44 protein-coding genes, 2 pseudogenes and 2 riboswitches (2 of these 48 only partly in view) are annotated in these 57,671 nt (G+C 61.4%); of the genes and pseudogenes, 17 read left to right on the forward strand and 29 right to left on the reverse strand.

Annotation, left to right across the window (positions count from 1 at the left end):
- The 14 genes from lpxB to rpsB all read right to left on the reverse strand — a co-directional run.
- Positions 1-229 carry the beginning of a lipid-A-disaccharide synthase gene (lpxB, locus tag CD932_RS19145; protein WP_254926671.1) on the reverse strand. 932 nt of this gene lie to the left of the window's left edge, so 229 of the gene's 1,161 nt are visible here — the first part of the coding sequence; it begins with the start codon at positions 227-229; its stop codon lies off the left edge, out of view.
- Complete coding sequence (lpxA, locus tag CD932_RS19150) at positions 213-1,004, reverse strand: acyl-ACP--UDP-N-acetylglucosamine O-acyltransferase (RefSeq protein WP_094444340.1); 792 nt, start codon at positions 1,002-1,004, stop codon at positions 213-215. Before lpxA ends, lpxB begins: the two co-directional genes overlap by 17 nt.
- Position 1,005: 1 nt before the next feature.
- On the reverse strand, positions 1,006-1,491 hold the full coding sequence (fabZ, locus tag CD932_RS19155) for a 3-hydroxyacyl-ACP dehydratase FabZ (protein ID WP_094444341.1): 486 nt from the start codon (positions 1,489-1,491) through the stop codon (positions 1,006-1,008).
- The gene (gene lpxD / locus CD932_RS19160) at positions 1,488-2,543 is read right to left on the reverse strand and encodes a UDP-3-O-(3-hydroxymyristoyl)glucosamine N-acyltransferase (RefSeq protein WP_094444342.1); all 1,056 of its coding nucleotides are present in this window, start codon (positions 2,541-2,543) and stop codon (positions 1,488-1,490) included. The genes fabZ and lpxD overlap by 4 nt, the downstream gene beginning before the upstream one ends.
- A 23-nt stretch (positions 2,544-2,566) precedes the next feature.
- Complete coding sequence (locus tag CD932_RS19165) at positions 2,567-3,085, reverse strand: OmpH family outer membrane protein (protein ID WP_094444343.1); 519 nt, start codon at positions 3,083-3,085, stop codon at positions 2,567-2,569.
- A 49-nt stretch (positions 3,086-3,134) separates the two neighbouring features.
- Positions 3,135-5,471 carry an outer membrane protein assembly factor BamA gene (gene bamA / locus CD932_RS19170; RefSeq protein WP_094444344.1) on the reverse strand — a complete coding sequence of 779 codons (2,337 nt, stop codon included), beginning with the start codon at positions 5,469-5,471 and terminating at the stop codon, positions 3,135-3,137.
- Between the two features lie 81 nt (positions 5,472-5,552).
- A complete protein-coding gene (gene rseP, locus CD932_RS19175; protein WP_094444345.1) occupies positions 5,553-6,914 on the reverse strand; it encodes an RIP metalloprotease RseP in 1,362 nt (453 codons plus the stop codon).
- Positions 6,911-8,095, reverse strand: a complete 1,185-nt coding sequence (ispC, locus tag CD932_RS19180; protein ID WP_094444346.1) for a 1-deoxy-D-xylulose-5-phosphate reductoisomerase — start codon at positions 8,093-8,095, stop codon at positions 6,911-6,913. Before ispC ends, rseP begins: the two co-directional genes overlap by 4 nt.
- Positions 8,096-8,108: 13 nt before the next feature.
- Positions 8,109-8,942, reverse strand: a complete 834-nt coding sequence (locus CD932_RS19185; RefSeq protein WP_094444347.1) for a phosphatidate cytidylyltransferase — start codon at positions 8,940-8,942, stop codon at positions 8,109-8,111.
- The gene (uppS, locus tag CD932_RS19190; protein WP_094444348.1) at positions 8,942-9,706 is read right to left on the reverse strand and encodes a polyprenyl diphosphate synthase; all 765 of its coding nucleotides are present in this window, start codon (positions 9,704-9,706) and stop codon (positions 8,942-8,944) included. Before uppS ends, CD932_RS19185 begins: the two co-directional genes overlap by 1 nt.
- 99 nt (positions 9,707-9,805) lie before the next feature.
- Positions 9,806-10,366, reverse strand: coding sequence for a ribosome recycling factor (gene frr / locus CD932_RS19195; RefSeq protein ID WP_094444349.1), 561 nt, complete (start codon positions 10,364-10,366; stop codon positions 9,806-9,808).
- 170 nt (positions 10,367-10,536) lie between these two features.
- Positions 10,537-11,253, reverse strand: coding sequence for a UMP kinase (gene pyrH / locus CD932_RS19200; protein ID WP_094444497.1), 717 nt, complete (start codon positions 11,251-11,253; stop codon positions 10,537-10,539).
- 151 nt (positions 11,254-11,404) lie between these two features.
- A complete protein-coding gene (tsf, locus tag CD932_RS19205; RefSeq protein ID WP_094444350.1) occupies positions 11,405-12,316 on the reverse strand; it encodes a translation elongation factor Ts in 912 nt (303 codons plus the stop codon).
- Positions 12,317-12,472: 156 nt separating this feature from the next.
- Complete coding sequence (rpsB, locus tag CD932_RS19210) at positions 12,473-13,225, reverse strand: 30S ribosomal protein S2 (RefSeq protein ID WP_065305960.1); 753 nt, start codon at positions 13,223-13,225, stop codon at positions 12,473-12,475.
- A gap of 373 nt (positions 13,226-13,598) precedes the next feature.
- On the opposite strand from rpsB, the gene map reads away from it, so the two are divergent.
- From map to CD932_RS19230, 4 genes are all read left to right on the forward strand, one after another.
- Positions 13,599-14,411: a type I methionyl aminopeptidase gene (gene map, locus CD932_RS19215; RefSeq protein ID WP_094444351.1), complete on the forward strand. Its 813-nt coding sequence runs from the start codon at positions 13,599-13,601 to the stop codon at positions 14,409-14,411.
- Between the two features lie 33 nt (positions 14,412-14,444).
- Complete coding sequence (locus CD932_RS19220; RefSeq protein WP_094444352.1) at positions 14,445-17,012, forward strand: [protein-PII] uridylyltransferase; 2,568 nt, start codon at positions 14,445-14,447, stop codon at positions 17,010-17,012.
- A gap of 44 nt (positions 17,013-17,056) precedes the next feature.
- Entirely contained in the window at positions 17,057-17,806 is a 750-nt protein-coding gene (locus CD932_RS19225) for a pseudouridine synthase (RefSeq protein WP_094444353.1), read from the forward strand.
- A 106-nt stretch (positions 17,807-17,912) separates the two neighbouring features.
- A complete protein-coding gene (locus CD932_RS19230) occupies positions 17,913-18,677 on the forward strand; it encodes a flagellar brake protein (protein ID WP_094444354.1) in 765 nt (254 codons plus the stop codon).
- Positions 18,678-19,040: 363 nt separating this feature from the next.
- Here the strand turns inward: CD932_RS19230 and CD932_RS19235 are convergent.
- A pseudogene (locus tag CD932_RS19235) lies at positions 19,041-19,788 on the reverse strand (ISNCY family transposase); the annotation flags it as partial.
- A 426-nt stretch (positions 19,789-20,214) separates the two neighbouring features.
- Between CD932_RS19235 and CD932_RS19245 the strand changes: the two are divergent.
- A complete protein-coding gene (locus CD932_RS19245) occupies positions 20,215-22,740 on the forward strand; it encodes a TonB-dependent receptor (RefSeq protein ID WP_094444357.1) in 2,526 nt (841 codons plus the stop codon).
- A 102-nt stretch (positions 22,741-22,842) separates the two neighbouring features.
- Here the strand turns inward: CD932_RS19245 and CD932_RS19250 are convergent.
- The 7 genes and pseudogenes from CD932_RS19250 to CD932_RS19280 all read right to left on the reverse strand — a co-directional run bounded on the left by CD932_RS19250 (position 22,843) and on the right by CD932_RS19280 (position 33,782).
- Positions 22,843-24,270: pseudogene (locus CD932_RS19250) on the reverse strand (ISNCY family transposase).
- Between the two features lie 264 nt (positions 24,271-24,534).
- The gene (gene def / locus CD932_RS19255; protein WP_094444358.1) at positions 24,535-25,071 is read right to left on the reverse strand and encodes a peptide deformylase; all 537 of its coding nucleotides are present in this window, start codon (positions 25,069-25,071) and stop codon (positions 24,535-24,537) included.
- A complete protein-coding gene (gene galU, locus CD932_RS19260) occupies positions 25,068-25,961 on the reverse strand; it encodes a UTP--glucose-1-phosphate uridylyltransferase GalU (protein WP_094444359.1) in 894 nt (297 codons plus the stop codon). The genes def and galU overlap by 4 nt, the downstream gene beginning before the upstream one ends.
- A 45-nt stretch (positions 25,962-26,006) precedes the next feature.
- Positions 26,007-28,349 carry an NAD-dependent DNA ligase LigA gene (gene ligA / locus CD932_RS19265; RefSeq protein WP_094444498.1) on the reverse strand — a complete coding sequence of 781 codons (2,343 nt, stop codon included), beginning with the start codon at positions 28,347-28,349 and terminating at the stop codon, positions 26,007-26,009.
- A gap of 14 nt (positions 28,350-28,363) precedes the next feature.
- Positions 28,364-29,515 carry a cell division protein ZipA C-terminal FtsZ-binding domain-containing protein gene (locus CD932_RS19270; protein WP_094444360.1) on the reverse strand — a complete coding sequence of 384 codons (1,152 nt, stop codon included), beginning with the start codon at positions 29,513-29,515 and terminating at the stop codon, positions 28,364-28,366.
- Positions 29,512-33,045, reverse strand: a complete 3,534-nt coding sequence (gene smc / locus CD932_RS19275; RefSeq protein ID WP_094444361.1) for a chromosome segregation protein SMC — start codon at positions 33,043-33,045, stop codon at positions 29,512-29,514. The genes CD932_RS19270 and smc overlap by 4 nt, the downstream gene beginning before the upstream one ends.
- 110 nt (positions 33,046-33,155) lie before the next feature.
- Entirely contained in the window at positions 33,156-33,782 is a 627-nt protein-coding gene (locus CD932_RS19280) for a phosphatase PAP2 family protein (RefSeq protein ID WP_254926672.1), read from the reverse strand.
- Between CD932_RS19280 and CD932_RS29460 the strand changes: the two genes are divergently transcribed.
- Complete coding sequence (locus tag CD932_RS29460; protein ID WP_254926673.1) at positions 33,742-34,311, forward strand: hypothetical protein; 570 nt, start codon at positions 33,742-33,744, stop codon at positions 34,309-34,311. The two genes, CD932_RS19280 and CD932_RS29460, sit on opposite strands and share 41 nt — an antisense overlap.
- 87 nt (positions 34,312-34,398) lie before the next feature.
- Here CD932_RS29460 and CD932_RS19290 read toward each other — a convergent pair whose 3' ends face one another.
- Entirely contained in the window at positions 34,399-34,959 is a 561-nt protein-coding gene (locus CD932_RS19290) for an ATP-dependent Clp protease proteolytic subunit (RefSeq protein WP_094444363.1), read from the reverse strand.
- Between the two features lie 202 nt (positions 34,960-35,161).
- A riboswitch (glycine riboswitch) is annotated at positions 35,162-35,248 on the forward strand.
- Positions 35,249-35,274: 26 nt separating this feature from the next.
- Positions 35,275-35,380, forward strand: a riboswitch (glycine riboswitch).
- A gap of 79 nt (positions 35,381-35,459) precedes the next feature.
- Here CD932_RS19290 and gcvT point away from each other — a divergent pair.
- The 6 genes from gcvT (at position 35,460) to CD932_RS19320 (ending at position 44,281) form a co-directional block, all read left to right on the forward strand.
- Complete coding sequence (gene gcvT / locus CD932_RS19295; RefSeq protein WP_094444364.1) at positions 35,460-36,581, forward strand: glycine cleavage system aminomethyltransferase GcvT; 1,122 nt, start codon at positions 35,460-35,462, stop codon at positions 36,579-36,581.
- 69 nt (positions 36,582-36,650) lie between these two features.
- Positions 36,651-37,031, forward strand: coding sequence for a glycine cleavage system protein GcvH (gene gcvH / locus CD932_RS19300; RefSeq protein ID WP_094444365.1), 381 nt, complete (start codon positions 36,651-36,653; stop codon positions 37,029-37,031).
- 100 nt (positions 37,032-37,131) lie between these two features.
- Complete coding sequence (gcvP, locus tag CD932_RS19305; protein ID WP_094444366.1) at positions 37,132-40,038, forward strand: aminomethyl-transferring glycine dehydrogenase; 2,907 nt, start codon at positions 37,132-37,134, stop codon at positions 40,036-40,038.
- A gap of 692 nt (positions 40,039-40,730) precedes the next feature.
- Positions 40,731-43,430: a magnesium-translocating P-type ATPase gene (gene mgtA / locus CD932_RS19310; RefSeq protein WP_094444367.1), complete on the forward strand. Its 2,700-nt coding sequence runs from the start codon at positions 40,731-40,733 to the stop codon at positions 43,428-43,430.
- A gap of 36 nt (positions 43,431-43,466) precedes the next feature.
- The gene (locus tag CD932_RS19315; protein ID WP_094444500.1) at positions 43,467-43,805 is read left to right on the forward strand and encodes a hypothetical protein; all 339 of its coding nucleotides are present in this window, start codon (positions 43,467-43,469) and stop codon (positions 43,803-43,805) included.
- On the forward strand, positions 43,805-44,281 hold the full coding sequence (locus CD932_RS19320; protein WP_094444368.1) for a ribonuclease HI family protein: 477 nt from the start codon (positions 43,805-43,807) through the stop codon (positions 44,279-44,281). Before CD932_RS19315 ends, CD932_RS19320 begins: the two co-directional genes overlap by 1 nt.
- Here CD932_RS19320 and CD932_RS19325 read toward each other — a convergent pair.
- Positions 44,273-45,844: a methyl-accepting chemotaxis protein gene (locus CD932_RS19325; RefSeq protein ID WP_094444369.1), complete on the reverse strand. Its 1,572-nt coding sequence runs from the start codon at positions 45,842-45,844 to the stop codon at positions 44,273-44,275. The genes CD932_RS19320 and CD932_RS19325 overlap by 9 nt on opposite strands.
- Positions 45,845-46,022: 178 nt before the next feature.
- Entirely contained in the window at positions 46,023-46,508 is a 486-nt protein-coding gene (locus CD932_RS19330; protein ID WP_094444370.1) for a chemotaxis protein CheW, read from the reverse strand.
- Positions 46,509-46,782: 274 nt separating this feature from the next.
- On the opposite strand from CD932_RS19330, the gene CD932_RS19335 reads away from it, so the two are divergent.
- The 3 genes from CD932_RS19335 to CD932_RS19345 all read left to right on the forward strand — a co-directional run bounded on the left by CD932_RS19335 (position 46,783) and on the right by CD932_RS19345 (position 49,806).
- Positions 46,783-47,442 (forward strand): HD domain-containing protein, encoded by a 660-nt coding sequence (locus CD932_RS19335; protein WP_094444501.1) that lies wholly within the window; start codon positions 46,783-46,785, stop codon positions 47,440-47,442.
- A 116-nt stretch (positions 47,443-47,558) separates the two neighbouring features.
- On the forward strand, positions 47,559-48,839 hold the full coding sequence (locus CD932_RS19340) for an MFS transporter (protein WP_094444371.1): 1,281 nt from the start codon (positions 47,559-47,561) through the stop codon (positions 48,837-48,839).
- 130 nt (positions 48,840-48,969) lie between these two features.
- Complete coding sequence (locus CD932_RS19345) at positions 48,970-49,806, forward strand: ABC transporter substrate-binding protein (RefSeq protein ID WP_094444372.1); 837 nt, start codon at positions 48,970-48,972, stop codon at positions 49,804-49,806.
- 3 nt (positions 49,807-49,809) lie between these two features.
- On the opposite strand, the gene CD932_RS19350 is transcribed toward CD932_RS19345, so the two are convergent.
- Positions 49,810-51,747 carry a CocE/NonD family hydrolase gene (locus CD932_RS19350; protein ID WP_094444373.1) on the reverse strand — a complete coding sequence of 646 codons (1,938 nt, stop codon included), beginning with the start codon at positions 51,745-51,747 and terminating at the stop codon, positions 49,810-49,812.
- 288 nt (positions 51,748-52,035) lie between these two features.
- On the opposite strand from CD932_RS19350, the gene trpS reads away from it, so the two are divergent.
- Positions 52,036-53,109: a tryptophan--tRNA ligase gene (gene trpS / locus CD932_RS19355; protein ID WP_254926674.1), complete on the forward strand. Its 1,074-nt coding sequence runs from the start codon at positions 52,036-52,038 to the stop codon at positions 53,107-53,109.
- A gap of 4 nt (positions 53,110-53,113) precedes the next feature.
- On the forward strand, positions 53,114-54,700 hold the full coding sequence (locus CD932_RS19360) for a pyridoxal-dependent decarboxylase (protein WP_094444374.1): 1,587 nt from the start codon (positions 53,114-53,116) through the stop codon (positions 54,698-54,700).
- A gap of 199 nt (positions 54,701-54,899) precedes the next feature.
- Here CD932_RS19360 and CD932_RS19365 read toward each other — a convergent pair whose 3' ends face one another.
- The 3 genes in view from CD932_RS19365 to proX are tightly spaced (at most 57 nt apart) and all read right to left on the reverse strand, a layout consistent with a single transcriptional unit that may run on beyond the window.
- Positions 54,900-56,123, reverse strand: a complete 1,224-nt coding sequence (locus CD932_RS19365) for a hypothetical protein (RefSeq protein ID WP_254926675.1) — start codon at positions 56,121-56,123, stop codon at positions 54,900-54,902.
- A 57-nt stretch (positions 56,124-56,180) separates the two neighbouring features.
- On the reverse strand, positions 56,181-56,933 hold the full coding sequence (locus CD932_RS19370; RefSeq protein ID WP_176461054.1) for an ABC transporter substrate-binding protein: 753 nt from the start codon (positions 56,931-56,933) through the stop codon (positions 56,181-56,183).
- A 55-nt stretch (positions 56,934-56,988) separates the two neighbouring features.
- Positions 56,989-57,671, reverse strand: partial view of a glycine betaine/L-proline ABC transporter substrate-binding protein ProX gene (proX, locus tag CD932_RS19375; RefSeq protein ID WP_254926686.1) — the 3' portion only. Its footprint extends 340 nt past the window's final position; 683 of the gene's 1,023 nt are visible here — the last part of the coding sequence; its start codon lies off the right edge, out of view; it ends in the stop codon at positions 56,989-56,991.

The raw sequence follows: 57,671 nt of genomic DNA on the forward strand, positions 1-57,671 counted from the left end.
CCTTGATTTCACGATAGCGGGGAATGATCTCGAACAGCCCGCGCACCGTCAGTTTTTCCAGCGGCCAGTCGGACACAAAACCGTGTTCGGCCATATGCGCGCCGCCAATGCCGTGAAAGCGCGCACCGGGCAGTTGCGGCGCCAGGCCGGACAGCAGCCGGCTGGCCAGCAGGTCGCCCGATACCTCGCCGGCGACCATGGCGACGGAGAGCTTATCGAACGATGCCACGCGAGGCCACGCCCAAAAATTCGCGCATGGCGCCGATATGTTCAGCCACCTCAGGCGTGGAACCTTGCTCTTCCTCGAACAGCGCCGCCTTGGCGTCTTCCAGCGTCAGGCCTGAACGGTAGATCAGCTTGTAGGCGGTGCGGATGCCGTTGATCTGCTCGCGCGTAAAACCGCGTCGTTTCAAGCCTTCGATATTGACGCCGTGGGCGGCCGCCGGATTACCATTGAGCAGTACGAACGGCGGCACGTCCTGGGTCAGGCTGGTGCTCATGCCGACAAAGGCGTGCGCGCCGATCTTGCAGAACTGGTGCACGTTGGCAAAACCGCTCATGATGACCCAGTCGCCGATTTCCACATGGCCCGCCAGCTGCGCGTTGTTCGAGAAAATCGTGTGGCTGCCCACCTGGCAGTCGTGCGCCAGGTGCACATAGGCCGAGATCCAGTTGTCATTGCCCAGGCGCGTCACGCCGCCGCCCTGCACCGTGCCGGTATTGAAGGTGCAAAACTCGCGAATGGTATTGCCGTCGCCAATTTCCAGGCGGGTCGCTTCGCCCCCCCATTTTTTATCCTGCGGCTGCGCGCCGATCGAGGAAAACTGGAACAGGTGGTTATCCTTGCCGATGCTGGTGTGACCGTCAATCACCACATGCGGGCCGACCCTGGTGCCGGAGCCTATGCGCACGTGCGGCCCGATGATGGCGTACGGGCCCACCTCGACCGAGCTGTCGAGTTCGGCCTTCGGATCGATCACGGCCGTGGAATGGATGGCCGCCATTTTACTGCCCAGCTGGCTGGCTCGCGTCAAGCGAGCTGCGGATGGTGCACATCAGTTCCGCTTCCAGCGCGACCTTGCCGTCAACGCTGCCGACCGCCTTGTATTTCCAGATGCCGCGCGACACGCGCAGGATTTCCACGTCCATTTTGAGCTGGTCGCCCGGCTCGACCGGCCGCTTGAAGCGCGCGTTGTCGATGCCGACGAAATACACCACCGAATTTTCATCGGGTTTCACGCCCATCGTCAGGAACGACAGCAAGGCGGCCGTTTGCGCCAGCGCTTCGATCATCAACACGCCCGGCATCACCGGCTTGTGCGGGAAGTGGCCCTGGAAGAACTCTTCATTGACCGTCACGTTCTTGATGGCGGTGATGGTTTTGTTCGCCTCCCAGTGCAGCACGCGATCCACCAGCAGCAGCGGATAGCGGTGCGGCAGCAGCGATTTGATGGCCAGGATATCGAGGGTCTTGTTTTCAGTAGTCGTCATTTTTCGTCTTGCTTGGTCAGTGTTTTAATGGTTTTTTCCAGTGCGCGGATCTTCTCGCGCATACTGGTCAGATTGCGGACGATGGCGGCGCTTTTTTCCCAGTCGGCGTTTTTCGCCAGCGGGTAAAAGCCCGTGTATTGGCCAGGCTCCAGGATCGAGCGCGACACCATGCTGCCCGAGCCCACGTGGACCCGGTCGACGATGGTCAAGTGACCCAGTACCATGGCGGCGCCGCCAAAAGTGCAGTATTTGCCGATCACGGCGCTGCCGGCCACGCCAACGCAGCCGGCCATGGCCGTGTGCGCGCCGATATGGCAGTTGTGGCCGATCTGGATCTGGTTGTCGAGCTTGACGCCGTCTTCGATGATGGTGTCGGCCAGCGCGCCGCGGTCGATGGTGGTGTTGGCGCCGATATCGACATCATCGCCGATCACCACCCTGCCCGTTTGCGGGATCTTGATGTAGACGCCGCCCTCGTTGGCAAAGCCGAAACCGTCGGTGCCGATCACGGCGCCCGAATGGATGATGCCGCGCGCACCGATCACGCAGCGCGCATGGAACGTCACGTTGGCGAACAACCGGGTGCCCGCGCCGATGACGGCATCGCGGCCGATCACGCAGCCGGCGCCGATCACGCAGCCAGCCTTGAGCAGTGCACCGGCTTCGATCACGGCGCGCGGACCGACCGAGGCGGTGGCATCGACCTGCGCGGACGCGTCGACGATGGCGCTGGAGTGGATGCCCAGCGGCGCCCGGATCTCGGTCAGATCGGCGAAAAACTGCGCCGCGCGCGCGAAATACACGTAAGGGTTGGGCGTGACGATGCGCGCGCCGGCGTATTCGCCTTTGATCAGCGCGTCGTCCGCCGGCGTGAGTATCAATGCTGCAGCGCCGCTGCTGGCGGCCTGCGCGCGAAATTTGCTATTGCTCAGAAAGCTGATGTGCGAAGCGCCGGCGTCAGCCAGCGGCGCGATCCCTGTCACTTCCAGGTTGGCGTCGCCCGCCAGTTGTCCGCCGAAGCGTTCGACCAATTCTCCCAGTCGAGTGCCCATCTGAGTACCTTTAATCTGTAACGTTACTTGTCCAGCGCCTTCAATACCTTGTCGGTAATATCGATGCGCGGGCTGGCCCACAGGGCTTCCTGCAGCACGATGTCATAGCCTTCGACATGCGCCAGCTGCTGGATGATGGTGTTGGCTTTTTCGGCGATGGCGCTGCGTTCCTCGTTGGAACGCTGGTTCAGGTCTTCACGAAATTCGCGCTGGCGGCGCTGCAGCTCCTTGTCCAGCTCGAAAAACTCGCGCTGGCGCTTGGCGCGATCGGCCTCGTTCAGGGTCGGCATGTCACGCTCGAGCGCTTCATTGGCCACCTTGAAACGGGCGGCCAGTTCCTGCACCGCCTTTTCGCGCGAGCGGAACTCTTCGGCCAGCTTGGCGCTCGCCAGTTTCGCCAGTTTCGACTCGTTATAAATACGTTCGCTGCTGATCCAGGCAATCTTCGATTCCTGGGCCTGTGCGTGCACCGGCAACAGCGAACTCCAGCACAATGCGATTGCAGCAAGAGACTTGGGCAGGATGGCGGATGCGGTATTCATGATACTCCATGGTCAAAATAGGTAAGCTGTCGCCCCATCTGGATGCCGGTCAGAAACCGGTACCCATCTGGAACTGGAAACGCTCCAGGCGGTCGGTCGGCTTGGCGTTCAGCGGCTTCGCGTAGCTCAGCTTGAGCGGGCCCACCGGTGAAATCCAGCTGATCCCCAGACCGGCAGAATAGCGCAATTGCGAGATGCGCATCTTTTCGCCTTCCTGGTAGACCTGGCCGCCATCGACGAAACCGAACCAGCGCAAGCTGCGGTCATTGCCCGAACCGGGGAATGGCATCTGCAATTCGGCGTTGGCGATCAGGCGCGAGGCGCCGCCCAAGGCATCGTTGGTGGTCGGTTCGACCGCGCCCAGCGAGGAACTCAGGTAGCCGCGCACCGAACCGATACCGCCGCCGTAAAAGTTCTTGAAGACCGGGTACACGTGATTGCCGATGCCGTGGCCATAATCGAGCTCGCCCTTCAGCGCCAGGGTGACCTTGCTGAACAGCGGACGGAAATACTGGTGCTCATAAATGGCGCGGAAGTATTTCTGGTCGCCGATCAGATCAGCCTCCAGGTTGACGCGCTGGTAGCGGCCAATCGACGGCGTCAGGGCGCTGTCGCGGCTGTCGCGCTGCCAGGCCGCCGTCAGCGGAATCGCATTGGTGGTGGCCGAACCGATGCCGTCCGACGGTCCGCCGTTGTCGCTTACGTACTGGCGGAAACGCAGCGGGCTGGTCTGGTCGGTCTGGATCTGCGAGCGCTCGGCGCCGATGCCGAAGAAGATGGTGTCGACTTCCGAAAACGGCACGCCGTAGCTGACGCGGCCACCGGTCTGCTTGATCTTGTAGCTGCCGATGTTCAGCGCCGGCGGTTCCGTCGTGCGCAGGTAGATTTCAAAGCTGCGCGAAATGCCGTCATCCGTGTAATACGGATTGGTCTGCGAAAACGCGATAGTGCGGCTGTAATGGCTGGTATTGAGTTCGATGCCGACGGTGTTGCCGCTACCGGCAAAATTGGCTTGCGAAATCGACGCCGACAAGGTGAATTTTTCCGATTGCGAGAAGGCGCCGCCGATCAGGAAGTTACCGGTCGGTTTTTCCACCACCGTCACGTTGACGTCGACCTGGTCGCTGGTGCCCTGCGCTTCCGGCGTATCGATGGTTACGTCCTTGAAGTAGCCGAGGCGGTCGACACGGTCGCGCGACAGCTTGATCTTGTTGCTGTCGTACCATGAGGATTCGAACTGACGGAATTCACGGCGGATCACTTCGTCGCGCGTGGTGGTATTGCCGGCGATATTCATGTGGCGCACATACACGCGCTTGCCCGGATCGATCATGAAGGTAAAACCCACTTCATGCTTTTCGCGGTTGATTTCCGGGTTGGCGTTGACGTTGGCAAAGGCGTAGCCGAAGGTCGCCAGGCGGTCCTGGATGCGCTTGTTGGTGGCCGTCAGGCGCGCGCCCGAATAGATCTCGCCTTCGCGCATCAGGTTCAGGGCCTTGATTTCTTCTTCGCGGCCGAACATCTCGCCCTCGAACTTGGTGCCGGCGATCTTGTACTTTTCGCCTTCGGAGATATTGATCGTCAGGTAGATATCTTTTTTATCGGGCGTGATCGACACTTGCGTCGACTCGACCTGCATCTCGATATAGCCGCGGTCCAGGTAGTAGGACTTGAGCGACTCGATGTCGCCGGTCAGCTTGGTCTTCGAATACTGATCGGCCTTGGTATACCAGCTGAACCAGCCGCCCGTGTTCAGGGCCAGCTGTTCGCGCAGTTCCTTGTCGGTGAAGGCCTTGTTGCCGACGATATTGATCTGCTTGATGCGCGCCACATCGCCCTCGTCGACGGCAAACACCACGTTGACGCGGTTGCGCTCGATCGGCGTGACGGTGGTGGTGATCTTCACGCCATACAGGCCGTGCGACAGGTACTGGCGCTTGAGTTCCTGCTCGGCGCGGTCAACCGAAGCCTTGTCGAAAATCTTCGCCTCGCCGACGCCAATTTCCTTCAACGCCTTGACCAGCACGTCTTTTTCAAATTCCTTGGTGCCTGTGAAGGCCACGCTCGCGATCGCCGGACGTTCCTCGACCAGCACCACCAGCACGTCGCCATCGGCTTCCAGGCGCACATCCTTGAACATGCCCGTCGCATACAGCGCCTTGATGGCGGCGACGCTCTTCTCGTCGGAGAACGTCTCGCCGACTTTCACCGGCAGATAGGCAAAGACGGTGCCCGCTTCGGTGCGCTGTATCCCTTCGACCCGGATGTCCTTGACAGTGAACGGAGCGACAGCGAGGGCTTGGCCGGAACAGAATGCAAGGACGGCGGCGCCGATCAGGCTGCGGCGAAAGGAAGGCAAGGCAAAACGAGCAGAATGTAATTTCATTGGCTAATCAATGGATAAATCAGTGGACAACATACACAAAAGATTGCTTGTGCGACTCACGCAATGGCAGGAACAATGGCATTAGTTGAGCAGCCGCAGCACGTCATTAAAGACGGCAAGCACCATCAAGGTCAGCAACAGACCGAGCCCCAGGCGCTGGGCAATCTCCCCTACGCGTTCAGGCAAGGGGCGCCCGGTCAAAACTTCCAGCGAATAATACAGCAAATGCCCGCCATCCAGAACAGGAATGGGTAGCAAATTCATCACGCCCAGACTGATACTGATGAAGGCGATGAAGCTCAGGTAACTCACCAGGCCGATGCGCGCCGTCTGGCCCGCATAGTCGGCGATGGTGATCGGCCCCGTCACGTTCTTCAGCGAGACCTCGCCGGTCAACATCTTGCCGAGCATTTTCAGGCTCATGATGCTGGTATCCCAGACCTTGACAAAACCCTTGCCGACCGCCTGCAACGGTGCGGAGGCGACGACGATCATATCCGGCGTCAACGCGATCTCGGCCTTGATCTTACCAACTGTTACAGCTGCCTGGGCGCCCTTGCCGGCCTCGCCGTCCGGCGTCACCGGCACCGTGAGATCCTGGCCATGGCGGCGCAGCCGCACCTGCAAGGTCTTGCCGGGCGAGCGCATCAAGGTTTCGATGACGGCGATACCGTCCGTCATCGGCTCGCCATCGACGGCGAGTATCAAATCGCCCGGCTGCAGACCGGCCTTTTCGGCGGCACCGCCCGGCATGATACGTCCCAGCACCGGCGCCGGCCGGGCCAGCACCAGACCAAGTTTGCCCAGCACATCGCCTTCCAGATCCAGCCCGGCCAGCGTGTCGGCGGCGATGGTGGCCTGCTGCACGCCACGGTCCGGGCGACGCACTTCGATGCGCGCAGCCTCCTTGTCGAGCGCGGCCTGCATCAGCTCCCAGCGCAACTCGCTCCAGCTGGCCACGTCATTGCCGTTGACGGAGTGTACCGTATCGCCGGTGCGCAGGCCCGCGAGATAGGCAGTGCTCTGCGCTGCGACGACACCGATCTTGCTCGACGGCTCTTCAATGCCGTGCATGAACAGGCCAGCATACAGCACGATGGCGACCAGGAAATTGGCCAAGGGACCGGCGGCGATGATGGCCATGCGGCGCCAGACGCTCTGGCGCGTGAATTCGCGCGCCTGGTCGGCGCTGGAGAGCACGCCCGTGTCAGGGTCGCGGCTATCGAGCATTTTCACGTAGCCACCCAGCGGCAGCGCAGAAATCGCCCATTCGGTCTGGTCCTTGCCGAACTTGCGCGCATACACGACTTTGCCCATGCCGACCGAAAAACGCAGCACTTTCACGCCGCACAAACGCGCCACCAGGTAATGGCCCAGCTCATGCAAGATCACCAGCGAGCCGAGTGCGACGATAAACGCCAGCAAGGTGCTGATCAAGGTCATGCCGCCAGCCTGCCTGCGATATACGCCTGCGCACTGGCGCGCGCCAGGCGATCCTGTTCCAGCACCGTTTCGATGCTGGAAGCGGCGCCATGCGGCACGCTGTCGATCACGTGGGCGACCACCTTGTCGATCTGGCGAAAACCGATGCGCAAATCAAGAAAAGCCTGTACCGCCACTTCATTGGCGGCGTTGAGCAGGGCCGGCGCCGTGCCGCCCGCGCGCAGCGCGTCATACGCCAGTTGCAGGCAAGGAAAGCGCAACATGTCGGCCCGTTCGAACTGCAGGGTGGCCACCTGCGCCAGGTCCAGCTGGGCCACGCCCGAGGCGATGCGCTCGGGCCAGGCCAGCGCGTTGGCGATCGGCGTGCGCATGTCCGGGTTACCCAACTGGGCCAGCACCGAGCCGTCGACATACGAGACCATCGAATGAATCACGCTTTGCGGGTGGATCAGCACTTCGATCTGGTCGGCCGGGGCACCGAACAGCCAGTGCGCCTCGATCACTTCCAGGCCCTTGTTCATCATCGTGGCCGAATCGACCGAAATCTTGCGCCCCATCACCCACTTCGGATGCGCGCAGGCCTGGTCCGGCGTCACGCTATCGAGCGAGGCGACGTCGCGCGTCAGAAACGGGCCGCCCGAGGCGGTCAGCACGATCCTGGCCACGCCGGCCGCTTGCGGCACGCGGCCGTAGTTGTGCGGCAGGCACTGGAAGATGGCGTTGTGCTCGCTGTCGATCGGCAGCAGCACGGCGCCGTTTTCCTGCACCGCGTCCATGAACAGCTGGCCCGACATCACCAGCGCTTCCTTGTTTGCCAGCAACACCTTCTTGCCGGCGCGCGCCGCCGCCAAGGTCGGCGCCAGGCCGGCCGCACCGACGATGGCGGCCATCACGCCGGTCACCTGCGGCGCGCTGGCGATCTCGCACAAGGCGTCGACGCCATGGTCCACTTCGGTGGCCACGCCCATGCCACTTAACAGCCGGCGCAGTTCCAGCGCCGCTTCAGGCGTGCCGACGACGGCGCGCTGCGGACGGTACCGCAGGCATTGCGCGGCCAGTTCGGCCACTTTGCCGTGCGCGGACAGTGCGTAGACGCTGTATTGTTCCGGATGACGCGCGAGCACGTCCAGCGTCGACACGCCGATCGAACCGGTCGCGCCAAGGATGGTGATGTATTGCATTGAAAAGAGTTCCTTATAGCCAGCCGCTGACCAGGGCGGCAAATGGCAAGACGGGGATCAGCGCATCGATACGATCGAGCACGCCGCCATGGCCGGGCAGCAGCTTGCTGCTGTCCTTGATGCCGGCACGGCGCTTGAGCTGGGATTCGAACAGGTCGCCGATGATGCTTGCCGCCACCAGCACCAGCAGCACCAGCAAGGCTATCGGCCAGCCGCGGCGCAGTTGCAGCTGCACCGCAAAGGTATCTTGCAGCCAGGGCACGGAAGGCGCGGCAAAGATGGTGATGGCGGCGATCACCAGCACGGCGATGCCGCCGCCGATCGCGCCTTCCCAGGATTTGCCGGGCGAAATGCTGGGCGCCAGCTTGCGCTTGCCGAACGCCTTGCCGGAAAAGTAAGCGCCGATATCGGCAACCCACACCAGCGCCATCACCGACAGCAGGAACAAAGGGCTATGCATGAACAGCGCCACGATGGCGACGAAGCAGCCGACGATGGTCACCGCATACACCAGGCTGAGCAAGGTATTGCCCAGGCCTTCGGGCGGCGGCAGGCCGGTCGCCAGCGAAGGCGTAAAACGGATCAGCCAGATGGCCACGCACAGCGCGTACCAGAAATTGAGCTGGGCCATGCCATTGCTGAAGAAGAAGGTATAGGCAAAGGCGGCGGTCCAGACGGCGGCAATCAAGAGCGCCTGGCGGCTTTTGAAAATGCGGAAGCTTTCCCACACGGCCGCGCCGAAGAACGCCGTGGCGATCACGGCGAAGGCGGGAAAATAATTCAGATACAGAACCGGCAGCAAGACCGCCAACAAGACCAGGGCGGTGATTATCCGTGTTTTCAGCATCAGTTTGTCTTTTCGGTTAGTTGCGCGCTGGTCCGGCCAAAGCGCCGTTCGCGCTGCTGGTAAGACGCGATGGCCGCGTCGAGGCTGTCGACATTGAAGTCGGGCCAGAAAGTTTCGGTAAAAAACAACTCCGTGTAAGCCAGTTGCCACAGCAAAAAATTGGAAATGCGCTGCTCGCCGCCGGTACGGATGAACAGGTCGGGCTCGGGCGCATAGGCCATCGCCAGGTGAGGCGCCAGTTGCTCTTCGGTGTAAACCTGTTCCTGCGGCAGGCCATTGGCGGCTTGCGCCGTCATCTTGTTGACGGCCTGCATGATATCCCAGCGGCCGCCATAGTTGGCGCAGATCGTCACGGTCAGGCGCGTGTTGCCGGCGGTCTTGCGCTCGGCGTTCACCACCAGTTCCTGCAACTGCGTGTTGAAGCGCGACATGTCACCCACCACCTTCAGGCGAATATCGTTGGCGTGCATGCGCACCACTTCGCGCTCGAGCATGGTGACGAACAGGCGCATCAGCATCGACACTTCTTCTTCGGGGCGGCGCCAGTTCTCCGAACTGAAGGCAAACAGGGTCAGGTATTCGACGCCACGGTCGAGACAGGCTTCGACGATATTGCGCACGGCATCGGCGCCCTTGACATGGCCGGCCACGCGGGGCAGGAAGCGTTTGGTGGCCCAACGACCATTGCCATCCATAATGATTGCAATATGGCGCGGCACGCAGCCCACGTCAGGTACCGCCGTAGTCGAACTCGAATAGATCATGAAAACAATAATACCAAATGAAAGATCGCTATTATGCGCCAAATGATACTGCCCGGGATAGCCAAAGCCGTCCCGGGCAGCGTAGGTCCATGCGAAAAACTAGACGGTCAGCACTTCTTTTTCTTTGTCGACCACCATCTTGTCGATGTCGGCGATAAATTTGTCCGTCAGTTTCTGCACTTCTTCCGACGAGCGGCGCTCGTCGTCTTCCGAGCAAGCCTTGTCCTTGACCAATTTTTTCAGCGACTCATTGGCGTCACGACGGATATTACGCACGGCAATCTTCGCGTCTTCCGCTTCGCTCTTGACCAGCTTGACCATTTCCTTGCGGCGCTCTTCGGTCAGCGGCGGCGTCGGTACGCGGATCATGTCGCCCTGCGCCGAAGGATTCAGACCCAGGTCGGCGTCACGGATGGCTTTTTCGATGGTATTGGCCATCTTCTTTTCATACGGCTGCACGCCGATGGTGCGCGCATCGACCAGGGTCACGTTGGCCACCTGGGTCAGCGCCGTCGGCGAACCGTAGTAGTCGACCATCACATGGTCCAGTATCCCCGTATGGGCGCGGCCGGTACGCACCTTGGCCAGGTCGGCCTTCAGTGTTTCCAGCGACTTCGCCATGCGTTCCTGGGTGTTCTTTTTAACGTCAACTAAGGACATGAGCCCTCCTGTGGTAGTCGCCTGTCAAAACCTGCTGCGCGTCGGTATAGGTAGCCTGCGATGCTCACCGTACTCCAGTACGGTTGCGCTTCTCGGCCACCTCTCCCTTCCGCTCGCGACGGTTTTGTCAGGCGTTGTTAATAATAATGAAATTTAAAATTACAGATAACTTATACGTGAACCAGAGTGCCTTCGTCCTCGCCCATGATGACGCGCATCAGCGCGCCCGGCTTGGTAATGGAGAACACTTTGATTGGCAGTTTCTGGTCGCGGCACAGGGCAAAGGCGGTGGCGTCCATCACTTGCAGGTGCTTGGAGATGGCGTCGTCAAAGCTGATCGTGTGGAACAGCGTGGCGTTCGGATCTTTCTGCGGATCGGCCGTGTAGACGCCGTCGACCTTGGTCGCCTTCAGCACGATCTCGGCGCTCATTTCCGCACCGCGCAGGGCCGCAGCCGTGTCGGTGGTAAAGAACGGGTTGCCGGTACCGGCGGCAAAAACGACGACCTTGCCTTCTTCCAGGTATTGCAGCGCTTTCGGGCGCACATACGGCTCGACGACCTGCTCGATGCCGATGGCCGACATGACGCGCGCGGTGATGCCGACATGGCGCATGGCGTCGGCCAGCGCAAGTGCGTTCATCACGGTGGCGAGCATGCCCATATAGTCGGCGGTGGCGCGGTCCATGCCTTGCGCACCGGGCGCGACGCCGCGGAAGATATTGCCGCCGCCAATCACGATTGCCAGTTCCACGCCCAACTTTGCCACCTCGGCCACATCGGCGACCATGCGCTCGATCGTGGCGCGATTGATGCCGTAGGGATCATCACCCATCAGGGCTTCACCGGACAACTTGAGGAGGACACGTTTGTAGGCTGGTTTTGACATGAGCTGGGGCTCCATAAATGAGGTTATTCGAGTATGACATGGCGCAGTGCCTTGCAGCGCCGGATAGACGCGCGCAGAAGCTGCCCATGCCGCCACCCGGCATGCGGGCATGCGGGCGGGCCAAAAAAACGGGCCTCTCGGCCCGCTTGACTTACGCTCCCTGGGAGGCAGCCATCTGTGCTGCGACTTCTGCTGCGAAGTCGTCTTGTTTCTTCTCGATGCCCTCACCCACCACGTACATGGCGAATGCCTTGACGCTGGTGTCAGCGGCTTTGAGCATTTGCTCAACCGACAGCTTGTCGTTTTTCACAAAAGCCTGGTTCAGCAGCGACACTTCTTTCAGGAACTTCTGTACCGAGCCTTCCAGGCGCTTGGCCAGGATTTCCGGCGATTGCGCTGGCTTGCCTTCGGCGACCGCTTTGGCTGCATCTTCGTCGGCTTTCAGTTTTGCAACCGAACGCTCTTTTTCGATCAGTTCGGCAGGCACTTGTTCCGACGACAGCGAAACCGGTTTCATTGCAGCGATGTGCATTGCCACGTCCTTGCCCACTTGCTCATCGGCGCCGTCGAATTCGACGATCACGCCGATGCGCGAGCCGTGCAGGTAGGAAGCGAGCTTGGCGCTGGTTTCGAAACGCTGGAAGCGGCGGATGGTCATGTTTTCGCCGATTTTGCCGATCAGGGCTGCGCGCACTTCGTCCAGGGTCTTGCCATCGAGTGGCAGGGCCAGCAGAGCGGCGACGTCAGCCGGGTTGTGGTCGGCGACCAGGCGGGCGGCATTGTTTGCCAGCGCCAGGAAGTCGTCGTTTTTCGCCACGAAGTCGGTTTCCGAGTTCACTTCGACCAGGGCACCCACGCCGTTGGCGATGTAGGTTGCCACCACGCCTTCAGCGGTAATGCGCGCCGATGCTTTCGATGCCTTGCCGCCCAGTTTGACGCGCAGGATCTCTTCCGCACGCGCCATGTCGCCTTCGGCTTCGGTCAGTGCTTTTTTGCATTCCATCATTGGTGCGTCGGTCTTGCCGCGCAATTCGCCTACCATCGCTGCTGTAATCGCTGCCATGTGTTTCTCCTGATTCGGTGAGTCGATGGCCGCGGCCCAGGTGTTGCCTCGCCAGCTGTCGCCATCGGTTTTTGTTAAAAAAAAGGGGGAGCTGCTGCCACCCCTTTTCCATTACTGCTGAACTTTACAAACCGCTGCCCCGGGGCAGCGTGGCGATCAAGCCTGTTCGTTGACTTCGACGAATTCGTCGCCAGCAGCGGCTTTGACCATTTCAACGACTTCGTTACCGGCAGCGGCACGGCCTTCGATGATTGCATCAGCAACACCGCGAGCGTACAACATGATGGCTTTCGAGGAGTCATCGTTACCTGGGATAACGAAATTCACGCCTTCTGGCGAGTGGTTGGTATCGACCACGCCGATGACTGGAATGCCCAGTTTTGCCGCTTCGGTGATGGCGCCTTTATGGTAGCCAACGTCAACGACGAAGATTGCGTCAGGAACGCCGCCCATGTCCTTGATGCCGCCGATCGATTTTTGCAGCTTGATCATTTCGCGCGAGAACATCAGCGCTTCTTTTTTCGACAGCTTTTCGATCGAACCGTCTTCGATCATCGCTTCCATGTCCTTCAGGCGCTTGATCGAGGTCTTGATCGTCTTGAAGTTGGTCAGCATGCCGCCCAACCAGCGTTGATCAACGAAAGGCACGCCAGCGCGTTGTGCTTCAGCAGCGATGATTTCGCGAGCTTGACGCTTGGTGCCGACCATCAGGATGGTGCCACGGTTTGCAGCCAGTTGACGCACGTGCTTCATGGCGTCCTGGTACATCGCCATGGTTTTTTCCAGGTTGATGATGTGGATCTTGTTGCGATGGCCGAAGATGAACGGTGCCATTTTTGGATTCCAAAAACGGGTTTGGTGACCAAAGTGGACACCGGCTTCCAGCATTTCGCGCATTGTTACGGACATTATTAACTCCAGGGTTGGGTCTGGAATCCGATCAGTCACCATACAGGCACCCTTGTCGACCGGATTCGCTTGTTTATCTAAATTGAAGTCAGCCCAGCTACAGGCCGCTTGAGACATTGCTCAAAAGGGAATTCAAGCAACCCGGGATTGTACACCGGAATGTGGCGCGCATCAAGTCCCAACTGTCCGGCGGCTGGGGCACTGCCATGTTGCCGTCGGGCCGCAATCGGGCGAAAGGACCTCGTCTCGTTTATAATTTCAACATAATTGCAGCCGCAATTGTCCTTGAGGCACCGAAACATTTTCTCCTCTTGCGGCAAACCTGCCGCGCTGCGCTCCTCACAGAACATTTTACAGATTGCGAATCGCCCTCATGTCCACCATCCGTATCAATTCCGCAGCCGACATCGAAGGCATGCGCGTCGCCGGCAAGCTGGGCGCCGAAGTGCTCGACTACATCACGCCATTCGTGAAAGTCGGCGTCACCACGGGCGAGCTGGACCGCCTGTGCCATGAATACATGGTCAACGTACAAGGCACCGTGCCTGCCCCGCTCAACTACTGCCCACCAGGCTACACGCCCTATCCGAAGGCCATTTGCACCTCCGTCAACGACGTGATCTGCCACGGCATTCCCGGCGACAAAGTATTGAAAAGCGGCGACTCGGTCAACCTCGACATCACGGTCATCAAGGACGGCTACCATGGCGACAACAGCCGCATGTTCCTGGTCGGCACGCCCACCATCCTGGCCAAGCGCCTGGCCGAAATCACCTATGAATGCATGTGGCTGGGCATAGCCCAGATCAAGCCGGGCGCGCACCTGGGCGATATCGGCCATGCGATCCAGCAGCACGCCGAAAAGGCCGGCTACAGCGTGGTGCGCGAATTTTGCGGCCACGGTATCGGCACGGTGTTCCATGAAGAGCCGCAGGTCTTGCATTACGGCAAGCCCGGCACCCTCGAGCGCCTGGAAGCGGGCATGATTTTCACGGTCGAACCGATGATCAATGCGGGCCGGCGCGAAATCCGCGAAATGAACGACGGCTGGACCATCAAGACCCGTGATCGCAGCCTGTCGGCGCAATGGGAACACACGGTGCTGGTGACGGAAACCGGCTATGAGGTGCTGACCGTATCGCCGCAGATGCCGCCACCGCCGGCCTTCATCCTGAACCAGGCCTGACTTCCCCCTCCCCGCAGCCAACCCAGGGCACCGATGAAAAAGCATGTACGCGAAGAGCTCAAGCAGCAACTGAAAGCCGACCGCCAGGTCGTCATCGCCGCCTTCCAGGCCGACGGCAAGCCGGAAAAGCTGCTGCGCAACCTGCGCCAGAGCGTCGACGGCGTGCTGGCGCGCGCCTGGGAGGAAGCGGCGCTGCCATCGGGCACGGCGCTGGTCGGGGTGGGCGGCTATGGCCGCGGCGAACTGTTTCCGTATTCCGATGTCGACTTGCTGATCCTGCTGGAACATGCGCCCGATGTGCCGACCACGGAAAAGCTCGAAGAGCTGGTACAACTGCTATGGGACCTGGGACTGGAAATCGGCCACAGCATCCGGACCATTGATGAATGCCTGAGCGAATCGAAAGCCGACATCACGGTGCAGACCAGCTTGCTCGAAGCACGCCTGGTATGTGGCAACGAGGCGCTGTTTACGCAGTTGCAGGAACGCTATGCGGCGGCGATGGACCCGCAGGCATTCTTCCAGGCCAAGACGGCGGAAATGCGCCAGCGCCACGCCAAGTACGAGGACACGGCCTTCAGCCTGGAACCGAATTGCAAGGAAAGCCCGGGCGGCCTGCGCGACCTGCAGGTGATTCTGTGGGTGGCCAAGGCGGCCGGCCTGGCCAGTTCCTGGCGCACCCTGGCCACCGGCGGCCTGATCACGCTGACCGAGGCACGCCAGTTGATGGAAAAGGAGCGCGCCTTCAAGGATATCCGCGTACGCCTGCACCTGCATGCGGGGCGGCGCGAAGACCGGCTGGTGTTCGACGTGCAGACGGCGATCGCCGAATCGCTGGGGCTGCACGCGACCGGCAGCGGCGCCCACATGCGCCGCGCCAGCGAATTTTTGATGCAGCGCTATTACTGGGCGGCCAAGACGGTCACGCAACTGAACACCATTTTGCTGCAGAACATCGAGGCACGGCTGTTCCCGCAGGACGACGTGGCCGTCGTCATCAATCCGCGCTTCAATGAAGTCAACAGCCTGATCGACATCAGCGCCGACGATACGTTCGAGCAATACCCATCGGCGATGCTGGAAATTTTCGTGCTGATGACCGAGCGGCCCGCACTGAAGGGCATGACCTCGCGCGCCACCCGCGCGCTGTGGCATGCGCGCTTCAAGATCGATGCGGCGTTCCGCCAGGACCCGCTCAACCGCGCACTGTTCCTGCGCATCATGAAAGCTCCCGTGGGCATTATCCACGCGTTGCGGCGCATGAATGAAATGAGCATCCTCGGGCGCTACCTGCCCAACTTTCGCCGCATCGTCGGGCAGATGCAGCACGACCTGTTCCATGTCTACACGGTGGACCAGCATATTCTGATGGTGGTGCGTAACATGCGCCGCTTCACGATGAGCGAACATGCGCACGAATACCCGTATTGCAGCCAGCTGATGGCCGATTTTTCGCAGCCCTGGCTGCTGTACGTGGCGGCCCTGTTCCACGATATTGCCAAGGGCCGCGGCGGCGACCACTCCAAGCTCGGCGTGGCCGACGCCAACCAGTTCTGCCACGAGCATGGCCTGTCGGACGAAGACACGGAACTGGTAGCCTTTCTCGTGGAAAATCATCTGTGCATGTCGCAAGTGGCGCAAAAACAGGATATGTCCGACCCCGACGTGATCGCAGCGTTCGCCAGGGTCGTGGGCGACGAGCGCCACCTGACGGCGCTGTATCTGCTGACGGTGGCCGATATCCGCGGCACCAGTCCGAAGGTATGGAATGCCTGGAAGGGCAAGCTGCTCGAAGACCTGTACAAGGTCACCTTGCGCGTGCTGGGCGGCGAGCCGCATTCGGCCGACCGCGAACTGAAGAACCGCCAGCAGGAAGCGCTGGCCACCCTGCGCCTGTATGGCCTGCCGCCGGACGCGCACCAGAAACTGTGGCAGCAGCTCGACGTGGCGTATTTCCTGCGCCATGACGCGTCCGACATCGCCTGGCAGACGCGCTCGCTGTATGACAAGCTCGACAGCAAACCACCGGTGGTAAAATGCCGCCTTGCGCCGATCGGCGAAGGCTTGCAGGTGGCCGTGTATGTACCCGACCAGCCCGACCTGTTCGCGCGCATCTGCGGCTATTTCGACCGCAAGAATTTCAGCATTCTCGACGCCAAGATCCACACCACGAAGAACGGCTACGCGCTCGACACCTTCCTCGTGACGGAGCAGAGCTTTGCCAAGAGCTACCGCGACATCATCAGCCTGATCGAGCATGAACTGGGCCAATTGCTGCTGTCGCAGGCGCCGCTGCCGCCGCCTGGCAAGGGTCGGCTGTCGCGCCTGTCGCGCACCTTTCCGTTCCAGCCGACGGTCGACCTGCGGCCCGACGAACGGGGCCAGTACTACCTGCTGTCGGTGGCCGCCAACGACCGCACCGGCTTGCTGTATTCGATCGCCAACGTGCTGACCAAGTACCGCATCAACCTGCATACGGCCAAGATCATGACTCTGGGCGAGCGGGTCGAGGACGTGTTCCTGGTCGATGGCCCGGCGCTGAACAATGCCCGCAATCAGATCTTGCTGGAAACCGATTTACTCGATGCGCTGAAAGTATAAGCATCATCTTCAGCGCCGCGCTTCACTTTACCGAAACAAAGACCATGACCGAAGAATTATTACGCCTGTCCAAACGCATGTCAGAACTGGGCTTGTCCTCGCGCCGCGAAGCCGATGAATGGATCGCTCGCGGCTGGGTGCGCGTGGATGGCAAGGTGGTGTCCGAGCTGGGCAGCAAGGTATATCCGAGCCAGCACATCACCGTCGAACGCCAGGCTGCCGCCGAGCAGTCCAAGCGCGTTACCGTGCTGATCAACAAACCCGTCGGCTATGTCAGCGGCCAGGCCGAAGACGGGTACACGCCGGCGGTGGCGCTGATCAAGGCCGAAAACCGCTGGCTTGAAGACCGCAGCCCGGAACAGTTCCATCCTACCCAGCTGCGCAGCCTGGTGGCGGCCGGCCGTCTCGACATCGACTCGGTGGGTTTGCTGGTGCTGACCCAGGACGGCCGCGTGGCCAAGCAGTTGATCGGCCACGATACCGACGTCGACAAGGAATACCTGGTGCGCGTGCAATACACCAAGGGCGACAAGCTGCCGGACAGCGAATTGAAACGACTGAACCATGGCTTGTGGCTGGACGGCAAGCCTTTGCTGCCGGCCAAGGTGCGCTGGCAAAATGACGACCAGCTGAGCTTTACGCTGCGCGAAGGCAAGAAACGCCAGATACGCCGCATGTGCGAACTGGTCGGGCTGAAAGTGCTGGGCTTGAAGCGCGTGCGCATCGGCAAGGTCAAGCTGGGCGACTTGCCGACGGGTCAATGGCGCTATCTGAGCGCGGACGAACAGTTTTAACCAGCATTCAGGACCAATGGTGTGATCGACAAGCGCAATATTTATTTAGTAAATATTGCCGTAAGCCTATACACTATTGCCCAATAGAACTCAAGAGACAGACGTTGTGAACGATCCCATCCCCAATCCCCTGCGCAAAGGTGCGCCCAGCCTGGCCGATGTTGCCGAACCGATGGCGCCGGGCACCAAGCCGCACCACATGAGCGACCCGTGGGATATCGGTGAAACCCTGTGCAGCCTGGCCGACAATGGCGATGCCCTTTCCGTGTACGCCAATGGCAGCGAGAACGCCATCATGGCGCGCGTGCTGTCGGTCGACGACGAGCTGCCGCAATTTGTGCTGGAACTCAATGAAGGAGAGATGCTGCCCGATGGCAGCGCCACCTTCGTGTCCTGGGTGCAAAGCGCCAAGCTGCAATTTACCATCAATGGCGAGTGGCAAGCCTATCCCGAGCGGCCCAACGTTTACCTGACCAATTTCCCCAGCCACTGCCTGGTGCTCGAGCGGCGCGAATCGACGCGCCTGGAAACACCGCTGGGCGTGTACTACCTGGCCGCCTTCGTGCTCGAAGGCCGGCCGTATGAACTGCAACTGTATGATTTCTCGGCCGGCGGCATCGGCATGCGTGCCCATCCGCGCGATACGGTCGGCCTGTACGTGGGCCGCAAGCTGTCGCGCGTGCGCCTGGAACTGGGGCCGAACAAGGTCATGATCGCCGACCTGGAAATCCGCCTGTCGCGCACCTTCCGCTCCTTTTTGCTGGGCGAGCAGATACAGATCGGCTGCCGCTTCCTGAACCTGTCGGACGCCATGCACGACGAGCTGGTGGCCTTGCTCGACAATATGGGCAGCGGGCGCAAGGTGCGCTGAAAAACTAGGTCAGCACATTTAACGGTGTTGAATTAATCGCCGCGCCCGTCAACCGTCACGGGCCGGTAAACGTTGTTGCATCAGCCCCACTTCCCCAAAGCAATCATACGCAAGACCGACGTCACCCAGCACTCTCTGTACAGCTACCGCTCGTTGGAGGAACGCATCCCGGATGCGCATCCATTGCGCAAATTGCGGGTGCTGGTCGACGCCATCCTGGTCAACATGAATGATGACTTCCAGGCGCTGTATTCGCGTCGCGGCCGCCCGTCGATGGCCCCGGAGCGCCTGCTGCGCGCCAGCCTGATACGCGATCCAGTCCTGGTAGCGCGCCATGAGCGCGTCCGCCGGCAGCGCCTCGTCATTGCTCAGGATCGCACTCGCGCCGTGCAGCCAAGACGCGCCTTGCGCCACCTGCGGCCACAAGCCTGCAGTGCGATCCAGGGCGCGCCCGAGCATGTCGGACAGGCGTTTTACTTCCGTGCCCCCCTTTTTTTGCGCGGCTCGCCGCGCGCTGGCATGGATGCTGGAGAGCTGTTCGTGCAAGCGCAGGCCGTCAAAGACGAGCGGTACGCGCGCGTCATCGGTCAGCGCGCTGCGCATCGCCGCGCAGTATCCCAAGGCGACTTCGCCGGTCGGCCCGGGCCGCTGTTCTGCGGCGCGTTCCAGCGGGCACACACCGCGCACCAGTTTCTTGAGTTCTTTCTTGGCATGCCGGTCCGCCTCCCACAAGGGATGCGCCGCTTCTTTCAGGTAGTGGAAGTGGCACAGCTGATGCGGCACCCCGGGCAGGGCGGTGGCAACCGCCTGACGGATACTGTGCTGGCCTTCGGACACCACCGCCACTACCGGCACCGGCAGAGCGGCCGCCACATCGGCCAGCAGGCACTGCAGCGCGGCACGCGCCGATGACAGCAGGCTGCGCGCACAGCACTTGCCCGGACAGCGTGTCGCGCACCACCCACAAGACCTCATGGCCGACATCGGGCTGCAAGCCGTCAATGGCGAGGATCACGCGTCCTTGGGTAGCCGGTTGCGCGGTGCGTTGGGGCAAGGTATCAAGCGCCAGGCTGAGCAGGATATCGTACTGCATCAGCAGGTTCGACACGCTTAGTGCCCATGGGAGAGGTAAGCAGAAAGTGCCGCCCTAGTTTTTTTCCAGCAGCGCTGGCAAGCCACCAGAAGCAGGCATCGCTGCCACACAACCATGCTACAAAAAAACAACAGATGTCTAGACCATCGTCGCAAAAAGACAAAATTATCAACGTTTTTTTTACCCACAGGAAAATTTAATTTATTTAACAATTGATATTATGTAGTTTACTGCCGCACATACACAGAATCCATCGAGCTTCACTCTGTGAGCGAAGAATCCATGAATAAAAATGAAGCCTTCTTGACAGTCCGACGATAAAAATGGTCTGATGAATTGCCAGTTTGAACTGCTAAGTTTATAATAATGGTAACTTTGAAAGTAATTTCAAATAACTAAATAAAACCCCAAGGAAACTAAAATTTCCTAGCTGGAGGATGGACAATGATTGAAAAGAAATTAAGCAAATCCTTGCGCATGATGTTTGCCGGCACTTTGGTCATGAGCGCAGGCTTCATGCACCAGGCCGCACAGGCGCAGGAAGCCAAGGCTGACGAGAAATTGCAACGCGTGGTTGTCACCGGTTCCGCCATCAAGCGCGTGGATGCGGAAACTGCGGCCCCCGTTGAAATTTACACGAAGAAAGACATCGAGCGCACGGGAGCCACCAGCGTTGCCGAATTAATCAAGAACCTCGCCTCTATCGACATCAATGACCAGGGTGAACTGAGCGGCAACTCCCCTTCCGGTTCCGGCACCACCAACATCAAGATGCGCGGCTTGAGCGAACGCAACGTGCTGATCCTCCTGAACGGCCGCCGCCTGCCGACCAATGCGCTGGCTGATGGTTCCGGCGCCGGTGCCGCTGTCGACGTCAACGTCATTCCTCTGGGCGCGCTGGAGCGCATTGAAATCCTGAAAGATGGCGGCTCGGCCATCTATGGTGCGGATGCGGTTGCTGGCGTAATGAACTTCATCACCAAGAAAAATTACCAGGGTCTGGAGGCGAAAGCCAGCTACGGCCAAAGCTCGCGTTCGGATGCCAAGGAAAAAACGGCCAGCCTGGTCTACGGCTTCGGCGACTACGACGAGCAAGGCTTCAACGTGTTGGCCACGGTTGACGTACTCAAGCGCGATCCGATCTATCGCAAGGACCGCGACCTGACCAGCTCGGCTGACTTCCGGCGCTTCCCTGGCGGTATCGATGGCCGCAGCGGCTACTCGCCGAACGGCAACATCTCTGGCGGTGGCCAACTGGTGCCGTGCGCTCCTGCCGATTTGCAGAACGGCAGCTGCCGTTTCGACTTCAACAAGACCATTCTGACGTCCATCAATGGCGCCGATCGCGTCAGCGGCATGTTGATCGGCAGCTTCAAGGTCAACAATGATATTCGCGCTTTTGCCGAATTGACCTATTCGGAAAACAAGGACAACTTTGAAGCACAGCCTGCTCCTGGCCCCTTCGTCGCTGGCGGCAAAAACGTGTTGGGGCGCTTCATGCAGATGGGTCCGCGCATCACGAAACGCAAAGGCACGTTGACCCAGTTCTCGACTGGCCTTGAAGGTACTACCCGCGGTATCGATTGGGATGTGGCCATCGGCAAGGGCATAAGCGAAGCCAGCAATCACGACTCGAACTATGCACAAAGCGTGATGTTCAACAAGGCAATTGCAGACGGCTTGATCAACCCGGCCAGCAACACCAATCCACAATCGGAAGTGGACAAAATCCGCATCTCGCCAAAGCGCGAAGGCAAATCGGAAATGACCTTCTTCAACGCCAAGGCATCGGCCCCCATCATGGACCTGGTGGGCGGCACGATGGCCTACGCGGTTGGCGTTTCCTACAACAAGGAATCGCTGAGCGATCAACCCGACCAGAACCAGATCGATGGTCTGGTGTTCGGCAGCATCCAGCAAGCGACTGTCAAGGCGGATCGCAACACGAAGAGCGTCTTTGGCGAACTGTCGATTCCGTTCATTAAAAATGTTGAAGCCCAGCTCGCGCTGCGTTACGACGATATCTCCAAGGTCGGCAGCAAGACCAGCCCGAAAGTGGCCTTGCGCTACCAGCCGCTCGATACGCTGATGTTCCGTGCATCGTATGCAGGCAGTTTCCTCGCGCCTTCGCTGAAGCAGATGTTCGGCGGTATAGATGCCGGAGCCAATTCAACGGAAGATCCAGAAATTTGCGCGGCATTCCCGTCGCTGGCAGGTGCTTGCAGCAACTTCCCTTACTACCAAGTCACCGGTTCCAATCCGAACCTGAAGCCTGAGACGGGCAAGACCTACAATCTGGGCATGGTCTTCTCGCCAGTCAATGCGCTCACCGTGAGCGTGGATTACTTCCGTATCGACAAGAAAAATGAAATCAGCACCTTGTCGGAACTGAAGGCGATCAAACTGGGCAACTATGAGATCAAGGATGGCGAAGCGCGCATCTTGCTGAACAACCAGAATCTGGCGTCCACCAAGATTCAGGGTGTCGATACGGATATCCGCTACACCTCGCCGCAAACCATGTTCGGTAAATTCACGCTGCGCAATGCCGCAACCGTGTACACCAAACAGGAAACGCAAGATACGACCGCCGATAAGCTGCAAAGCACCCTCAAGACCTACATGAATCCGAAGTACCGCAACACCTTCACGGCCAGCCTGGAAAAGGACAATGTATCGGGTTCCGTAATCGTGCGCACCACGGGCGACATGATCGACTCGGACCTGCGCCGCGATGAAATCAAACCAGGTACGCGTACGATTCCTTCGCACACCGAAGTGGACTTGACGGGTCAATACGTGATGATGAAAAACCTGACCTTGTCGGCCGGCGTGAAAAACCTGTTCGACCGCATGCCGCCCTATAGCGTCATGGGTTCGAGCAATCAGTACGGCACCTTGGGCTTTGCCCAGTTGTACAATGCCCGTGGCCGCTATTTCTACATCGGTGCTGGCTACAAGTTCCTTTGATGATGTCTTGAGTTGACAGCCTGAAACAGGCTGCCTCTGCCTTTCCCCAAGCCGCATGAAGCAATTCATGCGGCTTTTTTACGCCTTGCAGACGAAAAAAAACTAGGTCAGCACATTTAGCTCATCGCACAGTTTCTCCAGCCCAGCCAGATAGTGGTCGGGATTTTGGCGGAAGCGATGGCGCTGGCAGCGCGCTTGGCGGCGTCGTTCCAAGTCGGCGCGTGTCGCGCGCCATCGGTCTTGCGGTACGGCGGCAAGCATGTCGAGCGTCACCTTGCCGGTCCGCGTAAACAGCGCCACAGGCATGCGCACACTGCCACTGAGCACCAGCGAAGGCGAAGCGACCGTGCGACCGCTAGCGCGCCGCTCGTGGTAGCGCAGGCTGCCGAAGGCCTGTTTCAGCGCATTGTTCGTGCGTGGTAGTCCGGCAATGCGGTAACAATGGAACAAATCACTGCCGTAACTGGCGCTCACATTGACGAAGTGCGACAGGGCCTCGCGCAAGGTATCGGGCAGGTCGGGGCGCTGGGCGGCGCGGTCCATTTGCGCGATCCAGTCCTGGTAGCGCGCCATGAGCGCGTCCGCCGTCAGCGCCTCGTCATTGTTCAGGATCGCACTCGCGCCGTGCAGCCAGGACGCGCCTTGCGCCACCTGCGGCCACAAGCCTGCAGTGCGATCCAGGGCGCGCCCGAGCATGTCGGACAGGCGTTTTACTTCCGTGCCCCCCCTTTTTTTGCGCGGCTCGCCGCGCGCTGGCATGGATGCTGGAGAGCTGTTCGTGCAAGCGCAGGCCGTCAAAGACGAGCGGTACGCGCGCGTCATCGGTCAGCGCGCTGCGCATCGCCGCGCAGTATCCCAAGGCGACTTCGCCGGTCGGCCCGGGCCGCTGTTTTGCGGCGCGTTCCAGCGGGCACACACCGCGCACCAGTTTCTTGAGTTCTTTCTTGGCATGCCGGTCCGCCTCCCACAAGGGATGCGCCGCTTCTTTCAGGTAGTGGAAGTGGCACAGCTGATGCGGCACCCCGGGCAGGGCGGTGGCAACCGCCTGACGGATACTGTGCTGGCCGTCGGACACCACCGCCACTACCGGCACCGGCAGAGCGGCCGCCACATCGGCCAGCAGGCACTGCAGCGCGGCACGCGCCGATGACAGCAGGCTGCGCGCACAGCACTTGCCCGGACAGCGTGTCGCGCACCACCCACAAGACCTCATGGCCGACATCGGGCTGCAAGCCGTCAATGGCGAGGATCACGCGTCCTTGGGTAGCCAGTTGCGCGGTGCGTTGGGGCAAGGTATCAAGCGCCAGGCTGAGCAGGATATCGTACTGCATCAGCAGGTTCGACACGTGTCAGGAGCGGTGTTCGCGATAGCACAACTGCCCCACACGCAGCACCACGTCAAAGCTGAATTCCTGCATGGGCAATGCCCAGCTTACCTTCTTCCTCGGGATGGCAGATTTGATGGAAGCGCGGACATTGGGGGTTCTCGCAGCGGCGGATTTGCAGGCGCAGCTGAATCAGCCCACGCATCGTCACCAGCTTGCGCGTCTTGGTTTACGCCACCGGCATGCGCTGGGCGCATACCGGGCAGTCGGGTAATTGAAGTGCCAGCGTGTACTGACACACGGCTTCGCCACAGGTAGGACGTCCTGACATGATCGCTCTCCTTGATGAAGATTCCTATGCGACCTTGGACAGCAACGCGCTGGAATAGTGCCCATGGGAGAGGTAAGTAGAATGTGCCGCCCTAGAAAAAAAATGGCCGCTGATCGCGGCCATTTTTCATGCTGACGATCAATCGTCGTCGTTCGGATCGAGTTCCGGAAACATCACTTCGGTAAATCCGAACTGCGTGAAGTCGACGATGCGCATTGGATACAGGATACCATGCAGATGATCGACCTCATGCTGCACCACGCGCGCATGAAAACCATCGCAGTCGCGGCTGATGGCCTTGCCGAACTGGTCCACACCTTCATAGTGCAGCTCGCTCCAGCGCGGCACGCTGCCACGCAGGCCAGGCACCGACAGACAGCCTTCGAAGCCCTCTTCCTTGCGCTCGGACAAGGGCGCGAGGACCGGGTTGATCAGCACCGTTTCCGGCACCTGGGGCGCATCGGGATAGCGTAGATTCTGCTTGAAGCCGTAGATCACCACTTGCAGGTTGACGCCGATCTGCGGCGCCGCCAGGCCCGCGCCATTGGCGGCATGCATGGTGTCGAACATGTCGGCGATCAGGGCGTGCAGCTCGGGCGTATCAAAGTCGCGCACAGGCTCGGCCATCCGCAGCAAGCGCGGATCGCCCATCTTCAGAATTGCGCGCACTGTCATGCCGGTTCCACAGGCGCATGCAGCCCGTCGAGATAGGCGCGGAAGGCAGCACCGGTTTCAGGATGCTTGAGACCCATCGCCATGGTGGCCTTCAGGTAGCCCAGTTTGGAGCCGCAATCATAGCGCTGGCCTTGATAGCGGTAAGCGAGCACACGCTCCTCGCGCATCAGGGCGGCAATGCCGTCGGTCAGCTGGATTTCCCCACCTGCGCCAGCACCGATCTTTTCAAGATGGTCAAAAATACGGCTGCTCAGCACGTAACGGCCAACCACCGCCAAGGTCGATGGGGCCTCTTCCGGCGACGGCTTCTCAACGATGGCAGAGACCAGTTCCAGGTCGGGCTGATAATTTTTCGCGCTGACGATACCATACTGCCTGGTTTCCGCGCGCGGCACATCCTGCACTGCCAGCAAAGAGCAGTTTTCGTATTGATACACCTCGGCCATCTGCGCCAGCACCGGGTGCACACCTTCGTCCACATCCATGAAGTCATCGGCCAGCAAGACGGCAAATGGCTCGTCACCGACCACCGGGCGCGCGCACAGCACGGCGTGGCCCAGGCCCAGCGGCGCCGACTGGCGGATATAGATGCAATTGATATGCTTGGGGATGACGTTTTGCACCATTTCAAGCAACTGGCGCTTGCCGGCCGCTTCCAGTTCCGTTTCCAGCTCATAGGCAGTGTCGAAATGATCCTCGATCGCGCGCTTGTTACGGCCGGTAATGAAGATCATTTCCGTAATGCCTGCCGCCACCGCCTCTTCGACGGCATACTGGATCAGCGGCTTGTCAACGATGGGCAACATCTCCTTCGGTTGCGCCTTGGTGGCAGGCAAAAAGCGGCTGCCGAGGCCCGCGACGGGAAAAACTGCTTTTCTGATTTTTTTCATGGGTCTTCTGCAATGAGTAAAGTGTCTTGAGGCTGGGGCTGGCGATTACTGCGCGAGCAAGTCCAGCAAGCCCGCTTCATCCAGCAATGCCACTCCCAGTTCCTGTGCCTTGGCCAGCTTGCCGCCGGCATCGCTGCCAGCGACCACGTAATTGGTTTTCTTCGATACCGAGCCGCTGACCTTGCCGCCGGCCGCTTCGATCAGCGCCGCAGCCGCATCGCGGCTCATGGTGGGCAAGGTGCCGGTGAGCACGAAGGTCTGGCCATCGAACTTGCCGCCGGCCGCTGGCAGTTGTGGCAATTCTGCCAGCAATTGCTCGCGCATGCCGTTCAATTGACGCAGCAATTCCACGTTCGCCTCGACCTGCAGCCAAGCCGCCAGCGCCTCGGCCACGCCGGCCGGCAAACCGGCCTGGAAACCGCCGCCCTGCTGTGCCAGAGCGGCCAGGGTGGCGCCGCGCTCGACCAATTGCCGGCTGCGCGGCTCGGTCAGCCTGGGAATGCCGATGGCGGCCAGCAGCTTGACCTGGTCGAGCTGATCGCGCAGCCTGGCGCTGGGTGCATGTTCGCCCTGCGGCGTGACACCGGCGTCCAGCAAGGCTTGCAAGGCCTGCTGGTTTTTCTCTTCTGCAAAAAAATCGGCGATCGACTCGGCCACCGTGCCGCCGATATCGGGCAGCACGCGCAGCAGGGCGGCCGGCGCATGGCGCACGCGCTCCAGGCTGCCCAGCCACTCGGCCAGGGTCTTGGCCGTCGATTCGCCCACATGGCGGATGCCGAGCGCAAACAAGAAACGCTCGAGCGGCGGGCGCTTGCTCGCTTCGATACCGGCCAGCAGGTTTTCCGCCCACTTGGTCGGCACTTTTCCCTGCTGCACGGTTTCGGGCGTAGAGCCGTCGCGCTCGTCGGCGCGCAGCTTCATTTCCAGCAGTTTTTCCAGGCTCAGGCTGTACAGGTCGGCCAGGCTGTGCACATAACCGAGTTCGACCAGGGTATCGATATAGCGCTCACCCAGGCCGTCGATATCCATCATGCGCCGGCCGCCAAAATGACGGAACGCTTCCTTGCGCTGGGCCGAGCAGAACAGGCCGCCCGAGCAGCGCGCGATCGCCTCGCCTTCCGCACGCACCACGTGCGAGCCGCACACCGGGCAGTGTGCCAGCATCCTGAACGGCAAGGGCTCAGGTTCAGGGCGCTTGTCGAGCACCACCGCCAGCACTTCGGGGATCACGTCGCCAGCACGGCGCACGATGACCGTGTCGCCCACGCGCACATCCTTGCGCAGCACTTCGTCTTCATTGTGCAAGGTGGCGTTGGTGACAGTCACGCCGCCCACCGAGACCGGCGCCAGGCGCGCCACCGGCGTCATCGCGCCGGTGCGGCCAACCTGGATATCGATGCCCTGCACCACCGTCAGCGCCTCTTCGGCCGGGAACTTGTGCGCCAGCGCAAAGCGCGGCGCGCGCGACACGAAACCGAGTTCCAGCTGGTCTTCGGTAGCGTCGACCTTGTACACCACGCCGTCGATTTCATACGGCAAGCCGGGACGGCGCTCGCCGATATCCTTGAAATAGCCAAACAGCCCCTGGGCGCCGCGCACCACCTTGCGCTCTTGCGACACGGGAATGCCCAGCTTCACGTACCAGTCCAGCAGCGCCGAGTGCGACGCAGGCATCGATGCGCCTTGCAGGGCGCCGATGCCGTAGGCGTAAAAGCGCAGCTTGCGCTCATTCGTGATGCGCGCATCGAGCTGGCGCAGGCTGCCGGCGGCCGCATTGCGCGGATTGGCAAATTCCTTCTGGCCCGCCGCGCGCTGGCGTTCGTTGAGGCTGGCAAAGTCGGCCTTGAACATCATGACTTCGCCGCGCACGTCGAGCACGGCCGGCACGTTGCCGCCATGCAGACGCATGGGAATGCCGCGGATGGTGCGGATATTGGCCGTCACATCTTCGCCGGTGGCGCCGTCGCCGCGCGTGGCCGCCTGCACGAACAGTCCGTTTTCATAGCGCAGGTTGATGGCCAGGCCGTCGAATTTCACTTCGGCAGCGTAGTCAACCTCTTGCGCGTCCAGTCCCAGGCCTTCGCGCACGCGGCGGTCGAAATGGAGGATATCGTCGTCCGAAAATCCGTTATTCAAGGACAGCATCGGCACCGCGTGCGTCACTTGCTCGAAGTAAGGCAAGGGCGCCGCGCCCACGCGCAAGGTGGGCGAATCGGGCGAGCGCAACTCGGGATGAGACGCTTCCACGGCCTGCAGCTCGATGAACAGCTGGTCGTAGACGGCGTCGGGAATGGTAGGATTGTCGAGCACGTGGTAAGCGTACAGGTGCCGGTTCAGTTCGGCGGTCAACTCCAGCACGCGTTGGGCGGCATGGTTCAAATCAGTCATCATCGCGCACTTCTTCAGCTAAACAAACGCAATGCGCGGGTGGAACCGGCCGGAATATCGGCCGCTTCCATTTCCTGGTAAAAATCCTGCACCTGGCCGGCGATCTCGGCCAGGGCCGCGTCGGACAGCGCCTGGTTGTAATCGTCAACGATGGTCGCGTCCAGGCGGCCCACCAGCGAACGGGCGCAGGCGACCATGGCGCCGAAACCGTCACGCGATGGCGCCACGCAAGGCACGTCGAGCAGCAAGGTCAGGCGCGGCGTGGCTTCCTCGGCCAGGGTAACATTGGTCGACAGCGAGAACAGATGGCCGCCCTGGCCGTCCGGCATCACGAAGCGGCCGTCGGGGCGCACGTCGAAACCCTGCTTTTCCAGCGCAACGAGCAGGGTCGAAATCGCCCACGGCGCGCCATTGGTGTGCAGGTTGACGCCCAGCTGGGCGTCGTGGCCGGCGACAAAGCGGTGCAGATTGCGCGCTTCGGCCATCACTTCCATCATGTCGGGCACTTCCGGCTCGGCGCCGATCTCGTCGGCCACCACGCGCAGGCGCGTGACCAGCTCCGAGTATTCCAGTTCGTTCAACGCCGTGGTGCGGCTGGCCAGCTGCACCCCGCCCTGCATTTTCGTGTAAACGCCGCCGTGCGCGATCGGCTCCCAGTCGCCATTGACGTGCAGGCCGATGAAGTGCACCGGCTTGTTGCCCACCAGGCGCAGGGTTTGCAACACCGGCAGGATCTTTTCGCCGCGCACGGGCGCTTCGAGCGACAGCGGCAGCAGACAGTCGATCAGCGGGTCGACCAGGCTGGTGGCCAGTTCGCTGGCGGCGCTGTTTTGCTGCGACGGCGATGGCGCCACCTCGAGTCCGTAGGCGGTGTCGCCCTGGCCCACCTCATCGGCAAACACGGCCGGCGCGGCGCCGAACGACGGTTCGGTCTTGCCCTGCGGCATGGCATCGAAGCGCGGCTCCTGGCGCAGCACAGGCTCGGCCGTTGCCGCAGGGGAAGCAGCCGGCGCCTCGCCTTCGCGCATCAGCACGTCGTCGTGGTCATTCGAAAAAGCGCGCTCGACGCTTTTCTTGGCCTTGTATTCCTGCCACTTATTGTAGGAAAACACGGCGACGATAAAGACGCCGCCGGCGCCGAACAAGGTAATTTGAAGGTCTGTCATGCTGCTTGTGCCTCGGTAGCAAAATTTGCGGCGGACTCCATGTCCACCGCCACGATGCGCGATACGCCCTGCTCCTGCATCGTCACACCGATCAATTGATGGGCCATTTCCATCGCAATCTTGTTATGCGAAATGAAAAGGAATTGTGTCTGGTCCGACATGCGCTTGACCATGCGGCAAAAGCGTTCCGTGTTCGAATCGTCCAGCGGCGCATCGACTTCGTCGAGCAGGCAGAACGGCGCCGGGTTCAGGCGGAACATGGAAAACACCAGTGCGGTCGCGGTCAGCGCCTTCTCTCCACCGGACAACAGGTGGATGGTGGCATTTTTCTTGCCGGGAGGCTGCGCCATGACTTGTACACCGGAATCGAGAATCTCGTCGCCCGTCATGGTCAGCCGGGCTTGCCCGCCGCCGAACAGAATCGGGAACAGCTCCGAAAAGTGATGGTTGACCTTGTCAAACGTGTCTTGCAGCAAGTCGCGCGTTTCCTTGTCGATCTTGTGGATGGCGTCTTCCAGCGTATTGATCGCTTCGGTCAGGTCGGCGTTCTGGGCGTCGAGGAAGTTCTTGCGCTCGGACGCCTGCGCCAGCTCGTCGAGCGCGGCCAGGTTGACGGCGCCCAGCGCGGCAATCGCATTGGTCAAACGCGTCACTTCGCCCTGCAGATAGGACGGGCGCATGTCCGGGTGCAGCTTTTCCGTCAGGGCGGCCTCGTCGGCGCCCGATTCGAGCAATTGCTGGGCAAACTGCTCCTGGTTCAGGCGCGCGGCCTGTTCCTTCAATTGCATTTCCATGATCTTGTCGCGCTGCGGCTGCAAGCTGCGTTCGGACTGCGCGCGCGCGTCTTCAAGCAGGCGCAGCTGCTGCGTGATCTGGTCCAGTTCATGGCGCGCGTCGGCCAGCGCCTTTTCCTGGGTCGTGCGCCGCTCCAGCAGGTCCTGCAAGCCGTCGTTGGCGGCGCCGCTTTCCAGGTTGGCCAGTTCCAGCTGGCCCGCCTGCAGGCTGGCCGTCACTTGCTGGGCCTGGGTGCTGGCGGTGGCGATATTGCGGCGCAATTCCTCGATGCGGGTGCGCTGCGATTTTTCCGCGTATTCGGTGTCCTTGGCGGCGCGCTCGAGATCGCGCAGGGCGTCGCGCGCTTCGGACAAGCGCTGCTCCTTGCGCAGAAAGTCGGTCTGGCCGTCTTCATGCTCTTCCTGCAGCGTGCCCAGCGCCATGTCGAGTTGCTCGAACTTTTCTTCCGACTCCATCTTGATCTGCTGCTGTTCGGCTTCCTGGGCGGCGATTTCCGCCAGGTCTGTGCCGATCTGCGTGCTGCGCTGATTGAAGCGCGCCTCGACTTCCGACAATTTCACCACGTCGAGCTGCAAGCCATGCACGGCGGCCGTCAGTTGCTGCATGCGCAGGCGCAGGTCGGACAGGTTGCGGCTCGATGCGGCCACGGCCGCATCGGCTCGCACCGAACGCGCGCGCGCCTCTTCGGCCAGCAACTGCTGGGCGCGCAACTGCTTGCCGATATTGTCGATTTCCTGCTGGCGGCCCAGCATGCCTTCCTGCTCCGAGTCGGCCGCATAAAAGCGCACGCTGCCAGCAGTGACCACGTGACCGGCACGCGTGACGAAATAGCCGCCCGGCGGCAATTTGCCACGCTCGGCCAGGGCCTCGGCCGCGTCTTCCACCGCATAGGCGTTGTGCAGCCAGTCCTGCAGCAGGCCGCGCAAGCCCGGGTCATTGAGTTTCAACAGGTTGATAAAGGGTTTCAGGCCGGGCACCTCGAGCAGCGGCAGCGGCAGCGGCGGCACCGTCGATGGCGCGTACAAAGCCAGCTTGGCCGGCGGCGCATCGGCAAAGAAGGCCTTGGCCCAGTCGATATTGGACAGCTGCAAGGCGGAGGTGCGCTCGCGCAGGATGGACTCCATCGCCGCTTCCCAGCCCGCTTCGATCTGCAGCTTTTGCCACAGGCGCGGCAAGGTGTCGAGCTCGTGCTTTTTCAGCCAGGGCTGGACCTTGCCCTGCGTCTGTACGCGCTCCTGCAATTGTTTCAAGGCCGACAGCCGCGCTTCAAGCTGGGCGTTGGCGTTTGTTTCAGCATTGACCTGGGCCTGCGCCTCGCTGCGTTCCTGTTCCAGCCTGGGCTGCTGTTCCAGTGCCTCTTCCAGGTAAAAGCCCTGCTCCTCTAGCGTCTGCTGCTTTTCCTCCAGCTGCAGTTTGAGGTTGTCCAGATGGCTGCTGTCGGGCAAGCTGAGGCTGTTTTTTTCCTGCTGCAATCGCTCGCGCCGCGAGAGCAGGCTGTTCAGAATATTCGAGGCGTTACGCTGGTGCGCCGATTCCAGTTCCAGCTGCTGTTGCGCCTGCATGATCTTCGCGCGCGATTCCGTGCTCTTGTGCTGGGCGGCGCGCCAGGCGGCGTCAAGCTCGGGCAATTGCTCGCCCTTCTGCTCGGCCATCATCTGCGACTGCTCGACCTTGGCGGCCAGCTCTTCGAGCTGGAATTCGGCTTCTTCCAGCTGTTCCTGATACTCGCCGCCCTGGCCGCTCCACTGGTCGCGCTGGGCCGTCAAGGTGGCCAGCTGCGCCTGCAGGCGGGCGCGCGATTCGATCACGAACTTGATCTGCGCTTCCAGGCTGCCGATTTCCGCATTCGTCTGGTACAGATGGCCTTGCGCCGTATGCAGGCGGTCGCCGACGGCAAAGTGCGCCTGGCGCATCTGTTCCAGCGTCAGTTCCACGTTGCGCAGCTTGGCGGCCTGCTCTTCCAAGTCGGTCTGCGCCTGTTCGACTTCGCGGAAATAGCGCGTCTGCTCGTTCTGCGCCTCGTTCTTGCGCAACAACCACAACAGCTTCTGCTTTTCTTCCTGGTCGGCCTGCAAGGCGTGAAAGCGGGTGGCCACGGCCGCCTGCGCTTCGAGCTTTTCCAGGTTGGCGTTCAGTTCGCGCAAAATATCTTCCACGCGCAGCAGGTTTTCGCGCGTGTCCTGCAGCCGGTTTTCCGTTTCGCGCCGGCGCTCCTTGTACTTCGACACGCCGGCTGCTTCTTCAAGGAACACGCGCAGCTCTTCCGGGCGCGATTCGATAATGCGCGAAATCATGCCCTGGCCGATAATGGCATAGGCCCGGGGACCGAGGCCGGTGCCGAGGAAAATATCCTGGATATCGCGCCGGCGCACCGGCTGGCTGTTGATGTAATAGGTCGAGGTGCCGTCGCGCGTCAGGGTGCGCTTGACGGCGATCTCGGCATACTGGCCCCACTGGCCCGAGGCCTTGCCATCGTTATTGTCGAACACCAGTTCGACCGAAGCGCGCCCGGCGGGCTTGCGATGGGTGGAGCCGTTGAAGATCACGTCCTGCATCGACTCGCCGCGCAATTCCGACGCTTTCGATTCGCCCAGCACCCAGCGCACGGCGTCGATGATGTTCGACTTGCCGCAGCCATTCGGTCCGACCACGCCCACGAGCTGGCCCGGCACCTGGAAATTGGTGGGGTCGACGAAAGACTTAAACCCCGACAACTTGATGGAAGAGAGACGCACGTGTTTTAAAGTTCCTGCCTATGCTGGCGGTTATCTGTCGTAAAAAAGTGGCCCATCATACCATTTGCCATGTCTTTTCTGGCCAAAAAACCGCCGTGCGCGCCCCATGTTCAAGGGTGGCCGGCCAGTTGCCAGTCAGCGCGCGAAAAAATGCGCCCATGGCCCGACAGCTTGAGGGCGATTTTCTGCAGCCAGTCTTCGGTCGGCATGGGCTCGGCCTTGAAGGTAATGAGCACCATCAGCGCCAGGCTGGCCAGCGCCAGCGCATGGCTGACGGCAAAATTGACCACGCCGCGCGCCTGCCACATGAAACCGAAGGCCATGGCCAGTCCCAGCACGCAGCCGCTGACCGCCTCCGACACGCTGTGCGCGTGCACCACCACGCGCGCGATCGCCACCAGCACGGCGCAGGCCACGCCCAGCAGCACGCCCGCATGGCGCCACTGGCGCGGCGCGCGCTGCAACACCACATACATCAGCACCGGGAAGACGGCGCCAGCGCGCATGGCGTGGCCGCTGAAACCGGTAAAGTCGAGCGCGACGCTGCCCACGCCCCAGCCAATAAAGGCCAGCTTGGACAGCACCACCAGCAGCATGCCGCCGCCGTACCACAGGCTCCAGCTGAGCACCAGCCGCCACTGCTTCGACACCAGCAACCAGATGGCGATGGCCACCCCGGCAGGCCCCAGCACCGCCATGTCGGCCGCAAAAGAAATCGCGTTCCACCAATTCATCATTACTACGCTCATTGATATGCAGGCCGCACTATGCCATGACTGGCAAGGTACACGCGGGGATTTTCAGGAGCCAGGCGCCGACTATTACATCCGATTACATTTGTCGCTTATATTTCTATCAAGAAAGCAGGCCAAATCCTACACGGCGTCAAGGAGTGTTCCGATGGTCTTGCTTATGCTTGCCGCGCATCATGCCTTACCGGCACACATCAGCCAAGGGGAGCCAGAGCCCGGCAGCAACGCCCTGGCGCCCCTTTACCGATGCGCTCCGGCGATGATTTTTTTCGTGACTCTTTCATTTCTCAAAGGAAATATGATGAACTCGAATCAAAAAAGCGATCAAGGCAAAAAACAATCCGGTAGCGCTCCCGCTAGCGCTCCCGCTAGCGGCAACAAGCAATCGGGTAGCCCCGGCCAGGGCAGCAAACAGGGCGGCAGCCACGAACAGCATGTGGATGCGGGCCGTCAAAGCCATAAAAACGACGACAACAAGCAGTCGGGCGCAAGCGGCAGCAAAAGCGGCATATAATGACGCTGCCTGACGGCGTGACGCCGGCAGGCACATCATGCAAGCAGGGTCTGGACCGGCACGCCGGTACAGGCCCTGTTTGCATGCTCAGATATTGACCAGACGCTTGCCCTTGGGAATTTCGAAATCGCGGATCGCCTCGACCATGCCCACCGTCAAGGCCTGGTCCGCCGTCAGGTGCAGGTCGGAATAGGCATGCACCAGCCACTGGTCTTCGCTCAAAGCCACATGGCCGCGCAAAATGCGCTCGGTACGCTGGTCGTCGGCGCGCAAGCCTTCGACGATGATGCTGAGCGCATCGGGCCGCGCACCGGGCGAGGCCGTGGCATGCGACTTGTGCACCATGAAGCGCGCCGTATCGCTGGCGTAGCGCTGCTGGCCCGACAGGAACAGCGTCACGGCGATCGAGGCCACGGCGCCGGTGTTGTAGGTCACCAGCCTGATCGGCAGCTTGCTTAAAAAATTGTATAGGCAGATGCCGTCGCTGACGTAGCCGCCGTTGGACTGGATCAGGATATGGGCGGTGGCGAGCTTGTCTTCCGTCATGTCGGCCACGGCGTTGAAAACGCGGCGCACCATGTCGCTGTTGACGTCGCCGGACAGGGTAAACCAGCCGTGCTGCTCGATGCTGCTATGGGGTTCGCTCATGGTAATCACTCTTCGACAAGGACGGTGATGATGGTATTGAGCATAGCAAATTTCCGTGGCCGCCGCCGTCTTGCTGATACCGTGCGCAACACTGTCTCGCATACTCTTGCGCGCAGGAAATATCAGGCCCCAAGCCCCATTTTGGTGCATGCTGGCCGGGTGTTTACAGATTGACAGAAAGCCCTTGCTGGCATATATTCCCACCACTTGATCGGGAGAGGGCAAACTCGCGTTGCCGCCGAAGGGGCACTACCCAAAAACTCTCAGGCAAAAGGACCGATCAGGCGAGGCGCAACGATGGCGATGACCATGCTGCGGCTCAACTCTGGAGAGCGACTGCGGCACTGCCGGCGGTCCACCGAAGGGGCGCACGGAGCTTTTTCTCCGTAATCTCTCAGGTACCAAGGACAGGGGGGTGATGTTCACGCTGGAAGGCCGGGTCGGCTTGGCCATTGCGTGTGCTGTTAACTCCCCCCTTTCACCTTCGTCCCGAGGAATCAATGACGCTCAACGCAACCCCACTCAATAACGCCCACCGTGCCAGCGGCGCCCGCATGGTCGATTTCGGCGGCTGGGACATGCCTGTCAACTATGGTTCGCAAATCGAAGAACACAAGGCCGTGCGCAGCGACGCCGGCATGTTCGACGTGTCGCACATGTGCGTGGTCGATATCGAAGGCCCGAACGTGCGCGCCTTCTTGCGCGGCCTGCTGGCCAACAACGTCGACAAGCTGCAAGTGTCGGGCAAGGCTCTGTACTCGTGCATGTTGAATCTTGATGGCACCGTCATCGATGACCTGATCGTCTACTTCTTCAACGAAAACTGGTTCCGCCTGGTGGTCAATGCCGGCACGGCCGACAAGGACGTGGCATGGATGCAGCAGCAAAACAGCGCCACCAACAGCGGCCTGACGATTACCGAGCGCCGCAGCGCGAATGATCCAATGGCGCTGGTCGCCGTGCAGGGTCCGAACGCGCGCGCCAGGGTGTGGCAGGTGTTGCCGGAAACCCAGGCAGCATCGGAGGCGATCAAACCCTTCAACGCCGTCATCGTCAAGGACACGCCATTTGGCGAAGTGATGCTGGCGCGTACCGGCTACACGGGCGAAGACGGTTTTGAAATCGGCGTGGCGGCGAGCCAGGTCGAAGCGTTGTGGAATGCGCTGGCAGCTGCCGGTGTCAAGCCTGCAGGTCTGGGCGCGCGCGACACCCTGCGCCTGGAAGCTGGCATGAATCTGTACGGCCAGGACATGGACGAAACCGTCAACCCGCTCGACGCCGGCCTGGCCTGGACCATCGACCTGGTCAGCGAACGCGACTTTATCGGCAAGGCGGCACTGATCGCGCAAGGCCAGAACGCGCAATTCGTCGGCCTGATCCTGCGTGAAAAAGGCGGCGTGCTGCGCGCGCATCAGAAAGTCATCGTGGCCGGCAGCGACCAGGCTGGTGAAATCACCAGCGGCACCTTCAGCCCGTCGATGCAGGAAGCGATCGCGCTGGCGCGCCTGCCCAACGGCGTCAACGTGGGCGATACCGTGCACGTGGAAATCCGCGGCAAACAGCTGGCCGCATCGGTAGTCAAGCTGCCTTTCGTGCGCAACGGTAAAATCCTGGTTGCGTAACGTATAGAGCGTGCGCACCGACCGATCAAACATCACCAATAACCGAACATTTACCATCTGGAGCCATACATGAACATTCCTGCAGACCTGAAGTACACCGCCTCCCACGAATGGGTGCGCCTGGAAGCGGACGGCACGGTCACCGTCGGCATCACCGAGTACGCACAGGATGCCTTGGGCGACATCGTGTTCGTCGAACTGCCTGACGTCGGCGCCACCTTCACCGCCGGCGACGACGCCGCCGTGGTCGAATCGGTCAAGGCCGCCAGCGACATCTACGCACCGGTCTCGGGCGAAGTCACCGCAGTGAACGACGATGTCGTCAACGCGCCGGAATCGATCAACGCCGACGCCTACGCCAACTGGATGTTCAAGATCAAGCCAGCCGACGCGGCCTCGCTCGACGGCCTGCTCGACGCCGCCGCCTATGGCGCCGCCACCGGCGAGTAATCGCGCTTGACGACGGGCCGCTTCAAAGGCCCGTCTGCTTTTTTCGCAGCGCCTGCGCGCCGCGCCCCCCGGTTTTTTCAGTCTTTTTGGCCTCTATACCATGACCCGCACCAGCCTGACCCAACTCGAAGCACGCGATGCCTTCATCGCCCGCCATATCGGCCCATCCCCTTCCGAACAGGAAGCCATGCTGTCCACCCTGGGCTACGCTTCGCGCGCCGCGCTGATCGATGCGCTGGTGCCGGCCAATATCCGCAACCAGGGCGCGCTGCCGCTGGGCGCCTACTCGCAGCCGATGCCGGAACAGGAAGCCCTGTCGCGCCTGAAAGCCATCGCCGGCAAGAACCAGGTGTTGAAATCGATGATCGGCCAGGGCTACTACAACACCTTCACGCCAGGCGTGGTGCTGCGCAATATCTTTGAAAACCCGGCCTGGTACACCGCCTACACGCCTTACCAGCCGGAGATTTCGCAAGGCCGCCTGGAAGCGATCCTGAACTTCCAGCAAGTGATCACGGACCTCACCGGCATGGGCATCGCGAACGCCTCGATGCTGGACGAAGGCACGGCCGCCGCCGAAGCGATGACCCTGATCCAGCGCGTGGGCAAGTCGAAGTCGACCGTGCTGTATGTGGCCAGCGACGTGCTGCCGCAAACGCTGGAAGTGGTGCAGACGCGCGCCCTGCCGATCGGCATCGAGGTGCGTATGTTCGATCCTGCTGAAATCGACGCGCTGGGCGAGTGCTTCGGCGTGCTGCTGCAATACCCTGGCGTCAACGGCGTGGTGCGCGACTACCGCGCCGGCGTCGAAAAACTGCACGCCGGCGGCGCCATGGTGATCGTCGCGGCCGACCTGCTGGCCCTGACCATGCTGACGCCTCCGGGCGAATGGGGCGCCGATGTCGTCGTCGGCAACAGCCAGCGCTTTGGCGTGCCGCTCGGTTTCGGCGGCCCGCACGCCGGCTACCTGTCCACCCGCGACGCCTTCAAGCGCAATATGTCGGGCCGCCTGGTCGGCGTGACCGTCGATGCGCAAGGCAACAAGGCGTATCGCCTGGCCCTGCAAACGCGCGAACAGCATATCCGCCGCGAAAAAGCCACGTCGAACATCTGCACCGCGCAAGTGCTGCTGGCCGTGATGGCCTCGATGTACGCCGTCTACCACGGCCCGGTGGGCCTGTTGCAGATCGCCAGGCGCGTGCACCGCTTTACAGGCGTGCTGGCGGCCAACCTGACAACGCTGGGCCACAAGGTGGTCAACCAGACCTACTTCGACACCCTGACGATCCAGGTCGCCGACGCTGACCAGCTGCACGCCACCGCGATTGCCCACGGCGTCAACCTGCGCAAGATCGACGGCCAGCACGTCGGCCTGTCGCTCGACGAAACCACCACGCGCGACGATATCGCCCTGCTGTGGACCATATTTGCGCAAGGCGTGGCCAATGCGCCTGCCGCGCCCGATCTCGACAGCGTGGAAGCGGCCGTGGAAAACGCATTGCCGGCCCACCTGGTGCGCACCAGTGCTTACCTGACGCATCCGGTCTTCAACAGCTACCACTCGGAACACGAAATGCTGCGCTACCTGCGCAGCCTGGCAGACAAGGACCTGGCGCTGGACCGCACCATGATCCCCCTCGGTTCGTGCACCATGAAACTGAACGCCACCTCCGAAATGATTCCGGTGACCTGGCCCGAGTTTTCGAATATCCACCCGTTCGCGCCCGACGCGCAAACCGTGGGCTACCGCGAAATGATCGCGCAACTGGAAGACATGCTGTGCGCGCTGACCGGCTACGCCGCCGTCTCGCTGCAGCCGAACGCCGGCTCGCAGGGCGAATACGCGGGCCTCCTGGTGATCAAGGCCTACCACGAATCGCGCGGCGAAGGCCACCGCAATATCTGTTTGATTCCCTCGTCGGCGCACGGCACCAACCCGGCGTCGGCCAATATGGTCGGCATGCAGGTGGTCGTCACCAGTTGCGACGCCAACGGCAACGTCGACCTGGCGGACTTGAAAGCCAAGGCCGAAAAACACAGCGCCAACCTGGCCTGCGTGATGGTCACCTACCCTTCCACCCACGGCGTGTTCGAAGAAGGCATCCAGGAACTGTGCGAGATTATCCACTCGCACGGCGGCCAGGTCTACATCGACGGCGCCAACATGAACGCGCTGGTCGGCGTGGCCGCTCCCGGCTCGTTTGGCGGCGACGTGTCGCACCTGAACCTGCACAAGACCTTCTGCATCCCGCACGGCGGTGGCGGACCAGGCGTGGGCCCGATCGGCGTCGGCGCCCACCTGGCGAAATTCCTGCCGAACCAGCGCTCTTCCGGTTACCAGCGCGACGCCTACGATGCGGGCATAGGCGCCGTCAGCTCCGCGCCATTCGGCTCGGCCAGCATCTTGCCGATCTCGTGGATGTATATCGCCATGATGGGCGCCGAAGGCCTGACGGCAGCGACCGAAACGGCGATTCTGGCCGCCAACTACATCGCCCGCCGCCTGTCGCCGCACTACCCGGTGCTGTACACGGGCCACGACGGCCTGGTCGCCCACGAGTGCATCCTGGACCTGCGCCCGATCACCGACGCCACCGGCATCAGCAACGAAGACGTGGCCAAGCGCCTGATGGACTTCGGCTTCCATGCGCCGACCATGAGCTTCCCGGTACCGGGCACCTTGATGATCGAGCCGACCGAGAGCGAATCGAAGGTCGAGATGGACCGCTTCATCGACGCCATGATCGCGATACGCCACGAGATCGCCAAGGTCGCCAGCGGTGAATTCGACCATGACGACAACCCCTTGAAAAACGCGCCGCACACGGCGCAGGTATTGCTGGCCGACGATTGGAATCGCAAATACAGCCGCAGCGTGGCCGCCTATCCGGTCGCCTCGCTGCGCGAGCGCAAGTACTGGCCGCCGGTAGGCCGTGCCGACAACGTCTACGGCGACCGCAACCTGTTCTGCGGCTGCGCGCCGATCAGTTCGTACGAAGAAGCGTAATCGGCGCTACCCGCCAAAGCGGGCGTATTGACGCACTTGAAGGCAGGCCATGGGCCTGCCTTTTTTATTGACGGTCAGCGTTTCCCCTATCATTGCCAGACCATTTCGTTGTCGATTCAATCTCTTTAACCAACTGAAAGACTTCATGAAACACAGCCTGCTTGCTGCTCTGTTGTTCACCGCACAGCAACACTCGGATACTTTGCAACTCGGAAAGCACTCCATGGCAGTTCGTCCATGCCGCTCGCTACATTACGCTTCGGCAATGTAATCAATCTTTGCTTGACGTTGCCTGCGCGCACTTTTATCATGCGTGCATTATTCATTTTACGGAGTCCCACGTGGGTACTTGTTCCAGTGACAGTAGTCGATCCTGCATCGACAATTAATCCCGGCAAGCACGCGTCCTCCTTCCCGCCGCGCCTTGCCGAGCAAGGTGTGGTTTGCGCCAGTATTGACTGCCGCGCACTTCCTTCCTGACCATTGATTGTCCTGACGCACGGCTATTGAGCCCGTCCGCAGCTGGCATCTTGCCGGTGCGCGGCGACAAGTCTCGCCTGACCTCCCTGCCTCGACAGGAGAACGGTGATGATCTGCCATCAAACGCTACAACGCACTACCCCACTCGCCGCGCCCGCACGGCCTGCATGTCTGTTCCCGCTGCAACCATCTTTCGCCTGAAAGGAAGAGCCATGACCCTCTTCACCCGTCTGTTCGAATCGTTCCTGCGCAAGCGCCACACGGCCGGCCACTTCCGCCGCCAGGCCATGCCTTTGGCAAACAGCACCGCCCGGACCGTACCTGTGCCCGACCACCTGGCGCGCCAGTTGCTGGCCGCCGCCACCGAAGCCTTGCCCGACGCGATGGCACGGCTGTCCACGCGCGAAGCGGGCCTGTCCGACGACGAAGCGCAGGCCGTGCTGGCCGAGACCGGCCCGAATGAGGTCGAGCACGAAAAGCCGCTGGCCTGGTACCAGCATCTGTGGCTGTGCTACAAGAATCCGTTCAACCTGTTGCTCACCGTGCTGGCGATCGTTTCCTACCTGACCGAAGACGCCAAGGCTACCATTGTCATCGGCAGCATGGTGATCCTGTCGACCCTGTTGCGCTTCGTGCAGGAAGGCCGCTCCAACCGCGCCGCCGAGCGCCTCAAAGCCATGGTTGGCAATACCGCCACCGTGCTGCGCGATGGCAAGCAGATGGAACTGGCCATCCGCGCGCTGGTGCAGGGCGACATCATCGTGCTGTCGGCCGGCGACATGATCCCGGCCGATTGCCGCCTGCTCACCGCCAAGGACCTGTTTGTCAGCCAGTCGGCCATGACGGGCGAATCGCTGCCGGTGGAAAAGATGGCCGAGCTGACCGAGGTGGTGGACGCCCACGGCAAGAACCCCATGGACCTGGCCAATTTGCTGTTCATGGGCACCAATGTGATTTCGGGCGCCGCCACGGCGCTGGTGCTGGCCACCGGCAACCGCAGCTATTTCGGCGCCATCGCCACCCGCGTCACGGCGACCGAACGCACGCCGACGGCGTTTGAGGCGGGCGTGAACAGCGTCAGCTGGCTGTTGATCCGCTTTGCCCTGGTGATGGCGCCGCTGGTGTTCCTGATCAACGGCTGGACCAAGGGCGACTGGATGGAAGCGTTTCTGTTCGCCCTGTCGGTGGCAGTCGGCCTGACGCCGGAAATGCTGCCGATGATCGTCACCAGCACCCTGGCCAAGGGCGCCGTGAAACTGGCGAAAAAGAAGGTGGTCGTCAAACGCCTGGACGCAATCCAGAACTTCGGCGCCATGGATGTGCTGTGCACCGACAAGACCGGCACCCTGACGCAGGACAAGATCGTGCTCGAACGCCATACCGACGTGTTCGGCCGCCCGTCCGACGAAGTGCTGCAGTTCGCCTATCTGAACAGCCATTACCAGACCGGCCTGAAAAACCTGCTCGACCGCGCCGTGCTCGACCATGTGCAGCTGCAGACGGAAATGCAGCTGGCGCGCGACTACGTGAAAGTCGATGAAATCCCGTTCGATTTCGTGCGCCGCCGCATGTCGGTGGTGGTGTCGGAACGCAATGATCACCACGAACTGATCTGCAAGGGCGCGGTCGAGGAAATGCTCGCTGCCTGCAGCCATCTGCGCCTCGATGGCGTGGACGTGCCGTTGGACACCTTGCTTCTCGACAAAGTATTGGCCACCACCCAGGGCCTGAACGCCGAAGGCCTGCGCGTCGTTGCCGTGGCCGTCAAGGAAGTGCCGCCGCATAAAACCGTGTATGGCGTGGCCGACGAAACCGCACTGACCTTGATAGGCTATGTGGCTTTTCTGGACCCACCGAAGGAATCGACGGCGCCGGCCCTGCGCGCACTCAAGCAGCATGGCGTGACGGTCAAAGTGTTGACCGGTGACAATCATCTGGTGACGGCCAAGATCTGCCGCGAAGTGGGCCTGGCGGTGCAAGGCGTGCTGCAGGGACCGCAACTGGACGACATGGACGACGCGCAAGTGGCGCAGGCGGCCGAAAGCCATACGGTGTTTGCCAAGCTGAGCCCGCTGCACAAGGAACGCCTGGTGCGCGCCCTGCGCGGCAACGGCCATATCGTCGGCTTCATGGGCGACGGCATCAACGACGCACCGGCCCTGCGCGCGGCCGATATCGGCATCTCGGTCGATTCGGCGGTCGATATCGCCAAGGAAGCGGCCGATATCATCCTGCTGGAAAAAAGCCTGATGGTGCTGGAAGAAGGCGTATTGGAAGGGCGCCGTACGTTCAGCAATATGCTCAAATATATCCGCATGACGGCAAGCTCGAACTTCGGCAATGTGTTTTCGGTGCTGGTGGCGAGCGCCTTTCTGCCGTTTTTGCCGATGCTGCCGCTGCATCTGCTGGTGCAGAACCTGCTGTACGACGTGTCGCAGATCGCGATCCCTTTTGACAATGTCGATGCCGAACTGATCCAGCAGCCCTTGAGCTGGAACCCGCGCGACATCGGCCGCTTCATGGTGTTTTTCGGCCCCTTGAGCTCGATCTTCGACATCAGCACCTTTATTTTGATGTGGCATGTGTTCGGCGCCAATACGCCGGCGCAGCAGACCCTGTTCCAGTCGGGCTGGTTTGTGGTGGGCCTGTTGACGCAGACCCTGATCGTGCACCTGATCCGCACGCCCAAGCTGCCCTTTATCGACAGCATCGCCTCGGTACCGCTGCTGGTGGCGACCACGGCCATCATGGCGGTCGGCGTGTTCCTGCCGATGGGGCCGCTGGCCAGCTACTTCAAGCTGCAGGCGCTGCCGCTGGCCTACTTCCCGTGGCTGCTGGCCATCCTGGTGGCCTACACAGTGCTGACGACGCTGATGAAACGCGTTTATCTGCGCAAGTTCGGCTGGCAATAGTATGATGTGCCGCTTGTAACCACCGTGAAGGCGCGCATGAGCGGCACACTCTCTTCCAAACGGCCCAAGGCCATCTTGCTGTCGGCCCTGGTGTTTCCCGGCACCGGACATCTATTGCTGGGACGCAAGGCGCGCGGCGCGCTGTTCCTGCTGCCGTCGCTGCTGGCACTGCTGCTGGTGATCCGCAATATCATGGAGCGCACCGGACAGATCATGGACCAGATCAACAGCGGCGCCCTGCCGCTGGACGTGCAGCTGATTACCGAAAAAGTGGCGGCCCTGTCCGCCAACGACGGCCCCGGCATGCAGCTGGCCGTCGGCGTGCTGGTCGCCTGCTGGATCGCGGCGCTGGTCGACCTGCTGTTCATCAGATAATGGTATCGGAAGTTGCCGCGCGCAAGGCGCAGCTACGGCGCGAGCGGCATGCGGCCAAACACCAGGACGAGGGCGGAGCGCTGGCCTGGCGCGGCTGGTTTGACGGCTCGGCGCATCCGAATCCAGGCCGGCTGGGCATCGGCGCCCTGCTGCTGGGGCCAAACGGCGAGCGCATCGAAATCAGCGAACCGGCCGGTGATGGCGACAGCAGCGACGCCGAATATGCGGCGCTGACGGCCTTGCTGCGGGCGGCAGTGCCGCTGCGGCCCAAGCAGCTGCTGCTGTGCGGCGACAGCCAGGTGGTGATCAATGATGTGCTGGGCACCACCAGGACGGCGCAAGGCCTGGCAAGCCAGCGCACCGCCGTGCTGGCCTTGATGGAGCAATTGCCGCAGGTAAGCTTGCGCTGGATACCGCGTCACCGCAATGGCGAGGCGGACCGCTTGTCGCAGCTGGCAATCGCCAGCTTACCTTAGCGCCAGCGCGCTGCGCTCATCCAGTTTGAACACGCTGACCACCTCGGCCAGCTTGTGCGCCTGGTTCTGCATCGATTCGGCGGCGGCCGCCGCCTCTTCCACCAGAGCCGCGTTCTGCTGCGTGACCGCGTCCATCTGGCCGATGGCCCGGTTGATCTCGTCGATGCCCACGCTCTGCTCGCTGCTGGCGGCAGTGATTTCGGTAATGATGTCGCTCACGCGCTGCACGCTGGCAACGATATCGTTCATGGTCGAGCCGGCCTGGGCGACCAGCATGCTGCCCGCATTGACCTGCTCGACGGACGCGCCGATCAGGGCCTTGATTTCCTTTGCAGCGGAAGCCGAGCGTTGCGCCAGGTTGCGCACTTCGGACGCCACCACGGCAAAGCCGCGCCCCTGCTCGCCGGCGCGCGCCGCTTCCACGGCCGCGTTCAGGGCCAGGATATTGGTCTGGAAGGCGATGCCGTCAATCACGCCGATAATGTCGACGATCTTGTTCGAAGAACTGTTGATCGATTCCATGGTGCCGACCACCTGCGCCACTACCTCACCGCCCTTGACCGCCACCTGCGCGGCCGAGGCGGCCAGCTGATTGGCCTGGCGCGCATTGTCGGCGTTCTGTTTCACGGTCGAGGTCAGTTCTTCCATCGATGACGCCGTTTCTTCGAGCGAACCGGCCTGCTGTTCAGTGCGGCTCGACAGGTCCTGGTTGCCGGCCGCGATCTGCGTCGACGAGGTGGCGATGCTGTCGGTGCCGCTGCGTACTTCGCCGACGATACGCAGCAGGCTGGCATTCATGTCTTTCAGCGCCAACAGCAATTGCCCGGTTTCATCCTGCGCGCTGGCGTCGATCTGCGCCGTCAGGTCGCCGGCGGCCACGCGGCGCGCGACGCTCACGGCCGCGCGCAGCGGATGGACGATGCTGGTCGTCAGCAGCCATGCGCACACCCCGCCGAAAGCCAGCGCCAGCACGGCCAGGCACAGCAGCAGGTTGCGGCTGGCGACGGCCATTGCGTCGATATCATGGGCGGTGGCGTCGATGCTGGTGCGCTGGTACTGCAACAAATCCTGCGTGACTTTCAGGAACTTGGCCGAACCCGGCAGGAACGCGGCATCAAACACCACCTTCGCTTCGTCGAACTGGCCGTCCTTCTTCATCTTGTAGATCTGGTCACGCGAAATGATATAAGCCTTGCGCATCTCGCTGATCTGGCGAAACATCTCTTTTTCTTCCGGCGTCGACAGCAAGGCTTCGATTTTCTTTTGCAGCTCGCCCGACACAACCGACGAGGCCTTCGCTTCGTCGGCGAAAAAGGCGCCCAGTGTCGTGTCGCTGCTGCGCGCAATCGCCGCAGTGCGGCGGATGCCGCTGTCGATCTTGCCATACCAGTCGGAAATATAGCGTTCCTTGGCCAGCGGTTGCTCCATCATCAGGCGCGTGTCGGTCGCCACGTTGTGCAAGCGCAAGACGCTGATGCCGGTGATCAGTATGGAAAACAACAAAATACCTGCAAAACCCAGGCCCAGGCGCATACCGATGCTGACGTCTCTTAATAAATTCATATGATTATCCCGGGAGGCGACGCAGTTTGCGTCAGAGAAACAAGGTAGAAGAAAAACCAGGGAAGGGCAAGAGGGGAATGTGGCAGTGTTGCAGACCGGCACGCATGGATGCGCACCGTCTGGCAAAAAATTTGACGTCAGACGGGGGCCCCGAAATTTGCCTGGGGACTGACCTCAGTCAGGCAGCGAGCTTGTCGATCAGGCCCATATCCGCACTCGACATCAACTGGTCGATATCGACCAGGATCAGCATGCGCTCGTCGATGGTGCCCAGGCCAATCACATATTCGGTATTGATCGAGCTGCCCATGTCCGGCGCCGGCTTGATCTGTTCGGGCAGCAAGGTCGTCACGTCGGAGACGCTATCGACCACCATGCCAACCACGCGGTTGCCGATGTTGAGAATAATAACGACGGTGAACTGGTCATAGCTGGGCGTGCCCAGGTTGAACTTGATGCGCATGTCGACGATCGGCACGATGATGCCGCGCAGATTGACGACGCCCTTGACGAACTGCGGTGCGTTGGCAATGCGGGTCGGCGTTTCATAGCTGCGAATTTCGCTCACTTTTTGAATGTCGATGCCATATTCTTCCTGGCCCAGGGTAAAGGCCAGGTATTCGGCGGCCTTGGCGACGCCACCCGTTTCGCTGCTGCTATTCATGCTATTCCTTTCAAAAAACGCCCTGGGCTGGTCACCCCGCTGGCGCCGGTGGCGACATGCGTGCACATCGTTTCCATGACACAAGGCAGCAGCGGCTGGATGTGCCGTCACTGCCGTTTTTATAAACAATGCGTTTTAATTAGCTGATATGGCTAATTTCCGTATGGCAATATTACCTCATGTGAAATTTACATGCACTAAAAAAGGCAAGCGGCGTCGCGCGATGCACTTTTGTGCCACACTGGCGCCTGTTTTTTTCACGCCGGACAACTCCATGCATGATTCAACCACACAATGGCGGCCGCGCCTGGTGGTGCTGGCCACCGCCAGCCTGGGCGACGACAGCGCCCACGACATCAACCATCTGCACCGCGTATGGCGCAATGCCGGCGTGCTGCTGGAAGAACACCTTGAGGCCGACGCGCTGGTGGTGATGGCCGCCTGCTATCTGCACGACCTGGTCAACCTGCCGAAGAACCATCCGCAACGCCACCTCGCCTCGCGCCAGGCGGCCGTGCTGGCTTGCCGCCAGCTGGCGGAACAGGGTTTTCCTGAAGAAAAGCTGGCCGCCGTCGCCCACGCGATCGAGACCCACAGCTTTTCCGCCGACCTGACCCCAAACACCATCGAAGCGCAAATCGTGCAGGACGCCGACCGCATCGATGCGCTCGGCGCCGTGGGCCTGGCGCGCATGTTTTATACGGCCGCCCGCATGGGCAGCGCGCTGGCCCATGGCAGCGATCCGCTGGCCCTGCACCGCCCGCTCGACGACAAGGCATACTCGCTCGATCATATCGTCACCAAGCTCGACAAATTGCCCGGCAAGATGCGCACGGCGGCGGGACGCGCGCTGGCCGAACGGCGCTTGCAGATCCTGCTCGATTTCCGCGCCACCTTTGCCGAGGAATGGGGTACGGACACGGCCAGCACCTGATGTAAAGGGGCAATAAGCGAGCGATAGCCAGCGCGGCGCGCGCTGTCTATAATACAAAACCTGACCATCCCAGCCCTGCGGCCCTCACGCCGGCACGGTGCGCGCTGAAAGCTTGCATGACCGACCACGCCACGCCCGACTCCCCCTCATCCGCCGCACCTGCGTCGGCGCGTGCCGGCAATCTCAATTTCATCCTCGTCTGCGTCTTCATCGACATGCTGGGCATCGGCCTGGTGGTGCCGGTGCTGCCGATCCTGATCGGCGACTTTGTCGACGGCCCGGACCAGCAAGCGCTCTGGTATGGCATCATGGCCGCCGTCTTTGGTTTGCTGCAGTTCATTTTCATGCCCATGCTGGGCGCCATCAGCGACCGCGTCGGGCGCCGCCCCGTGCTGCTCTATTCCATGGCCGGCATGTGCGTCAACTTCCTCGTCACCGGCTGGGCGCCAAACCTGGCCTGCCTGTTTATCGGCCGCGTCATCGGCGGCGTCTCCTCGGCCAGCATGTCGGTGGCATCGGCCTATGCGTCCGATATTTCCACGCCGGACAACCGCGCCAGGAGCTTCGGCAAGATTGGCGCCGCCTTTGGCCTGGGCTTTATTTGCGGCCCGATGCTGGGTGGCTTGCTGGGTGATATCAATCTGCAACTGCCGTTTTTTGTCGCGGCCGGCCTGTCGGCCGCCAATTTCGTGTATGGCTATTTTTTCGTGCCCGAGTCGCTGGTGCAGGCGTCCCGCGCGCCGTTCACGCTGGCACGCATCAACCCGTTCGCCGCCCTGATCAAGCTGGTGCGCCGCGTGGACATCCGTGGCCTGGTGCTGGCCTTCGGCCTGATGACGTTTGCGCAAATGATGCTTAACACCACCTGGGTGCTGTACACGCATTTCCGCTTCGACTGGTCGCCGCGCCAGAACGGCTTCGCCCTGTTCTGCGTCGGCCTGTGCGCGGCAGTGGTGCAGGCAGGCTTGCTTGGCATCCTCGTCAAGCGCCTCGGCGAAATACGCTTGTCGCTGCTGGGCATGGCCTCGGGCGCCCTCACCTATCTGCTGTACGGCCTGGCCACGCAGGGCTGGATGATGTATGCGCTGATCCTGTGCAACCTGCTGGCCTTCGCCGCCGGCCCCGCGCTGCAGGGCATTATCTCGAAAGGGTCGGCGGCCGGCGAACAGGGCGAACTGATGGGGTCCTTGCAGTCGATCGGCAGCCTGGGCATCATCATCATGCCGCTGCTGGGCAGCCTGATCCTCGGCAAGGTGAGCCATCTGCCAGCCGATGACTGGCGTATCGGCAGCACCTTTTTTGTCTGCGCCACCATGCAGACGTTGGGCATGATCGTGGCATGGCGTTACTTCAAGGCGCGCCGCGACGCGCGCCTGGTGGTTTCCGCCTCGAAATAGACCTGCGCATAAAATTGCCATAAAGAAACAATGACGGAAATTGGGCTACAATAAGACACAAGATCGCAGATAAACCGCACAATCGGCCGCGCCTTACCGAAGCGCAAGCCGATCGCAAGCAAGGATGGGTATGACTGACTTTGATTACAGCGCCTGGCGCCGTACCGCGGCCGCATGGTCGCTGGCCTTGCCCGTGCTGGCGCTGGCCATGCCGGCCCGGGCCGAGTGCTCGCGCGACATCCAGGTCCCCGTGTCGCAGATCGGCGTCAGCGTGGTCGGCGCCGGCGCCATCGTCAACGGCATCTATCCCGAGATGCTGCGCACCCTGGGCGCCAAGATGGGATGCAACTTCGTGTTCAGTGTGGTGCCGCGCGCGCGCCTGGAAGCGCTGTTTGAAACCGGCAAGGCCGATCTCCTGATTCCGGCCAGCAGCACGCCACGCCGCGACCAGCACGGGCTGTTCATTCCCCTGCTGGGCAACCGCCCGCTGCTCATTACCCTGCAAGGCGGGCGCGAACCGGTCACCAGCATGCAGGAACTGCTCGAACGGCGCGACCTGAGGGTGGCGCTGGTGCGCGGCTACGACTACGGCCACTCCTACCAGGCGCTGGCCAGGGAACTGGGCAGCCAGGGCCGGCTGTTCTATGAAGTCGACGCCCTGTCGATTGCGCGCCTGATGCAAAGCGGCTTTATCGACGCCACCATCATGAACCCCACGATATTGTCGGGCGCGGTGCAAAACGATGCACGCGTCAATGGCCTGGCCGACCGCCTGCGCCTCGAAGCGCTACCCGAACTGCCATGGGGTCACACCGGCGCGTATATCTCGCGCAAGTCGCTCACTGCGAACGACCAGGCGGTGCTGCGCGAACTGCTGGAAAAAGCCGGCCGTTCGGGCATGCTGATGGAAAGCTTCCAGCGCAACCACCGCACCGAATTGCTGTCCATGAGCATACGGCCGCGCTAGGCCTTACTGGTTGGCGACGATCGGCAATTCGACCGCGCTGGCGCTTCCCGCCCCGTGATACACGCGCTGCGTCGCCTTTTTATAGTCCCCCGGCTGGGCCAGGAAGATATTCGGCACGAAGGTCTGCGGATTGCGGTCGTACAGCGGGAACCAGCTCGACTGGATCTGCACGGCGATGCGGTGGCCGGGCAGGAACACGTGGTTGGCGTTCGGCAGCGCAAAGCGGTAGCGCTCGACTTTGCCTGACGGTATCGCCGTCGGGTGTTCCAGGCTGTCGCGGTAGCGGCCGCGGAAGATATCCATCGCCACCCCCAGCTGGTAGCCGCCCATGGCCGGCTGCGCCGGCACTTCGTCCGGATACACGTCGATCAGCTTGACCACCCAGTCGGCGTCGCTGCCGCTGGTGCTGGCAAACAGATTGACCACCGGCGCGCCGGCGATGTGCACGGCCTCTTTCAATGGCGCCGATACATAGCTGAGCACGTCGGTGCGGTCGGCGTAGCCGCGCTGGTCGCTGACCAGCCACGGCTTCCACACCTCGCCATCGTTCAGGCGCACGGGGCGCGGCACGAACGGCACCGGCTTGGCCGGGTCGGCCATGTATTCGTCGAACCCGCCGGTGGCGGCGTCCGGCGCGCCGGCCGGCGCATTGAAGCCCAGTTGGTTGCCATCCTGCAGGTAGATCGGCGTCAGTTTGGTGTCGCAGCTCTCGCAGGCCAGCGGCCAGCGCTGCAATCGCTGCCACTGGTTGGTGCCGCTCTGGTACGACAGCACGGGCGGCGTGTGCGCTTCCGGCGCGCCATCTTTCAGGTACTGGTTCAGGAAGGGCTGCATGACCTTTTCGCGGAACTGGCGCGCCGTGTCGCCGTCGAATTTCAACGCACCCAGGCTGGAACCTTCGTAGTTGACGCCGCTGTGGCGCCACGGGCCGATCGCCAGGTAGTTGAGGTTGTTGCGCTGGTCCTTGCCTTCCATTGCCGCATAGGTGGCGTACGCGCCGTAGATGTCTTCCTGGTCCCACTGCCCCACCACATGCATGGTCGGCACGGTCAGGGGCCTTTTGGCGAGGATCTTGTCGAGCGCCTGCTCCTGCCAGTAGCTGTCGTAGGCCGGGTGTTCGAACAGTTTTTTGGTGTACGTCAGCTTGTCGATACCGAATTTTCTGGCAAAGTCGCCGGCCGAACCGATGCGCAAATACGCTTCGTAATCGTCGTACATGCCCAGCACGGGCGACTCGGCGCTGCCTCGCACGCTGGTCTGCCAGGCCAGGTAGGACAAGCTGGGCATGCGGAAGGCGCCATTGTGAAACCAGTCGTCGCCGCGCCAGCCGTCGACCATGGCGCTCATGGGAATGGCCACCTTCAGCGCCGGATGCGGCTCGACCAGCGCCATCAGCACCGTATGGCCTTCATAGGACGAGCCCAGCATGCCGACCTTGCCATTGGTCTCGGGAATATTTTTCACCAGCCAATCGATGGTGTCCCAGGCGTCGGTGACATTGTCCACCCTGGTGTTGTTGAGCGGGCCGCGCACCGGGCGCGTCATCACATAGTCGCCTTCGGAACCATTTTTGCCGCGCACGTCCTGGAATACGCGGATATAGCCGTTCTCGACCAGGGTATCGTCGCCCTGCGGCAGGGTCGCCAGCATGCTGGGGCTGTTGGCGCGCTGGGCCCGCCGCGCCGCGTTATACGGCGTGCGCGTGAGCATGATCGGCGCGCTTTTGGCCCCCTTCGGCAGCACGATGACGGTATACAGCTTGACGCCGTCGCGCATCGGGATCATCACCACGCGCCTGACATAGTCGTTCAGGTCGGGCATGACCAGCTTGCTGCCGATATCGGGCGTCATCGGCGGCGTTTGCGCCAGTGCAAAGCCCGGCACGGCCAGGGTAGTCATCAGGGCAAGACCGGCAAGCCGGAGAGGTGGTGCGACACGCATGTGAACTCCATTCAGCAGAACAGGCAAGAATAGCCAACAAGCAATAATACCTGTTATGCAAAACGATCACGGCAGATAAATCGCCGGGCAGCTTGACAGACAGCTGTCAAACTGCAACCATACCGCCATGAATTTTATCCCGTCACAACACGCTTGCTCGAATTGGTGGTCCCGCTCACTCCGCGCGGCCACTGCATAGTGATGTGATTTTGATCAACGCCGCCTCGCTCGGTGGCGTAACAGGAAAATCCTGGATCATCCCGACAAGGCGGCTCGAAAGGAAACTTGATGAGCTTGCCAAATACCCCTGATACCCCAGACACGGCCGAAGCGGCAGCGCCGCTGTCGGCCGCCGCCATCGCCTCGCAGTCCGTGATCCTGACGGGCGACCGCCCGACAGGCCCCTTGCACCTGGGCCACTACGTGGGCAGCCTGCGCAACCGCGTGACGTACCAGCACGACTACCGGCAATTCATCATGCTGGCCGACGCCCAGGCGCTGACCGACAATATGGACGATATCGACAAGGTCCACCGCAATGTGGTGGAAGTGGCGCTCGACTACCTGGCCGTCGGCATCGATCCGACCAAGACCACCGTCTTCATCCAGTCGCAGATTCCCGAACTGGCCGAGCTGACCTTCTATTATCTCAATATCGTCACCGTGGCGCGCCTCGAGCGCAACCCGACCGTCAAGGAAGAGATCCGCCTGCGCGGCTTCGAACGCGACATCCCGGCCGGTTTCCTCACCTATCCGGCCAGCCAGGCGGCCGATATCACGGCCTTCAAGGCCGGCGTGGTGCCGGTCGGCGAAGACCAGATCCCGATGATCGAACAGACCAATGAAATCGTGCGCCGCTTCAACCGCATGTACCACCGCGAAGTGCTCATGGAATGCAAGGCGCTGGTGCCGGAAATCGGCCGCCTGCCCGGTATCGACGGCAAGGCCAAGATGAGCAAGTCCTTGGGCAACACCATCAACCTGGGCGCCACGCCGGACGAAATCACGGCCGCCGTGAAAAAAGTCTATACCGACCCGCTGCACCTGCGCGTGGCCGACCCCGGCCATCTGGAAGGCAACGTGGCCTTCATCTACCTCGATGCCTTCGACCAGGACAAGGCCGCCCTGGCCGAAATGAAAGCCCATTATGTACGCGGCGGCCTGGGCGACAGCATCGTCAAGAAGCGCCTGGAAGTGGTGCTGCAGGAACTGCTGGCGCCGATCCGCGCGCGCCGCGAAGAGTTCGCCAAGGACAAGGGACAAGTCATCCAGATGTTGAAAGAAGGCACTTTCCGCGCGCGTGAAGTGGCGGCCCGCACGGCCGATGAAGTCAAGTCGGCGCTGGGCCTGAACTATTTCTGATGCAATGAGCGAGACCACCATCGAACAGCTGCTGCAGCAGCATTTTTCCATCGATGCGCTGCAGCAGGCGCCGGCACCCCTGCAACAGGCGCTGGCCATGCTCGGCGGCTGGCTGGCCGGCGCGCGCGCAGTGCCGTATCCGCACCTGCCATTCGAGCAGTTGCTGGGGCAGTTGTCCGACACGCAGCTGCCTGCCGACGGCATGCCGGTGATGGCCTTCCTGCAAGAACTCGACAGCACGGTGCTGGCCAATACGGCCCAGCTGAACCACCCGCGCTATATCGGCCACATGACGCAGGCCCTGCCCTGGATCAGCGTGCTGGCCGAGGCGTTCACGGCCGCGCTGAACCAGAACCAGGTGAAGATCGAAACGGCGTATGTCTCGACCCTGATCGAAAAGCAGCTCCTGGGCTGGCTGCACCGCCAGGTGTACCGGCACGAGGACGCCGTCTACACGCAGGCCATGGCGGCCACCAGCGGCGCGCTGGGCAATGTCGTCAACGGCGGCACCATGGGCAACCTGACGGCGCTGGCCGTGGCGCTGGAACAGCAGTTGCCCGGCACGCGCAAGCGCGGCCTGTTTGCCACCATGCAAGAATCCGGCCACGCCGGCCTGGCCGTGATCGGCTCGGCGCGCAGCCATTATTCCATCAAAAAAGCGCTCGCCAGCCTGGGCCTCGGCGAGGCGGCGCTGCACCTGGTGCCGGTCGAGCGCGACAACCGCATCGATCTCAACGCGCTCGAAGCGACGATTGCGCAGCTAAAGGCGCGCAAGATCAAAATCATCGCCATGGTTGGCATCGCGGGAACCACCGAAACCGGCGCCATCGATCCGCTGGCGGCAATGGCCGCCATTGCCGCGCGCGAAGCGATCTGGTTCCATGTCGACGCGGCCTGGGGCGGCGCCCTGCTGGTCGCCGAGCAATACCGCCCTCTGTACCAGGGCATCGAACTGGCCGACTCGGTGGTGATCGACGGCCATAAACTGCTGTGGGTGCCGATGGCGCAAAGCATGGTGTTATTCAAGAGCAGCGCCAGCCTGAACCTGCTGAAACACAACGCCAACTACATTTTGCGCGACAACTCGGGCGACCTGGGCCAGACTTCGCTGGAAGGCTCGCGCCGTTTTGACGCCCTGAAACTGTGGACTTCGTTCAAGGTGCTGGGCGTGTCGGGCTATACCACCTTGCTGCGGCAGGCGGCCACCTTGAGCCAGCAGATGCAGGACCTGCTGATTGATCAGCAGGACTTCGAGCTGGTCACGCGTTCCGACACCTTTATCCTGACCTACCGTTATGTGCCCACGCAGTTGCGCCAGCGCATGGACCTGTTGCTGGCCGCTGGCGAGCTTGAGGCGGCGCTGGCGCTGAACCAGCAGCTCAACACTCTCAACGCCAGGCTGCAGAACCGGCAGAAGGCCGAAGGCCAGAGTTTTGTCTCGCGCACCGTGCTCGAATCGACGCGCTATCCTGGCCCCACCACCGTGCTGCGCGTGGTGATGACCAACGTCAATACCGGGCCGCAGCACTTGCGCGCCATCCTCGGCGAACAGCGCGCCATCGGGCAGGCGCTGGTGGAGCAATTGGGCTGACGCGGCGAGGCCTTCCTGTTAGGTAGGGCGTTGCTGGCATCCATTCCGACGCCAGCAACTTGCGGACAGTTCACATCCGCCCCATCCAATTCCAGCGGCTTTGCAGGCTGTTCATCACGCATCGTTAAATCAAAGGCTTGCGCTTTGATCGCCCGCATCGCCGCCTTGACGGAAGCGGGCAGGCCTCAGTTGCAGTCCACTAAAAATAGTACCCAGCCTGCAAATTGACCCGATGGTTGACGCCATCATACTTGGCCGGGGTCGAGGCAAGGCCGCCAAAATCCGGTCCCATGTAGGGCTGGTGCCTGCCCGCCATAAAGTCGGTGTAGAAGTACCATTTGCCGGCACTAAAGCTCATCCCGGTCACGTTTTGCAGCGAGTCCTTGTAGTTGCCGACACGCTTTTTCAGCATGCTGAAATCATTGTAAATCTTGAACCCGGTGAACGGACCGATGGACCCCGCAATGTCATAGCTGACGTTGGCGATAAAGATATCGCCCTTGGCCGCCACCGGATACGGATAGCCGAATGCACCGAGCATCACGAAGCTGTTCGGATCCAGGCCGCCGTAGGTCTGGCTAGCCGTATGCCTGGTATTGTAGTTGTAGCGCAGTGCTTCGAGCATGATGCCGACCGGACCAAAAGTGCCTTTGTAGTGGACCGCGAACGCATTGCGGCGCGACGTCTGGTTGGCGCCGTTGTCGATTTCGCCGGTCAGGGCGGACAAGCCGACCTCCTGCTTTTCACCGGGACCGACGTGCCAGGCGACGCGTCCGACCAGGGTATTGTGCTCACTGTCCTTTTGACCAGTGCCATAGCCCTGCGCACTCTCGTCCGCAACGATATTGTACGAATAACGGTTCGATTTCCTGGCCGTGTTGGAACTGCCGCCATACGATCCGCCATCGCGCGGATAGAAACCGAGCTGCCATTCCATCGGGCCAGGCTTGCTGGCATACGTCACGCCCAGGTCATACGTGTCTTCAAAGCCGGTGTAAAACGAGATCGACTCGTAGAAGTTATTGGAGGCAAACGGCTGCAGGCCAAACGGAATCTTGTCCAGCCCGACGTGCACCGTGCTCTTGTCCGCAAAGCGCGTGCCGACCCAGCCGTGATGCAGGAAATGCTGATTATAGTCGCCCTGCCCCTTCGGGTAGTCGTTGTAGCGGTATTGAGCGGAACCGATCCACTGGCCATCGTCGTAGTTGACGTCCAGGCGCGCCGTGTCCAGCCCGAAGAAACCGTGGGGATGGTCGGCCTGCCAATTCTTGTACACGTAATTAAAACGGATCGCCCCGCCGATGCTCAGTGGCGATTGCACCGGTGACGGGGCCGCATCCTCGGCATATGCGGTAACGCTGGCCAGCATGGCCGCTGCGCACAGCGAGCGGCACCAAAAACCTTTGATCAAATTCACGTGCATGATTTCCCCTGGTATTTTATTTTTTCGTAGAATATTTCTGACTGGCATTATCCACTACTATTTGGCGCCCGCTTCCAGGCGTTTCAGATAAGCCGCTTCCAGCTTGGCGATGTCGACTTTTTTCAACTCGGCGTCAAAAGCTTCCTGCAGCGCCTTGCCGGCCGCAGTGCGGCGGAAGCAGACGTGCAGCGTGTTTTCAGTCAGCAAATGATCACTGAACATCACGCTGTCCTTGGCGGCGCTGCGCATCGTCAGGTAACGCAGCACCAGTTTGTCGATGACGATGCCGGGGATCTTTTTACCCACCAGCTTGCGTACGTTATTTGTATCGCTGCTGACCGTATCGACTTGCTGCTTGCCCTGCTTCACGGCGGCGTCGAACTCGGCGCTATTGGCATAACCTTCCACCACGCCAATCTTGAACGCCGCCAGGTCGCTGGTGGCTTTCCATGGCACCGGCGCATCCTTCAGGTAACCGATTCCCGTTTCACTCTTTCCTATCGGCTGCGACAGGTAGCACTTGGTCTGCGCCCTTTCAGCCGTGTAATACGCCGGGAAATAGCCGGCATACCCGGGCTCGGCCTCGCCTTTGGCCACCGCTTCCTTCCATTCGAAAAACCTGACCTTGATGCTGTTGCCCAGCCGCTTTTCCACTTCCGCGATGACGCTGCTGGACAGACCATCTCCAGGCAGGGACGCACCGGTAAACGGCATCCACTCCAGGCTGGCCAGCTGCAGGGTGGTTGCCGGCTCCGCCGCGAACGCTTGCAGTGAAACCGTGAAGGCTGTTACGGCAATGATTTTTTTCATTTTTTTCTCCGACCACATTAATGAACATCCGCCGGGGAGCGCTCGGCAGGCGGCCTTATTTTTTTGCTGCAGCCCGCGCCGCCGTCAGCCAGCCATCGTAGATGCGCTGCTTGGCCTTGATCCACGCGGCAACGTGACGATCGATGTCCGCCGAAGTGTTCTCGCCTTCATGCATGCGGAAATTCTGCGCATTGATGTCATTCACGTCGATATTGACCAGCTCGAAGAACTTCGCGGCCGCAGGATTAGCCTGTGCGAATGCCTTGCTGGTCATTACATGCTGCGTATTTGCCACGAAGCCGTAGTCTTTTCCGTTAGGCAGTTTCGTGCTGACCGCTGGATTGTCCGGTTGCGCAGAAAACGGTACTTCCAGCCAAACCACGTCCTTGCCCGGCACCAGCACGGAACTCACGTAGTACGGAGTCCACGTGTAATAAAGGATGGGTTTGCCTTCCTTGTAGCGGGTAAAGACATCGGCCATCAGTGCGGCATATGATCCTTGCTTGTGCGTCACCGTGGCGCGCAATTTGTAGGCGTCGAGCTGGTATTCGATGGCTTTCTCGCAGCCCCAGCCCGGCGTGCAGCCGGCCAGGTCGGCCTTGCCGTCACCGTCCGCGTCAAACAATTTCGCAATCGCCGGGTCTTTCAGTTGCGCGATATTGGTGATCTTGTATTTGTCGGCGGTTTTTTTGTCGATCAAATACCCCTGCAGCGCGTTCGAGGTGATCACGCCTTTGC

The sequence above is a fragment of the Janthinobacterium sp. PC23-8 genome, from assembly GCF_002250505.1.
GTDB lineage: Bacteria > Pseudomonadota > Gammaproteobacteria > Burkholderiales > Burkholderiaceae_D > Janthinobacterium.

What these genes read in the sequence shown, in the direction of transcription:
- tsf (WP_094444350.1), bottom strand. Translation starts at nt 12,316, where the DNA reads ATGGCAGCGATTACAGCAGCGATGGTAGGCGAATTGCGCGGCAAGACC.
- uppS (WP_094444348.1), bottom strand. Translation starts at nt 9,706, where the DNA reads ATGATCTATTCGAGTTCGACTACGGCGGTACCTGACGTGGGCTGCGTG.
- CD932_RS19345 (WP_094444372.1), top strand. Translation starts at nt 48,970, where the DNA reads ATGACTGACTTTGATTACAGCGCCTGGCGCCGTACCGCGGCCGCATGG.
- CD932_RS19325 (WP_094444369.1), bottom strand. Translation starts at nt 45,844, where the DNA reads ATGAATTTATTAAGAGACGTCAGCATCGGTATGCGCCTGGGCCTGGGT.
- pyrH (WP_094444497.1), bottom strand. Translation starts at nt 11,253, where the DNA reads ATGTCAAAACCAGCCTACAAACGTGTCCTCCTCAAGTTGTCCGGTGAA.
- CD932_RS19315 (WP_094444500.1), top strand. Translation starts at nt 43,467, where the DNA reads ATGAGCGGCACACTCTCTTCCAAACGGCCCAAGGCCATCTTGCTGTCG.
- CD932_RS19225 (WP_094444353.1), top strand. Translation starts at nt 17,057, where the DNA reads ATGACCGAAGAATTATTACGCCTGTCCAAACGCATGTCAGAACTGGGC.
- CD932_RS19280 (WP_254926672.1), bottom strand. Translation starts at nt 33,782, where the DNA reads ATGATGAATTGGTGGAACGCGATTTCTTTTGCGGCCGACATGGCGGTG.
- galU (WP_094444359.1), bottom strand. Translation starts at nt 25,961, where the DNA reads ATGAAAAAAATCAGAAAAGCAGTTTTTCCCGTCGCGGGCCTCGGCAGC.
- CD932_RS19290 (WP_094444363.1), bottom strand. Translation starts at nt 34,959, where the DNA reads ATGAGCGAACCCCATAGCAGCATCGAGCAGCACGGCTGGTTTACCCTG.
- CD932_RS19165 (WP_094444343.1), bottom strand. Translation starts at nt 3,085, where the DNA reads ATGAATACCGCATCCGCCATCCTGCCCAAGTCTCTTGCTGCAATCGCA.
- CD932_RS19335 (WP_094444501.1), top strand. Translation starts at nt 46,783, where the DNA reads ATGCATGATTCAACCACACAATGGCGGCCGCGCCTGGTGGTGCTGGCC.
- fabZ (WP_094444341.1), bottom strand. Translation starts at nt 1,491, where the DNA reads ATGACGACTACTGAAAACAAGACCCTCGATATCCTGGCCATCAAATCG.
- mgtA (WP_094444367.1), top strand. Translation starts at nt 40,731, where the DNA reads ATGACCCTCTTCACCCGTCTGTTCGAATCGTTCCTGCGCAAGCGCCAC.
- def (WP_094444358.1), bottom strand. Translation starts at nt 25,071, where the DNA reads ATGACAGTGCGCGCAATTCTGAAGATGGGCGATCCGCGCTTGCTGCGG.
- rpsB (WP_065305960.1), bottom strand. Translation starts at nt 13,225, where the DNA reads ATGTCCGTAACAATGCGCGAAATGCTGGAAGCCGGTGTCCACTTTGGT.
- CD932_RS19220 (WP_094444352.1), top strand. Translation starts at nt 14,445, where the DNA reads ATGAAAAAGCATGTACGCGAAGAGCTCAAGCAGCAACTGAAAGCCGAC.
- CD932_RS19365 (WP_254926675.1), bottom strand. Translation starts at nt 56,123, where the DNA reads ATGCACGTGAATTTGATCAAAGGTTTTTGGTGCCGCTCGCTGTGCGCA.
- CD932_RS19270 (WP_094444360.1), bottom strand. Translation starts at nt 29,515, where the DNA reads ATGACAGACCTTCAAATTACCTTGTTCGGCGCCGGCGGCGTCTTTATC.
- ligA (WP_094444498.1), bottom strand. Translation starts at nt 28,349, where the DNA reads ATGACTGATTTGAACCATGCCGCCCAACGCGTGCTGGAGTTGACCGCC.
- trpS (WP_254926674.1), top strand. Translation starts at nt 52,036, where the DNA reads ATGAGCTTGCCAAATACCCCTGATACCCCAGACACGGCCGAAGCGGCA.
- CD932_RS19350 (WP_094444373.1), bottom strand. Translation starts at nt 51,747, where the DNA reads ATGCGTGTCGCACCACCTCTCCGGCTTGCCGGTCTTGCCCTGATGACT.
- gcvT (WP_094444364.1), top strand. Translation starts at nt 35,460, where the DNA reads ATGACGCTCAACGCAACCCCACTCAATAACGCCCACCGTGCCAGCGGC.
- CD932_RS19185 (WP_094444347.1), bottom strand. Translation starts at nt 8,942, where the DNA reads ATGCTGAAAACACGGATAATCACCGCCCTGGTCTTGTTGGCGGTCTTG.
- CD932_RS19340 (WP_094444371.1), top strand. Translation starts at nt 47,559, where the DNA reads ATGACCGACCACGCCACGCCCGACTCCCCCTCATCCGCCGCACCTGCG.
- map (WP_094444351.1), top strand. Translation starts at nt 13,599, where the DNA reads ATGTCCACCATCCGTATCAATTCCGCAGCCGACATCGAAGGCATGCGC.
- CD932_RS19245 (WP_094444357.1), top strand. Translation starts at nt 20,215, where the DNA reads ATGATTGAAAAGAAATTAAGCAAATCCTTGCGCATGATGTTTGCCGGC.
- gcvP (WP_094444366.1), top strand. Translation starts at nt 37,132, where the DNA reads ATGACCCGCACCAGCCTGACCCAACTCGAAGCACGCGATGCCTTCATC.
- rseP (WP_094444345.1), bottom strand. Translation starts at nt 6,914, where the DNA reads ATGACCTTGATCAGCACCTTGCTGGCGTTTATCGTCGCACTCGGCTCG.
- ispC (WP_094444346.1), bottom strand. Translation starts at nt 8,095, where the DNA reads ATGCAATACATCACCATCCTTGGCGCGACCGGTTCGATCGGCGTGTCG.
- CD932_RS29460 (WP_254926673.1), top strand. Translation starts at nt 33,742, where the DNA reads ATGTCGGCCGCAAAAGAAATCGCGTTCCACCAATTCATCATTACTACG.
- CD932_RS19330 (WP_094444370.1), bottom strand. Translation starts at nt 46,508, where the DNA reads ATGAATAGCAGCAGCGAAACGGGTGGCGTCGCCAAGGCCGCCGAATAC.
- lpxD (WP_094444342.1), bottom strand. Translation starts at nt 2,543, where the DNA reads ATGGGCACTCGACTGGGAGAATTGGTCGAACGCTTCGGCGGACAACTG.
- gcvH (WP_094444365.1), top strand. Translation starts at nt 36,651, where the DNA reads ATGAACATTCCTGCAGACCTGAAGTACACCGCCTCCCACGAATGGGTG.
- CD932_RS19370 (WP_176461054.1), bottom strand. Translation starts at nt 56,933, where the DNA reads ATGAAAAAAATCATTGCCGTAACAGCCTTCACGGTTTCACTGCAAGCG.
- lpxA (WP_094444340.1), bottom strand. Translation starts at nt 1,004, where the DNA reads ATGGCGGCCATCCATTCCACGGCCGTGATCGATCCGAAGGCCGAACTC.
- CD932_RS19360 (WP_094444374.1), top strand. Translation starts at nt 53,114, where the DNA reads ATGAGCGAGACCACCATCGAACAGCTGCTGCAGCAGCATTTTTCCATC.
- bamA (WP_094444344.1), bottom strand. Translation starts at nt 5,471, where the DNA reads ATGAAATTACATTCTGCTCGTTTTGCCTTGCCTTCCTTTCGCCGCAGC.
- frr (WP_094444349.1), bottom strand. Translation starts at nt 10,366, where the DNA reads ATGTCCTTAGTTGACGTTAAAAAGAACACCCAGGAACGCATGGCGAAG.
- CD932_RS19320 (WP_094444368.1), top strand. Translation starts at nt 43,805, where the DNA reads ATGGTATCGGAAGTTGCCGCGCGCAAGGCGCAGCTACGGCGCGAGCGG.